Below are 57671 nucleotides of genomic sequence, written 5' to 3'. Positions count from 1 at the left end.
GTCGATGAAAACTGCAAATTGGTTGGAGCGCCCGGCCGCAGAGGTCTTGAAGCCGTCCCCGGCTTTGTAGGAAAGCCCGGTGGCGTCGATATCGTGGCCCTTGGCGCAACGCACCCAGCCTTTATCCGAAAGCACGACCGTGACCGGCTCGGTCGGCATCAGCTCGTTTTCCGACAACGCCTTGGCTTCAGTGCGGGACACAATTGGCGAGCGACGGTTGTCGCCATACGTTTCAGCGTCCGCGATCAATTCAGTACGCACCAGCTTACGCAGCTTGGTTTCACTGCCCAGCAGCGATTGCAGACGTGTCTGTTCCTTGCGCAACTCATCCTGCTCGGCCCGCAGTTTCATTTCTTCCAGGCGAGCCAGCTGACGCAAACGCGTGTCGAGGATGTAGTCAGCCTGAATTTCCGACAGCGCGAACCGCTCGATCAACTCCGCTTTCGGGTGTTCGGCGGTGCGGATGATGTGGATGACTTCATCCAGGTTCAGGTAAGCCGTGAGCAAGCCGTCCAACAGGTGCAGGCGGCGCTCGACCTTATCCAGACGGAATTGCAAACGCCGGCGCACGGTGCCAATACGGAACACCAGCCACTCGCTGAGCAACGCTTTGAGGTTCTTGAGTTGCGGCTTGCCATCAAGACCGATGATGTTGATGTTCACCCGATAGCTGGATTCCAGCTCGGTGGTGGCGAACAGATGCTGCATCAACTCGTCGAGTTCGACCCGATTGGAACGCGGGATGATCACAATGCGGCAAGGATGTTCGTGGTCCGACTCGTCGCGCAGGTCGGCGACCATCGGCAGCTTCTTGGCCTGCATCTGCGCAGCGATCTGCTCCAGCACCTTGGCGCCGGACACCTGATGCGGCAACGCGGTGACGACGATATCGCCGTCTTCGATGCGATATACCGCACGCATGCGCACCGAGCCTTTGCCGGTTTCGTACATTTTCAGCAGATCGGCGCGCGGAGTGATGATTTCCGCTTCGGTCGGATAATCCGGGCCCTTGATGTGCTCGCACAGCTCTTCGATCGTGGCCTTGGGCTCATCGAGCAAGTGCACACAGGCAGAGGCGACTTCCCGCAGGTTATGCGGCGGCACGTCAGTGGCCATGCCGACGGCGATGCCGGTGGTGCCGTTGAGCAGAATATTCGGCATGCGCGCCGGTAACACCGCCGGCTCGTCGAGGGTGCCGTCGAAGTTCGGGACCCAATCCGCCGTGCCCTGGCCCAACTCGCTGAGCAGCACTTCGGAATAGCGCGACAACCGCGCTTCGGTGTAACGCATGGCGGCGAAGGATTTCGGATCATCCGGCGCGCCCCAGTTACCCTGGCCGTCGACCAGCGTGTAGCGATAACTGAACGGCTGCGCCATCAGCACCATGGCTTCGTAGCAGGCCGAGTCGCCGTGGGGGTGAAATTTACCGAGAACGTCGCCGACGGTACGCGCCGACTTCTTGTGCTTGGAGTCGGCATCGAGCCCCAACTCGCTCATGGCGTAGATAATACGCCGCTGTACAGGCTTCAGGCCGTCGCCGATATGCGGCAGGGCACGGTCCATGATCACGTACATGGAGTAGTTGAGGTAGGCCTGTTCTGTGAAGTCAGCCAGTGATCGGCGTTCTACGCCATCCAGGCTGAGGTCAAGGGAATCGCTCATGCAAGCCTCATCATTTCGTGGTCTGGCGCAGCAGCATGGTGCCGCCGCGCTGGGTGAATTCAAGTTGTTTCATTGCGCTCATGCCCAGCAGTATCTGTTCGCCTTCCAGACCGGGCGCCACCAGGGCGCGTACGTCATGCAGGACGATATCACCCACTTGCAGACGGTCGATCATGGTGCGAAAACCCTCGCTCCGGCCATTGGCGGTATTGACCGTCACCGGCATGCCGCGCTTGAGTCGCAGTGTATCGGCTACCTTGGCGGGAATCGCTACGTCGGTGGCGCCGGTATCCAGTAAAAACTGCACCGTCTGGCCATTGATCTGGCCACTGCTGACGAAATGGCCCTGGCCGTTGCTCAGCAGTTGCACTTCGATATAGCCATCGCCATGTTGCGAGGTCACCGCGGTGTTGGGGTTTTCCTGGCGCGCTTCCCATTGCCCAAAAAAGCGCGTAGCCAGAAACAGCGCAGCACCCCACGCCAGAATCATCAGTACGCGACCCGCACGCTTGCCGGGAACTTGCTGGCTCACGGTTTGGCGCCCCAGCCGCCCTCGGGTGCCGCGAAACGCCATACAATCGGACGGCTCTCGCCATCGGCTCGCGCACCAAAGTTGTTGTCGACACCGATCCAGGCACCCTCCGCGTCGATGACCAGCGCCTCGGCCAGCCCATAAGGCTGCGGATAGCGTCGGGACGGTATCAGCGCATCGTCAGCGAATGACCAGCAAAGCTCGACCTTCCCGGTGTCCAGATCACGACGGCAAACCCGGTAAGCAGCGCGCTCCAGGGTAAACAGCTTGCCGTTGAACAGCGACAGGTCGGAAAAGTCTCGCGAGGCTTCACGGCCGCCCATTTGTGCTGGAAGTGCTTGAGTCCCGCCTTCGCTGAGCATGACGCAGCCACCTTTGCAGCCCCAGACTGTCTGCCCGCGATGCGCCACCAGCAAACCGCGCTTTTCACGTTCGGCCGCCAGCCAGAGTCGATCTCCGGCGGGATTGATGGCAATGCCTTCAAACACCGCGTTGAAGCGCTGCAGCATGCCACTGGCGCGCGCCTGCCGGACCAGACTCGGCGGCAGCTTGAGCCAGTTCGGCGAACCGGAGACCGGTACTTGCAGCACGGCGGCATACGCCTCGCTGACCAGATAACGGTTCCCCACCGCGTCGCACGTCACGCCTTCGAAATCCAGATCACCGCCGCGAACATACGACGATGCCTTGGCCAGCGAACGCAGGCCAAATGGCAAGCCGCTGTCCGGCACCGGCGGCACGTCGATGACGTTTGCCTCGGCCTTCCACACCACCGATGAGGTATCGAGTCGGTACAGCAAAGCATCATCGCGGTCCGACACCGTCCACAGCTCGCCATTGCAAGACGCCAGCCCCGAAAGGTTACCGCCCACCATGCCATCGACCGCATGTTCGGACAGCATCTTCAGTTCAGCCAGCGGCGCTGCGAATACCGGTGAAGCGATCAGCAATAACGCGACGAACCAGCCTCGCATCAGGTGAGAACCTCGGCCAGATTGCCTTTTGATTCGAGCCAGGTCTTGCGGTCGCCCGCGCGTTTTTTCGCCAGCAGCATGTCCATCATTTCCGAGGTCGCCGCGTAATCATCCAGGGTGAGCTGGACCAGGCGCCGAGTGTTCGGGTCCATGGTGGTTTCGCGGAGCTGGGGCGGGTTCATCTCGCCCAGACCTTTGAATCGGGTGACCTGTGGCTTGCCGCGCTTTTTCTCCGCGACCAGACGATCAAGAATCCCGTCACGCTCCGATTCATCCAGCGCGTAATAGATCTCTTTGCCCAGGTCGATCCGGTACAACGGCGGCATTGCGACGTAGACGTGGCCCGCATCCACCAGTGGGCGGAAATGCTGCACGAATAACGCGCACAGCAAGGTTGCGATGTGCAGGCCGTCGGAGTCGGCGTCGGCGAGAATACAAATCTTGCCGTAACGCAGCTGACTGATGTCGGCCGCGCCCGGGTCAACGCCAATGGCCACGGCGATGTTGTGCACTTCCTGGCTGGCGAGGACTTCACCGCCATCGACTTCCCAGGTATTAAGGATCTTGCCACGCAACGGCAGGATCGCTTGAAACTCTTTGTCTCGCGCTTGTTTGGCCGAACCGCCAGCGGAGTCGCCTTCAACCAGAAACAGCTCGGAACGCATCGGGTCCTGTCCGGCGCAGTCGGCCAGCTTGCCCGGCAGCGCGGGGCCTTGAGTGACGCGTTTACGCTCAACCTTCTTGCTGGCCTTAAGGCGGCGACCAGCGTTGTTGATCGCCAGTTCCGCCAGTTGCATGCCGAGTTCGGAGTGCGTGTTGAGCCATAGGCTAAATGCGTCCTTGACCACGCCAGAGACGAACGCCGCTGCTTCACGCGATGACAACCGCTCTTTAGTCTGGCCGGAGAATTGCGGCTCCTGCATTTTCATCGACAGGACGAACGCGATCTTCTCCCAGACGTCTTCGGGCGCCAACTTGACGCCACGCGGCAGCAGGTTGCGGAACTCGCAAAACTCGCGCATCGCGTCGAGCAGACCCTGGCGCAGGCCGTTGACGTGGGTCCCGCCCTGCTGGGTAGGAATCAGGTTGACGTAGCTTTCCTGAACGCTGTCGCCACCCTCGGGCAACCAGAGCAAGGCCCAATCGATGGCTTCTTTATTACCGGCGAAACTGCCGCAGAACGGCTCATCCGGCAGGCGCAAAAACTCGCTGACCGAATCTTGCAGATAAGAGCGCAAGCCGTCTTCGAAATGCCACTCGATTTTCTCGCCGGAGGCTTTGTCTTCGAAGCTGACCAACAGCCCCGGGCACAACACCGCCTTGGCTTTGAGCACATGCTTGAGGCGACTGACAGAGAATTTCGGCGTGTCGAAATATTTAGGGTCCGGGGCGAAGTACACGCTGGTCCCGGTATTGCGCTTACCGACCGTGCCGATAACCGCCAGCTCGCTGGCTTTGTAGCCGTCAGCGAAGGTCATCTCGTATTCATTGCCGTCGCGTTTGACCCGGACCCGAACATGGTTCGAGAGCGCGTTCACCACGGAAATCCCCACGCCATGGAGGCCGCCGGAGAACTGGTAGTTCTTGTTCGAGAACTTGCCGCCCGCGTGGAGCTTGGTCAGGATCAGCTCGACGCCAGACACACCCTCTTCCGGGTGAATGTCCACCGGCATGCCGCGACCGTCATCGGACACTTCCAGCGAGTTGTCGGCGTGAAGGATGACCTGCACCGATTTCGCATGCCCGGCGAGGGCTTCATCGACGCTGTTGTCGATGACTTCCTGGGCGAGGTGGTTCGGCCGCGTGGTGTCGGTGTACATGCCCGGGCGTTTGCGTACCGGGTCGAGGCCCGAGAGGACTTCGATGGCGTCTGCGTTATAAGAGCTAGCGCTGGGATTGGCCATGGGGTCTCGTCATCAGTCGTTCGTGAAATTTCGGAATATCAGTCAATTGATTACAGGTGTTACAGCGCAGAAAGATCAATCGCCTGGAGCAGCTCCGGGGCAAAGCCTGCAAAACTCAGCAACGCCGGCAACTGCTCGGTGAAGCCCTGAAAGCTGTGATCGCCGCCGGGCTGAATGCGCAAGGCGCACGCTCGGTAATAGGACTGGGCACTGCGGTAGTCCAGGGTTTCATCACCGGTCTGCAACCATACCTGGAAGCGCAACGGATCCTGCGGGGCGGGCACTTCCAGTTCGGCGAGTGCCTGCACATGGTCGTGGGTCAATTCCCAGCTTTCACCGCTGTAAAGATTCTGTTGGGTACCGATATACCCGTCGAACAGCCGATGCGGCGTGACTGCCGGGTTGATCAGCAGAGCCTTGAGGCCGTGGCGCTCAGCCAAGTGAGTGGCATAGTAGCCGCCGAGGGAGCTGCCGACCAGCAACGGCCGACCCAACTCAGTGATCAATGCGTCGAGCTGAGCGATCGCCTGACGCGGGTGATGATGCAGCTCCGGGACCCGCAAATGCTCGCCGAGGCCGAGCGTTTGCATCAAGGTCGACAACTGGCTGGCCTTCTTTGAGCGCGGCGAGCTGTTCAAACCGTGGATATACAACAGTGTGGATGGTTCGCCGGTCACATTCCCTCCTGAAACTTTTGAGCGCAAGCAAAGACGCGCAGTTTACAGGGACTGCCGCCCGATGACTTGCCTTCAGACGTTTCCCACTCAAATCAGGACGGATCGTTCAATAACCTTGACCACTGTAATCCACCTCAAAGACCAGCCCCTCTACCCGCGAGACACCGGTTTCAAGGCGGCCGTCTGCGTGCAGACGCAACCAGCGGTAGCCTGGCGCTGTGCTGTCGACCTTGAACTCGACACTGCCCGGCGCAAACTGAATGCAGGTGGACGGTGAGGCCAGCAGGCGAACGCCATTGCGCAGCTGGTCGTATTCCTGATGGACATGGCCCCAGAGCACCGCGCGCACCTGCGGGAATCGATCGAGCACGGCAAACAGCGCTTCGGGATTACGCAAGCCGATGGGGTCCATCCAGGCACAACCGATGTTCACCGGGTTGTGGTGCAGGCACACCAGATGGTGACGCTCGGGCGCTTCACTCAGGGACTGCGCCAACAGCTGCAATTGCTGATCCTGCAAGTAACCCGGCACCGAACCGGGCACTGAAGAGTCCAGCAATGTAATACGCCAATGGCCGAGATCGACGATAGGCGCGAGAAAATCGCTCTGTCGCGCAGCCTCGGTCATCGCCGGCACCTCATCGTGATTCCCGGGAAACCAACGCGCCGGTGCCTGAATCCGCCCACTGGCCTGACGAAACGCCTGGTAGGACTCAAGACTGCCATCCTGGGACAAATCACCGCTGGCGATCAGCAAGTCGATCTGCGACTGCTCAGCCAGAACACACTCGATCACCTTGTTCAGGCTATCAAGGGTACTCATGCCCAGCAGCTTTTCGTCTGCATTGGCAAACAAATGGCTGTCGGTTAGCTGGACCAGCAGGACTGAAGAATCGGAGGTGTGAGTAGGGGCGCTCGGCAAGGCCATCTCCTTGAGCGATTTGGACACAATTATGCTGGCTGACAGTTACGAGGGTAAGCCGGTCAGCACGACCTGCGTCGCATTCTGAAAAACAGTCATCTAGATAGCAGTAATGGATGGCGCTTGTCAGCCCGCGCGTGCAAATCCGCTTAGCGCACCACTTCAAACTCATGCCCGCACGCCAGGCAATGGCTCAGCCACTCCCCAAGAAACAGGTTGAGCTGGGCTTTTTCATCCGGCTGGTGCATGGCGGCATTGGGATAAGGGTAGATACCGCGAAACCGGCGGGCATGTTCGGCGCCGATGACTTCGGCCATGCGGGCGTCGTGATAGACCTGCACTTCGAGTTTGGGCACCGGCAGCCACGGCAGGCTGTGCTCCTGACGCACTTGCAGGGTGGTGGTGTACGGGCAATCGAGCAGCACTTCGACGGCCAGTACACCGAGCATTTGATCGCCCTGGGTGACGGCCACCCGACGCGAGCGCTGCTGGTTGCGCATGTCGGGGAGCAATCGCATCAAGCGCGCATAGTTGGCCTCGCAGGCCGCTTGCAGCCCGACAAGGTCAACACGGTAGCGCTCGCGCACAAGGTTCACGACCATAGCCCCCTGACTTCAGTCCGGTTCAATGCCAGCCATTGCAATGCAATAAGAGTGGCCGCATTGAAAATTCGTCCATCACGTACGGCCTGTAGCGCATCGTCCAGCGACCACACCGTTACGCGAATATCCTCGCCTTCCGCTTCCAGCCCGTGCAACCCGCCCGCCCCCTCGCTTTCGCAATGCCCCAAGTACAGGTGAACGTATTCACTGCTGCCACCCGGTGATGGAAAGTACTTGGTGATCGGCAACATCGCACTGAAAGTAAGTCCAGCTTCCTCTTCTGCCTCGCGGTGGGCAACCTCTTCTGGTTCCTCGTCCTTATCGATCAGACCGGCCACCAGTTCAATCAACCATGGATTATCGACCTTGCCCAACGCACCGACTCGAAACTGCTCAATCAGGACCACCTCGTCGCGCTTGGCATCGTATGGCAGCACGCACACCGCATCGTGACGAACAAACAACTCACGGCTGATTTCGGTACTCATGCCACCACCGAAAAGCTCATGGCGCAGGTGCATGCGATCCAGACGGTAAAAACCCTTGAAGCAGTTTTCACGCTTCGTAATTGTCACCGCTACCGGGACGGATCTGGTCGTATCACTCATATAGTTCTCGCTACTGGCCCACGTCGACTTCGCGCCATCCTAGCGCGCTCTTTCGCCGGATGCAGCCCTTTAAACCAGTCATTGGAGCAACCGGGGTAGACGGCCAGGTCGCAAACAACTTCTAATTAGCCTAGTGGCGAACTGATGGGGCTGCTTGCAGTCGAACCACGTTAACTCGCCTTTTTTGTTACTGCCAAGGACCTACATGTCAATTTTGAGGATTGCTTCGCTCGCTTGCCTCGCCCTGATGCTGGGCGCCTGCCAAAGCCTGTTCCAGCCTAATATGCGCGCACCGCTGGAAGTGCAGCGTGATGCCTCGGAGCAGATCAAGCCGGGCTGCACCGTGGCCGACTGCCCACTGGTGAACGTCGATACAGTGCATTTTCCGGACGAGCCGATACTCGACAGTCTTGTCGAGAAGTCCTTGCTGAAATTGACCCGTACCTCGCCGGACGCACCGTTGCCAGTGTCGCTCAAAGCCTATGAAGCGCAGTTTCTGCGAGAAGCGCAAAGCCACAACAGCAGCTATCTGCAGGCCAAGGTACGCGAGCAGCATGACGGTCTGGTGATTGTCGAACTGTCCAGCTACCTGGACACCGGCGACGCACATGGCACGCCTGGCCGCGAACTCATTACCTATTCCCGCCAGCAACACAAGGCATTGACCCTGCAAGACATGCTCGTGCCAGGCCAGGAAGAGGCCTTCTGGCAGAAAGCGCAGTTGGCCCACAAGAGCTGGATGATCAGTTCCAAGGTCGACCAGGACGCCGAGTTCGTGAAAATGTGGCCGTTCCAGAAGACCCCGAACATCGCCTTGACGTATGGCGGGGTGATCCTCAAATACGCTGTGACCACTATTGCCCCGTACTCCATGGGCCACATCGAATTGAAGATCCCTTACCCGCAGCTCAATGGCATCATCAAGCAGGAACTGTTCCCGGGCCGCGGTTGAGCGCTTTGCCCAGCAACAGTTGCAACACGCCAGCCACGATCAGGGCTGGCAATGTTGCCCCCACGTCGGGGTACGAATTAGCCAGCAGGTGATAGGTGCTGACGCCACCCAGCCAGGCCAGCAGCGTCATCCAGCGAAAGCCGACTGTCGCCATCTGGCTGCTGCGGCGACGCTGGATGAAGTGATCCACCAACACCACACCGAACAACGGCGCGAACACGGAGCCGATCAGCAGCAGGAAGTTCTGGTACTGCGCCAGCGGTGCAAAGCAGGCGATCAGGGTGCAGATCACGCCGATGACCAATGCCAGATGCTCGACCTTCAAACGCAGCAGAATCCCGCTGGACACCGCCGCCGAGTGAATATCGGCGAACGCGTTTTCTGACTCGTCGAGCAGAATCAGTAACAGTGGAATACCCAAACCGGCACCGGCCAACGCCAGCAGCAACGCATTGACTTCACCGCTCGGCGCGAACGCCAGGGTGTAGGCAACGCCCAGGCTCATCAGCCAGAAATTGCCGATAAAGAAGCCAAGCGCTGTACCGCCAAAGACACTTTTGGCGCGCTTGCCGAACCGTGAGTAGTCGGCAATCAACGGCAGCCAGGACAGCGGCATGGCGATGGCGATATCAAAACCCACGGCAAACGGCATCGAACCGTCACCGGCGCGCGACCAGAGTGCGGACAAGTCGGTTTTGGTCAGCAGGTTCCAGGTCAACCAGACACACGCCGCCAACAGCAGCCAGATGCCCCACTTGCGCAGTATCTGACGAACGAAGGTCAACGGCCCGCTGACCGCCAGCAAGGTGGCCAACGCGCCGAAGAATAACGTCCAGAGCAGAGGGTTAGCCCACAGACTGCCCTCGGCAAACGCGCGCGCGCCCAGCAGACTGGCGGCGTCACGCATGATGATGATCTCGAAAGCGCCCCAACCCACCAATTGCAGCAGGTTCAGCACCGCTGGCAGTGACGCGCCACGCGTGCCAAGGCTGAGCTTGAGCGCGGCCATGGCCGAAAGCCCGGTATCGCTACCGATCACACCCACGGCGGCCAACAGCAAAACGCCAACGAGGGTGCCAAGGAAAATCGCCAGCAGTGACCCTGACAAGCCCAGCCCCGGCGCCAGCAACGCGCCGGTTTGCAGGACCATCAGGCCAATGCCGAGGGAAAACCACAGGGAAAACAAATCACGACCGCCGAACACACGCTTGCCCGCAGGCACCGCGACGTCGGGGGAATAGGTATTGGTTGAAGGGTTCACGGGGGTTATCTCAGAGGAGCAGATGATAGGGGTTAACCCTTTGTTTTTTGGGTGCCTTGCCTGACCTCTTCGCGGATGCGGGGTGTCAGACACCCCGCATTCAGGCCAAAAGACTTAAACCTTTTTGTACAGCTGACTGCCTTCCTGCTTGAAGCGCTCGGCCTGTTCTCGCAGGCCCTCCTGCACGGCCGCATCCACGGTTTCGATGTGCTGGTTGGCGGCGTATATCCGAACTTCCTGGGTAATCTTCATCGAGCAGAACTTCGGTCCGCACATGGAGCAGAAGTGCGCGACCTTGGCCGAGTCCTTCGGCAGGGTTTCGTCATGATACGAGCGTGCGGTATCAGGATCGAGGCCGAGGTTGAACTGGTCCTCCCAACGAAACTCGAAGCGCGCCTTGCTCAAGGCATTGTCGCGAATCTGCGCGCCAGGGTGCCCTTTGGCCAGGTCCGCCGCGTGGGCCGCGATTTTATAGGTAATGATCCCGGTCTTCACGTCATCCTTGTTCGGCAAGCCCAAATGCTCTTTAGGCGTGACGTAGCAGAGCATGGCGCAACCGAACCAGCCGATCATGGCCGCACCGATGCCCGAGGTGATGTGGTCGTAACCCGGCGCGATGTCGGTGGTCAACGGCCCGAGGGTGTAGAACGGCGCCTCGTCACAGCACTCCAGCTGCTTGTCCATGTTCTCTTTGATCAGCTGCATCGGGACATGGCCCGGGCCTTCGATCATGGTCTGCACATCATGCTTCCAGGCGATCTTGGTCAGCTCGCCGAGGGTTTCCAGCTCGCCGAATTGCGCCGCATCGTTGGCATCGGCAATCGAGCCCGGACGCAGGCCGTCGCCCAGCGAGAAGCTGACATCGTAGGCCTTCATGATTTCGCAAATGTCTTCGAAATGGGTGTACAGGAAGTTTTCCTGGTGATGCGCAAGGCACCACTTGGCCATGATCGAACCACCACGGCTAACAATCCCGGTCACGCGTTTGGCGGTCAGCGGTACATACCGCAACAGCACGCCAGCGTGAATGGTGAAGTAGTCGACGCCCTGCTCGGCCTGCTCGATCAAGGTGTCGCGGAACAGTTCCCAGGTCAGGTCTTCGGCCGCGCCGTCAACTTTTTCCAGCGCCTGATAAATCGGCACGGTGCCGATCGGGACCGGCGAATTACGGATGATCCATTCGCGGGTTTCGTGAATGTGTTTGCCGGTGGACAGGTCCATGACCGTGTCCGAACCCCAGCGAATGCCCCAGGTCAGTTTGGCGACTTCTTCTTCGATGGAGGAACCCAGCGCGCTGTTGCCGATGTTGCCGTTGATCTTCACCAGGAAGTTACGGCCGATGATCATCGGTTCCAGCTCAACGTGGTTAATGTTGGCCGGAATGATCGCGCGACCGCGAGCGATTTCGTCACGGACGAATTCAGCGGTGATTTCTTTCGGGACACTGGCGCCGAAGCTGTGGCCCGCGTGCTGCGGAGTCAGCAGACCGGCGGCGCGGGCTTCCTGCAGCTTCATGTTTTCGCGGATGGCGACGTATTCCATCTCGGCGGTGATGATGCCCTGACGCGCATAGTGCATCTGGCTGACGTTGGCGCCCGCCTTGGCCCGGCGCGGGTTGCGCACATGGGCGAAGCGCAGGGCCGTCAGTTCGGCATCGCTCAGACGTTCCTGGCCAAAGTTGGAGCTCAGCCCCGCCAGACGCTCGGTGTCGTTACGCGATTCAATCCACGGCGAACGGATGTCCGCCAGGCCTTTGCGCACGTCGATGATCACGTTGGGATCGGTGTAAGGGCCCGAGGTGTCGTAAATAACCACTGGCGCGTTGATCTCGCCGCCAAAGTCGGTGGGCGTCACGTCCAGCGTCACTTCACGCATCGGCACAAGAATGTCCGGGCGCGAACCCTGAACATAGATTTTTTGCGAACGGGTAAAGGGCTGCACAGATCCCGAATCGACCTTGGCCGAATCGCTCAAATTGGTGGCGTCTTTTAGTTTTTTACTCATCACGGGCACTCCAGGCATCATCCAGCGGCGGATTAATTGTCGGAGCAAACCTGAATGACACGGACGCACCAAGGCTGGCGCTGAGTATAGAAAGGAGGCGTTACTGTTCATTTATTGAACAATCGACCCCGGACGATACTCAAGAGGACTCGCCGGGAGACGAGAAATCTTGTTCCCTACGCAGGCGTTAACCTGATCAGGTTCAACGGGATCCGGATTAACCGATCTCAGCCTCATAGCAAGGCACCCCGACAAGAACCCGACCAGTCTAGTGCAAGATACGGACAGAACGCCAACTTCCTCTTATATCGTTCGATAAATGGCGGATATACAGGATTGTTGTGAGCAACCCCGAGAACTACACTCGCTGCGTTGCGGATCGTGCCCCGTAGCAGCGATCTTCACATCCTCATTGCACTATCAACTCTAGGGAACGTCTCATGCTGCGCAAACTTTCACTGGCGCTTGCCGTGTCTTGTGCTTCCAACGGAATGGCCTGGGCAGCAGACGCGCCCATACCGACCAAGACCGGCCTGGTCAACGTGTACCAGGATGCCGTGAATAACAACGCAGACCTGGCTGCCGCCATCGCTGACTACTCGGCCCGCAAAGAAATCGTGCCCCAGGCTCGGGCCGGCCTGCTGCCCAATCTGTCTGCAGGCGCGGGGATCAACAACACCCGCACTCAAATGGATCAGCCCTCAATGACCGCTACCCGCAGCGGCACGGCCTATCAAGCAACATTGAGCCAGCCTATCTTCCGTGCGGATCGCTGGTTCCAGTTGCAGGCCGCCAAGGCCGTCAACGAGCAGGCGGCGCTGGAGCTTTCCGCGACCGAGCAAAACCTCATTTTGCAGAGCGCGCAAGACTACTTCGAGGTCCTGCGCGCCCAGGACACGCTGGCCTCGACCAAGGCCGAAGAAGCCGCGTTCAAGCGTCAACTGGATCAAGCCAACGAACGCTTTGACGTTGGCCTGTCGGACAAGACCGACGTGCTGCAATCCCAGGCCAGTTACGACACAGCGCGCGCCAACCGAATCGCCGCCAAGCGTCGGGTAGACGATGCGTTCGAGGCGCTGGTGACCTTGACCAACCGCGACTACAACGCCATCGAAGGCATCGTTCATACCCTGCCCGTGTTGGCGCCAACGCCCAACGATGCCAAAGCCTGGGTCGATACCGCGTCGCAACAGAACCTGAACCTGCTTGCCAGTAACTACGCCGTGAGCGCCGCTGAAGAAACCCTGCGCCAACGCAAAGCCGGGCATGCGCCGACTCTCGATGCGGTCGCCTCATACACGCGTGGGGATAACGATGCGCTGGGTTTCAGCAACCCCAACTTCACCGGTCAGAACTATGGCGGCAATATCGAACAACGCAGCGTTGGCGTTGAGTTGAACATTCCGATCTACAGCGGTGGTTTGACCAGTTCGCAAGTCCGCGAAGCCTATGCACGCCTGAGCCAGATCGAGCAGCGCCGCGAAGCCCTGCGTCGTCAGGTCGTGGAAAATACCCGCAACCTGCACCGCGCCGTGAACACCGATGTCGAACAGGTTCAGGCACGCAAGCAATCGATCATTTCCAACCAAAGTGCACTGGAAGCGACCGAGGTCGGTTATCAGGTCGGGACGCGCAATATCGTCGACGTGCTCGACGCTCAGCGCCAGCTGTACAACTCGGTGCGTTTATACAACAACACGCGCTACGACTACCTCATCGACAACCTGCGCCTGAAGCAGGCGGCAGGCACGCTGAGCCCTGCTGACTTGCAGGAGCTGTCGCGCTACCTCAAAGCCGACTACAACCCGGACAAAGACTTCCTGCCACCCGACCTGGCGAAGGCCGCACAGAAAAACCTGGAAAAACCTTCGGAGTATTGATCGCCTTCCCCACAGGGAGCAGTTCACTCTGTAGGAGGAGGCCTCGCCGCGTCTTCGACGCCGCGCTGTCGCGCAGCAAACAAGGTTCAGGTAGGAGCGCGCTTGCCCGCGATCGGCTGCGCAGCAGTCGTAAATGGGTTGGCGCCGATGTCGCAGGAAAGCCCTTCGGTCTTTATCGCGGGCAAGCGCGCTCCTACAAATAATCAATTTATTTCAGTTAGTTACGTATTGTTTGATAAGAGCGAATTCATTCGCGAATGAATTCGCTCCTGCAGAGGCTTGCTACTGTCTTACAACCCCGACACCCGCGCCAGCATCCCCAGCAACCGCTGCAACGCGCCCTGGTTGGCGCGCATCACTGTCAGGCCGGCATCGGCCATGATGCGCGCCAGCTGCGGCTGATCGAACAGGCGCTGCACCGCGACCGCCAGCCCCGCCACATCACTCACTTCTTCCAACGCACCCGCCTGGCGCAGCAGCGCAGCGATTTCCAGAAAGTTGAACAGGTGCGGGCCGCTCAAGACCGGCTTGGCCAACGCCGCAGGCTCCAGCAAGTTATGCCCGCCATTGGGCACCAGGCTGCCACCGACGAACGCGCAATCGGCCAACGCGTACAGAAACAGCAACTCACCCATGGTGTCACCCAGCAACACCGACGTGGTTGACGTCACCGCTTGCGCCGTCGAGCGACGAACCGTCTCGAAGCCTTGCTGCTGACATAAGTCGTGAACGCTGTTGAAGCGTTCCGGGTGACGCGGTACCAGAATCAGCAACGCATCGGGATGGCTGAGGAGCAACTGACGGTGCGCCGCCAACACAACTTCATCTTCGCCGGCGTGGGTACTGGCTGCGATCCATGTCGGACGCTCGCGGGTGTGCCATTGCTCACGCAGCTCAGCGGCGCGCGCCAACAGCTGCGGGTCGATGCTCAGGTCGAACTTGATTGAGCCCGTCACTTCAACGCAATCGCGTCGCGCACCCAGATCCAGGAAGCGCTGAGCCTCGGCCTCGGTCTGCACGGCGAATCCGCTCATTTCGGCGAGCATCGGCCGGGTCAGCTTGGCGAAGCGCCCATAACCACGTGCCGAACGCTCTGACAGCCGGCCGTTGGCCAGGACCACCGGGATACCGCGCCTGGCGCATTGGTGAATGAGGTTGGGCCACAGTTCGGTTTCCATGATGACCCCGAGCCGAGGCCCGGCATGATCGAGAAAACGTCCGGCGGCCCAAGGCAAATCATAGGGTAGATAACAATGCTGAATGCGCGGCTCGTCAGCGAACAGCGCCTTGATCCGCTCCGAGCCGGTCGGCGTCATGCAGGTCACAGTGATCGGCAACTGTGGATAACGCGTCAGCAAGGCCCGAATCATCGGCGCCGCTGCGATGCTTTCACCCACCGACACCGCATGCACCCAAATGCCGCCGCGCTGCATGGGCGGCAGACCGAACGAAAACCGCTCGCTGACTCGCTGCGCGTACGCCGGGGCCTTGCGCGCCCGCAACCACAGGCGCAGCGCAACAAGAGGCAAACCGAGATGAAACAGCAGGGTATAAAGAGTTCTATTCATGGCGGCGGAGTTTATCAGCCAATCGCCTGCAAATGCCGGGCAAAGCTTTCTGCCAGCGACCGGGCCGCCGGACCGAGTGGTTCGTCACGGCGCCAGACCATCTCCACCACCAGGGCCGGCGGCGTCCAGTCGCTGATCAGCTCGACCATCTGATTCTGGTAAGCCGGGTACTGCACCACATGCCGGGGCAACCAGGCCCAGCCGAGGCCCCGCATGAGCAATTCGGCCATCACGTAAAAGCTGTCGGCACGCCAGACCTGTGCACTGATCTGCTCGCCACCGGGATAGCCGCTTTGCTGAGGCGCGATCAATAGTTGCCGATGGCGCCCCAACTGCTGACGACTGACCCGAGACGCGTTGACCAATGGATGCCCAACGGCACAGACCGTGACCATTTCGACGCTGCCCAGCACCCGGCGCTCCAGGGCTTCGGGCATCTGCTCATGGTGAAACAGCAACCCGAGATCGGCGCGACGCGCCACCAATTTGCGCGCCACATCACCTTGGGCGCCGCTGGCCAGTTGCACTTCCAGGCCAGGAAACTGTTCGGCCAGCGCCTCCAGGCTGTCCAGCACCGGTTGATAAGGCATGGCTTCGTCATGCGCCAGTCGCAAGCGGGCCTCTTCGCCCCGCATCAAGGCCAGTGCCCGACCGTCCAGGCGCTCACATTGGCGCAACAGCTCTCGCGCTTCTTCAAGCAACGCACCACCGGCTTCGGTCAAGCGCGGTTGGCGGCCACTGCTGCGGTCGAACAGGATAACCCCCAGATCAGCCTCCAACAGCGCGACACCACTGCTGACCGCCGATTGCGCGCGTTGCAGATCACGCGCCACGGCCGAAAACGAGCGCTGTTCGGCGACGCTGACGAATAAGCGGATTTGCTCGAGATTCCATTGCAAGGCACACCAACCTATCGGACAGGAAGATAGGTAATGACTTTACCCCATCTGAGCGATCTCTAGAATGCGCGACTAACGAAGAGGAATCCCATCATGACTGCCTACTACTACCTGGCCATCGCCATCTGCGCAGAAGTTATCGCTACCGTCTCGATGAAAGCGGTCAAAGGTATCAGCACGCCACTGCCATTGCTGCTGGTGATCGTGGGTTACGGCATTGCGTTCTGGATGCTCACGCTGGTGGTGCGCAGCATCCCGGTGGGGGTCGCCTATGCGGTCTGGGCGGGCATGGGCATCGTCATGGTGAGCATCGCCGCGTTGTTCATTTACGGGCAGAAACTCGACGTGCCAGCGATGCTTGGCATGGCCCTGATCGTCCTCGGCGTGGTGGTCATTCAACTGTTCTCGAAAACCGCCGGGCATTGAAAACGCGATCCCCTATAATGGCGACATCCGTTTAGCCACCGAGGTCGCCCATGCCATCTGCGCTCACTCCATCCCGTATGACCACTGACGTCCTGATTGTCGGCGCTGGCGTTGCCGGTCTCTGGCTCAATGCGCGACTGCGTCGTCAAGGGTTCTCGACCGTGTTGGTGGAAAGCGCCAGCCTCGGTGGCGGGCAAAGCACAAAGTCCCAGGGGATCATCCACGGCGGCGCCAAATACGCGCTGCACGGCGCACTGAGCGGTGCTTCCGAAGCGATTGCCGACATGCCGCGTCGCTGGCGTGATGCGCTCGCGGGCAAAGGTGAGCTGGACCTGTCTGGCGTGCGCTTGCTGTCCGAAGCGCATTACTTATGGTCGCCCGGCACCCTCGCTGGCAACCTCACCAGCTTTTTCGCCAGCAAGGCCGTACGCGGCAGGGTCGATCACGTCACCGGCGATGACCTGCCTCCGGCGCTGCAAAATCCCGGGTTCAAGGGCAAGGTCTATCGACTGGCCGAACTGGTGATCGACGTGCCCAGTCTGGTCGAGCGGCTCGCCGAACTGTCCGGCGACAGCCTGCTGGCGGGCACCAAAATCGAACCCCTGCTTGAGGGTGAAGACCTGATCGGCCTGCGGGTCGATGGCCGCGAGATCCTCGCCCAGCGCGTGGTTTTGAGCGCGGGCGCGGGTAACGCCGAGTTGCTGAAGTCCATGGGCCTGTCACACCCCCCCATGCAACGCCGCCCCTTGCATATGGTGTTGGTCAAAGGACCGACCTTGAAGCCCTTGTATGCCCATTGCCTGGGCGGCGGGCCGAAACCTCGGGTCACCGTCACCACCCACCCGGCGGCCGATGGCCAATGGGTCTGGTACCTGGGAGGGGATCTGGCCGAAGCCGAGGGCGTCGCCCGCGACCCCGAAGCTCAGATCGCTGCGGCCAAAAAAGAACTCGGCAACTTGCTGCCGTGGGTCGACCTCAGCAAGGCGCAATGGGCGACCTTGCGTATTGATCGGGCCGAACCGGCGCAGTCCGGCCTGGTGCGCCCGGACAACGCCTATCTTTCCGTGCAACAACGCCTGATGGTGGGCTGGCCGACCAAGCTGGCGCTGGCCCCTGACTTTGCTGATCGGGTATTGGCCGCACTGGCCCGCGACGGTGTCCATCCGACACCGCAGTCACCCGTTGTCGGCCTGCCGAAACCGCCCATGGCCCAACCGGTTTGGGATCAACTACTGCCATGAAAACCCTGCATGAACTGCACCGCCCGCTTGGCAGTACCGGTCTGCGTGTTTCGCCACTGGGGCTGGGTACCGTCAAGCTCGGCCGTGATCAAGGGGTCAAATACCCCAACGGTTTCACGATCCCCGATGATCGAGAAGCGCAGATGCTGCTCAAGCTGGCCCGCGACCTGGGCATCAACCTGATCGACACGGCCCCTGCCTACGGCACCAGCGAAGAGCGCCTGGGTCCGTTGCTGCGAGGGCAGCGTCACGAATGGGTGATCGTCAGTAAAGTCGGCGAGGAGTTCGAGGGCGGCCAATCGCGTCACGACTTCAGTGCCGAACACACGCGGCTGTCGGTGGAGCGCAGTCTCAAGCGCCTGGAGACTGATTTCATCGACCTGGTGCTGGTCCATTCCGACGGCAATGATTTGGCCGTGCTCAACGATTCCGGGGTGTATCAAGCGCTGGCCGAACTCAAACAGCAGGGCAAGATTCGCGGCTACGGTTTTTCCGGCAAAACTGTCGAGGGTGGCCTGCTGGCGTTGCGCGAAGGCGATTGCGCGATGGTCACCTACAATCTCAACGAACAAAGTGAAAAGCCGGTACTGGACTACGCCGCCAGCCATGGCAAAGCCATCCTGGTGAAGAAGGCGCTGGCCAGCGGCCATGTGTGTCTGAGCCCCGGCGTGGACCCGATTCAGGCCAGCTTCGAGTTGCTGTTTGCCCATCCGGGTGTCGCCAGTGCTATTGTCGGGACTATTAATCCGCTGCACCTGGCCCATAACGTGGCGACTGCCGCCGCCGTGATTCGCCGTCAAACCTGATTCAGGCGGCGGCCGACCCCAACGTAAGAAGGAGCCGACATGCCGCGAACGTTGATTCGGAAAAACCCCAACAACTTTAAAACCCTGCCGCTCGCTGTCGAAGCCACCCCCGAAGGCCTGAATTACCAGAGCACCGGGATGCCGTTGAATTTCGCCCAGACCCTGCAACGCCGACGCAAGATCGAAGTGGCCGATGCCGAACGTTTTTCTGTGGAGCTGGCCAACCTCGGGGTGTCGGTGCGCTTGACCCTGAACTGGCAGAACCGCGATTACTGGGTGCTGGTCAGGCAGCGTCGGCGAGACCGTGGCGATGTGGTGCTGAAATTGATTTCCGGCTACGTCCCCGCGCACGAATTGAATCTGCCACTGCACACGGCCATTCAGGAAGTCGCTGAAGAGTGCTTGATCGAAACCCCGCAAGGCTGGCTGAGCGGGCGCTTCAATGACACCTGGCTGCCTGCGCCCTATGCCTCGGCCCTGCATTACCGCGAAGCCCTGCCCTTTCGTCTAAGCCCGCTGTCCGGCGCTGCCAGACCCGTACGCTGCGGGAGCATGACCCTGATGGAGCGCCCGCGCGCTTACGTGCATCTGCCGACGTCGTCTCTGCAGCTGATTTACGACATGCGTCTGGAAGTGCCCAAAGAGGCGCGACCAATGAGCCTGTTTCACGTTGATGAGTGCCTGGAAAACGATCAACTGGTGGCACGGCTCAACCGCAGCCGCCCCGACCTGTACCTGATGCCCCTGGAAAATGGCGTGCCCAAGCCCGAGCTGTACACCCTCAAGCGCGACAAGCTGCAACCGGCCAGCACCCGCGGCCTGTACCTGGCAGAAAGCTTTGCACCGCAGGAAGGTTGGATCGTGCGTGACGAGCGGATTCGCTGGAAGGATTGGCTCAGGCAACAGGGATTGACCCCAGCGCCGAAGAAGACTGGCCTCAAGCGCCTGACGAGCAAAGCCCGGCAATTGATCGACCTGGCCCGAAGCACCCTGAGCAAGTAATCCCACAGATTGGCATTTCACCGGAAGGAAATGCCGAAGACGGTGTGAGAGCGAACTCACTCGCAAGGGCGTCGGCATAGCCGACGCTCTGCACCATCACTGCCTGCGGATTTTCTCGACGATAGCGGTGGTCGAACTGTTGGCCACCAGCCCCAGTACCTTGACCTTGCCACCGTAAGCTTCAACGATGTCGGCGCCGACCACTTGATCGATGCCGTAATCCCCGCCTTTGACCAGCACGTCAGGCTTGACGTGGGACAGCAGGTTTTCCGGAGTGTCTTCAGGGAAGCTGATCACCCAATCCACAGCGCCCAGCCCGGCCAGCACAGCCATGCGCCGGTCGACACTGTTGATCGGCCGCCCAGGCCCTTTCAGGCGACTGACAGACGAATCATCATTGACCGCAACGATCAGCCGATCGCCTTGCGCGCGCGCCTGCTCCAGGTAGGTCACATGCCCGGCATGGAGAATATCGAAACAGCCGTTGGTGAAAACGATCGATTCCTTGTGCGCCCGCGCATCGTCGATTGCCAGGAGCAATTGATCGAGGCTCAACACCCCGCGCTCCGAGCCTTCTTCACGCTGGATCGCACGCCGCAATTCCGGCGCGCTGATAGCGGCTGTACCCAGCTTGCCGACCACGATGCCAGCAGCCAGATTGGCCAGCGCAACGGCATGCGGCAGCTCTTCACCGGCAGCAATCGCCGCCGCCAGGGTAGAAATAACGGTATCGCCAGCACCCGTGACGTCGAACACTTCACGGGCACGCGCCGGCAAGTGCAGGGCCGGACAGTCAGGACGCAACAGGGTCATGCCGTGTTCGCCACGGGTCACCAGCAATGCACCCAGCTCCAGCTCACTCATCAACTTCGCGCCCTTGGCGACCAGTTCAGCCTCATCGGCGCAATGGCCGACAATGACTTCGAATTCACTGAGGTTCGGCGTCAGCACGCTGACGCCGCGGTAGATCGCAAAATCCTTACCTTTAGGGTCCGCCAGCACCGGGATACCCCGGGCACGCGCAGCCTGAATCAGCACTTGATGATTCTTCAACGCGCCTTTGCCGTAATCGGACAGCACCAGCACTTTGATGCCGTCGAGCATGTCTTCGACATCTGCGCTCAGCGCCAAGGCATCGGTGGCAAACGGTTCTTCGAAGTCGATACGCAGCAATTGCTGGTGACGACTCATGACCCGCAGTTTGACGATGGTCGGCTGATGGGCAATGCGCTGAAAGCGCGCCTTCACACCCGCCGCCTTCAGGCTATTGGCCAGACTTTCGGCCGCCTCATCTTCTCCGGTCACACCGACCAGAGAGGCTGGCGCACCCAGAGCAGCAATGTTCAAGGCAACGTTGGCGGCACCGCCCGGACGATCCTCGATCTGCTCGACCTTGACCACCGGCACTGGCGCCTCCGGTGAAATCCGCGAGGTACCGCCATGCCAATAACGGTCGAGCATGACATCGCCGACTACCAAGACTGGTGCTTGATCGAAATGCGGCATGGACAACTTCATCGAACAACCCGTAACTAAGAATGAACAGGGGCCGAATCTTAGCACAGGGTTGGCGTGTCACCATCTGTAGGCGCTGGCTTGCCTGCGATCCAGACGATGCGGTGTATGGATACACCGCATCGCGGGCGGGGCATGCGTCAGGCGATACCGGCGACTACCGGCTCATCCAGGCCCAGGGCATTCAATCGCGCGTAGTAACCATTCTGAGCCAGCAGCTCGGCATGGGTCCCGCGCTCGACGATGCTTCCCTGATCCATGACCAGAATCAGATCGGCTTTCTCGATGGTCGACAGGCGGTGAGCGATCACCAGCGTCGTGCGACCTTTCATGACGTGATCCAGGGCTGCCTGGATATGACGCTCGGATTCGGTATCCAGCGCCGAGGTTGCTTCATCGAGAATCAACAACGGTGCATTTTTGAGCAGCGCCCGGGCAATCGCCAGACGCTGGCGCTGACCGCCAGACAACAGCACACCGTTTTCGCCGACCTGAGTGTCGAAACCTTCCGGCAGCTGCTCGACGAATTCCTTGGCATAGGCGTCGGCCGCTGCCTCTTCGATATCGGTCCGTGGCGCGTCAGCCAGATCACCGTACGCGATGTTATTGGCAACGCTGTCGTTGAACAGGGTGACGTGCTGAGTGACCTGAGCGATGTGTCGACGCAGATTACGCAGACGGTAATCTTCGATTTCGACGCCATCGAGCAGGATTTCGCCCTGCTCATGGTGATAGAAACGCGGAATCAGGCTGGCCAGGGTCGACTTGCCACTCCCGGAGCGGCCAACCAGTGCAATCATCTGCCCTGGCGCGGCGGTGAAGCTGATGTTGTTCAGCACCTGACGCTCGGTCCCTGGGTAGGTGAAGCTCAGGTTGCGCACTTCCAGGTGACCGGAGACACGGTCGCGCTCAAACGTCCCGGTGTCGATTTCCGGCTCGACGTCCAGTTGTTCGAAAATACTCTCGGCGCCTGCCACGCCCTTCTGGATCGTCGAGCTGACTTCCGACAGCTGACGGATCGGCTTGGGCAGCAGACCGGCTGCGGTGATGTAAGCCACCAGATCGCCGGCGGTCGCGTCGCCTCGCAGGTACAACACAAGGAACATCAAAACCGCCATGGCGGTGTAGATCACCAATTGCAGCATCGGCGTATACACCGCGCCGGTCTTGGTCATTCTCAGTTGCTTGTCGGTATTGCCCTGACTGGCGTGGGCGAAGCGCTCCTGCTCGTAACGCTCGCCACCGAAGCTACGCACCACCCGGTAGCCCTGGATAGTTTCCGAGGCCACGTGCGTAACATCGCCCATTGCCACCTGAATTTTCTTGCTCTGCTTACGGAATTTCTTGCTCGCGCTGCCCACCATAATCGCGATCAGCGGCAGAATCGCCAACATCACCAGGGTCAACTGCCAGTTCATCCACAGCAGATAGATGAACAGGAACACCACGGTCAAGCCTTCACGAATGACCACTTTGATCGCGTCGGTAGCGGCGCCGGTGACCATGGTCACGTTAAACGTGATGCGTGAAATCAGATGACCCGAGTTGTGCGTATCGAAATAACGGTTGGGCAAGACCAACAGTTTGTTGAACAGCTCGACCCGCAAATCATGCACCAGCCCCAGCGAAACCTTCGCCAGAAAGTAGTTACCCAGGTACGAACCCAGGCCTTGCCATGCGGCAATCAACACGATCAACAACGGCACGGCCTGCAGCAACTGCAAATCGCGCAGATACGGTACGGTCGGAAACAGCACGGCTTCAGGGTTACTCAGACCATCGACAAAATACTTGAGGATGCCGGCCAACATCGGCTGGGTCGACGCGAAGATCACAAAGCCGATGATGCTGACGATGAATATGCCCAGATAGGGCCTCACATAGGTCAGCAGTCGGAAATAGATTTTCAGACTGGAGGATTCGCTTTGATCTGGCTTGCTCATAGTCATCGGTACGGAAAAATAGAGCCGGAATACTAGCACAGGCCGGCACCATTAAACCCTAAGGCGCAGGCTGGGGTATGATGACGGCCATTTTCGAAGGAGCCCGCATGCGCGCACTCGCTTACGCTGACTATCAAGCCTTACGCAGAGATGCCGAAGTGATCGAAGCTGACTTCTTCGGGGACAAGGTTCTGCGCCTTGAAGATGGCAACTTCATGAAGTTGTTTCGGCGCAAACGGCTGATTTCGTCGGCAGCGTTCTTTCCTTATGCCAATCGCTTTGCCGATAACGCCCTGAAACTCAAAAAGCGCGGGGTCCCCTGCCCTAATGTGCTGGCCACTTATCGGGTTTCCGGCATCGCGCGCGACGTGGTGCACTATCAGCCATTACCGGGCCAGACCCTTAGGCAACTGATCGCCGACCCGACCCATTTCAACAATCCTGCATTGCTGGAACAGTTCGGCCGCTTTGTTGCCCATTTGCATAATCTGGGGGTTTATTTCCGCTCGCTGCACCTGGGCAATGTCGTACTGACGCCAGACAACGAGCTGGGATTGATCGACATCGCAGACATGCGCTCCCTGCGAAGCCCTCTGCGTAAAAACATGTGCCTGCGTAACTTCCAGCACATGCGTCGCTACCAGAATGACCATGAATGGTTATTCCAGGAGCACGGCACGATCTTCTTTAACAGTTACAACCAACACAGCGTTCATGACTGGGACCGCGACATGCTCGTGGACAAGTTGACGCTCGCCGACTGAGCAGATCAATCAGCGGACAAGGTCTTCTTTCCGGACTTTGCCCAGGCACAAGCAGAGCACGAAAGGCATCCACACCACCATCCACATGGCCCGCGCGCGACCAAACAGCGTAAACACATCAAACTGCTGCGCCACCGTGGCAAACACCCAAGCCATCAGAATGGCCATGCCCAAGGTCTGACTGCGATACCGCCACGCCCGCACGCCCACCCAGCCCCAAACAACCAGCCACAGCGCCGTGAAAATCACGCCGTATTGCACAGCAGTGTCCAATATAAAGTTGTGGCAGTGATCGAACACGACACCACCCGCATTGATGGCATAGCTGCTGTCCAGACCAATACCCAGCCACGGATGCTGTTGAACAAGCGCCAAGGCCCCGCGAATCAGCGTCAAGCGCTCGGAATCACCTCGCTCCAGCAACGACGGCTCAAAGACCATCAGTAACGCGGCCGCCACCATCATGATCAGCGCCAGCACCCGGTATAACCGCCCCCCCCCCATCAAGATGACAAAACCCGCCACCGCCATCAATGACAGCAACGAACCACGGCTACCGGTCATGACCACGAATGCAATCGAACAGGCCTGGAGCAACGCCCAAACGACCCGCGCGCCAGTGCGCTGTGGCCACCAGGTGCAACTGAGCACGACCAGAAACGCGATTGTATAACCCGCCGGGTTGGGGTTATCCATGAACCCCCCAAACCCGTAAAGCCTGTCCAGGCCACGCATGGGGTAAGCAATCAGCGCTACCAGCGAATAGATACCAGCCAGGCCACCCCAGAGAATGAACATACCCTGCAGTTGGCGGTTGAACATCCGACCCCAGACGATCCAGCCCAGCAACAGTGACAGAAAAAACAGGTGGCGCTTGATAAGCGTCAGGTATTGTTCCGCCCCCAGGCTCCAGATCAAAGAAACCATCGACCAGACGAATACCAGCAAGAACAGCCACAGCTCGCGCCGACTCAGTAGCGTCTCGCGAAAATCACCAAACCGTTTGAACAGCAGGTAGATACACGGCAGATAAACGAAGGCTGTCAGCAGCCAGCTGTAGAACTTCATCGAAGGTGTCAGCAGCACACCGGCGACGCTCCAGAACAGACCGAACCCCAGTAGCAAACCCGCGATGCCACATTTATTGATCGTTGCACGCAGCTGCATCTGGATATCAGCGAAGCCTTCCATCAATCCGCTGCGCTGTTGAAGATTCTGACTCACCGAACACCTTTATTCTTGTTGGACTTGAAAATGAAGTGCCTGAATCTTTTCCACGTTAATTTGTTCCAGCGATAGACCGGTACGCTGGCAAATAAACCACGGGCAAATGCCTTGTCGAAAACCACCGACTCTTTCAGCGCTTTGTTAATCACCGCCAACCTTCCCGACGCATAGGCCGGGTTGTCTTTATAAGCGTCTATGACCTGCAGGTCATAGACCAACTGACTCTTGTACTCGACCTTGGAAATGTTCGTATCGTGCCGACGGTACAAGGTGACGAAGTCGGGCAGGATATCAATGCGGTAATTGAGGTAGGCAATTTTCAGGGTCATCTGAAAATCCTGAACCTTGATCGAGGGATCGTAACCGCCGACCTTATCAATCGCCTCACGCCGGTACATGGCGACAGGTGCACCCACTGCGTGGGCTTTGGCCAGCAATTGCTCGAATGTCCAGGTTTGCACGGAGGTATTGCGCGACTCACTGTTTTTGAGTCGCGTGCCATTAGCGTCGATATAGATCGCCCTGGCACCGAGCAAGCCCACTTCCGGGTGTTCCTGCAGGTAGGCGACCTGTTTGCACAGACGGCCTGCCAACATCACATCATCGGAGTCATGAGTAATCACAAACTCACCAGAGGCATGACTCAGGGCGGTGTTCACTGCAGCGCTCACGCCTTGATTGTCCTGCTGGTAGAACTGGAATCCGTAAATCTGGCGCAGCGCTTCTATTTTTTCTGCACTGGCGTCAGTCGATCCGTCATTGACGACAATCAATTCGAAATTGTCATAGTCCTGCTTGAGGATGCTCAGCAGGCATTCCTCAATGTAGCGCTCATGGTTGAAACAAGGCACCAGAATCGAGACCAGAGGCCATTTCATGTTCGCACTCAATCCTTCGATTCCCACCGCTGCGTCCGCCGCGGTATCTGTTCACCACGGCTCGGCATCCGCAAAATAGCAACCTGTTGTAAAAAAAACAGGGCTGCATCCTCACGCAATCCAAGTTTCATTACCATCTCTATTTGCCGCCTGTTTTTTTCCAAAATGTTAAAACCTTTTTAACACCGCACCCACCAACGCACAGCGCTGATACGTTGGAGCCATTTTTACCCATCGCGACATGCCTAAAAACCTCAAATCCCTAGCGTATTACGCAAACGCTCCAGCCAACTCAGCGGCGCTCGCTCACGCAGTGCCGGCTCAAGCTCCTGGACAATCCGCTGACCAATCGCCGCGAAACTAAACTGTGAAACCGCCAGTTGCCGACCGTTGACGGCGATACGGGCCGCCAGTTCTGGATCGGCCCGCAATACCGCGAGCTTTTCCTGCAACTGAGGAATGCTGCTGTAAAACACCACGTTGTGCATATCCTGCAGACCCAGCGCACGATTTTCGGCGTCACCCTGGTCGAACGCAAACAGCACACAGCCACAGGCCATGGCTTCAAAATTCTTGATCATGAATTCGCCCATGCCGACATCGGCACTGACGAAAAAGCGAATCCGGTTGAGCGTGGCGCAATACTCTTCGCCCGACTTGGTGCGGGTCACGAGCAGTGTTTCTACCCGACCCAACTCGTCAAGCAGCGCCTTGCGTCCGCTGTAGGCAACACTGTTGGTGCTGCCCACGAATGCCAGCTCGATGTCCCGCTCGCGACCCTGATCCTGTAACAAGCTTTGATCATAGCCCTTGGGTACGAACACTGCATCGAAGCCTTCTTCGCGCAGCCGTTCGCTGACCATGAAGCCCGAACTGATCACCCGCGCCCAAGGCAGTTTGCGGTAGTGCGCGCTGAACTTGCCTGTGTACTTGCAGGGGATGTAATTCTGGTAGGCGTCATGCTCCAGGATCACCAGATTGGGCACTGTGCGGATGAAAGCAACCTGGCGAATTTCCTGCTTAAAGCGTAGGAAAAAGACGATACGGTCGTAGCGCGTCACATCGACTTCGCGTCGAAAGTAGCTGCGCAGGTTTCGCTGCTCAGCCGACGTCAGCCAGCGTAGATCGCACTCGCAATGAGCCGCGACACCTTCGTACAGACGATCCAGAATGGCCCGTTGTTCTTTTTGGACCAGAAACAGAACTTTCATCATTTTCCTTGCAGCACGGGTGCCTGCTGAATCAAATATCCCTGCGCCAGAACAGCTCGTGACGACGGACAGCTTTTCTGAAAAATTCATTTTCACCTTCCGCCGGCCAGCGTCGGCCAGCCAACAGGTGCTGCAAGAAGCGCCGCAGACGTCGCTTGAACGGCATCGGCGGTTGCAAGTCGTGCATCATCCCGAGCGCCATCGCCTTGTCACGCTGCAACGGCACCGACAACTCCAGGCTGTAGGGGATCAACTCTGACCCAGGGTCGGCGCCTTCAACAAAAAAGGGCGGCAGGCTCACGCCCGTATAGGCGTCACCCATTGGCCAGCGATCATTGTCGTGCAGGTGGTTGGCGTAACCGAGAATAGTCTCCGGCTGCCATTCCAGCCCCCGCAACGCCTCAAGCACGGCAGCCTGAGCGCAGATGTGATCCGGGTGCGGATCGATCGAAGGGTGCGGCATCACCAGCACCTGCGGGCGGGCCTGCAACAGCAAGGCACGCAAATCAGCCAGCAGGTTATTCCAGGTCGGCGCACCGTCCGCATCACCCGGCAACGGCATCGGATTGAACTGGCGGAACAGCCGGGTATCGCTCAGATCAGCCTCCCGCGACGCGACAGGCTGGTCCGGCGCGGCTTGCATCGCAGGGAGTTGCAGGCAGAAATAGCCGAGTTGCACACAGTGCGCCTCAGGCACACCGCCCCATCGCGGTACAGCAATACTGTCCCAGGCGCGCAGGCGGCCTTTGATGCGTGCGGCATCCGCGCGATCCATGCCCATCTGCTGGTAATGCTCGGCTTCGATCTCGCCTGCGGTCAGGGTTACGACCCAGGCTTCATCGGCCTGACTGTAAAGACCGAACGCCGCCAGTTCGGCATCGTCAGCGTGGGGCGCAATCACCATCACCCGTTGACGACGCGCATCGGGGTGACGAAACAGCCACAGCCTGGGCGAACCCTGCAAACGACAAAAGCGCCCGCGCAGGCGCAAGGTACCCCCCGTCAAAGACTGTCCCAGGCCGGTCAGATTCAGATAACGCAAGCCATCAACGCCGCGCTCAAACGTCTGTCGGTCATGAACGCTGTCACCGAGCAGATCGATGGCCGGGTCAAGAAAGCGGCCAAGCCATGCGCTTTTGACCTGTATCGCCAGGACGAGCGTTTCGTCGCCAGTCAGCGTCGGTGCATCACCGAGGCGCAGAAACTCGCCGTCCAGGCGCACATTCAGCTGCTCGCTGTCGGCCGGGAAGCGGTAGTGATAATCGTCTTTTGGCGAGTAGAACAGGTGGTCAGCAAACCAGGCCTCATGCGCGACCCACGCCATAATGGCCAGCGGCAGGGGCAGCCACCACGCCACGAGAACGCCCGTCACGATCAGCAACAACAAGCCAATCAGCAACGCCACGCGCTTGGTGCGACGGTGGCGCTTGAGCAGCTGCTGTTTTCGGCTCACACCCTGCGTCATACCTGGAATACTGGCACAGGGTTGCACCAACGGTCCTTGTATTCGCGGTCGGCACGCCCGAAGGAGAAACGCAGCGGTTTATCGAGGGCGCGCGCGTGTTCCCAGGCGCTCTGGGTATTGAGGAAACTAAGAACGCTGCCGGGGCTGAAGTCGCGGGTTTCCGGATCGACCCCGCCGTTGATGTATTCGACGCTGATCCACTGCGGCGCTTCGACTCGATACACCAACTGAATAGCGATGGGGGCGTCGTTGAGGAACACCACCGAGCCGATCAACAGCTCACGCAGCAATTCGATCACATCAGCCATGCGCTCGGCGCCCGTCGCAGGGAACCCCCAGCGGCGCTGGAATAAATCGCAATACATGCTCGCCAGTTCGACGCTGGTGAAGTCGGTCACTGGCCGTACCACGCCACCCGCCTCCTCCAGCAGGCGCAGCTCGCGGCGCTGGTTATAGCGAAATTTCTTCGACAGCTCTTCCGGGGTGCGGGCCATGGCCAGCGATTCAGCCTGGGGCTTGAGGGTACTGACTTGGCCTTCATGCAGCGCCGACAAATAACGGGCCCGATGGCGCAAGGGAATCTGCGCGCCGGCCGCGATCGGCAGAATCAGTTCGGCATTACCCAAGTCGAACAGGCCTTTCTTGCCCTGACTTTTCAGCACGTCCTTGGACAGCGCCAATGAGCGACCCCAGGTCGGGATCGCCGCTTGCAACTCGCCGTCCTGCTCCCAGCCCAGATAACGCACAGGGATATCTGCCAGACCGGCCAGCCGCTCGACCACCAAAGGATGGGTCGCCACGCTGCCGCCAAACTGCTGCCAGGCCTGCGCGTAGGCAGAGGCATCGATCAGGGTCCAGCCACGTTCACGCCAGCCTTGTAATCGGTTAAGCATTACGACTCCGCGATCAGGCTGGTGACTTGCGGCAGGCGCCAGAACACATCGCGCACGGCGTGATCGGAAAAACGCTCGCGAAGGCGTTGCAGCATCAGTTCCGCACACGCAGTGCGCTGCTCGTCATCCAGCGTGGCCAGATAACCAAGGCCCTGAGCCAAATGCTGATCATCGCCCAGAGGAAACAGGACACCCACGCCTTCGACCACTTCCTTGGCGCCGCCGCCCGAGGTTGCCAACAGCGGAACCCCGGCAACCATCGCTTCGAGCAGGACCATGCCGAACGGCTCGTTATCCGAACTCAGGGCGAACACATCGAACGCCTTGTAATAGCGCCGCGCGTCAGCCACCTGACCGAGGAACAGCACCTGCGAGCCTATATCGAGCTCACGTGCCAGCTCTTTAAGGTCCTGCTCCAGACGGCCCTTGCCCATAATCACCAACTGACTGTTTTCCGGCAACGAGGGCCGCGCAAGGGCGAACCCGCGCAGCAGCGTCGCCTGGTCTTTGTCCGGGTGCAGACGACCGACGTTGCCGACGATAAAGGCCGAAGACGACAGTCCCAGGGCCTCGCGCGCCTCGGCAGCGGGCAGTTGAGTCGCCTGCAACTGCTCGATGTCGATTCGGTTGTAGAGGGTTTGAATGCGCCCGGTCGGCCACTTGGGCAGACTTGCACGCATGTCATCGCGCACCGCATCAGACACGCCCAGCAGGCTCAGACGCCAGCGGAAAATATGAGCGAACAGTTTGCGCGTACGGCGATGGTAATCACCAAAGGCGTGATGTACGCCAATCACTGGCAAACGGGTGGCCAGCAGGGCGATGTACACCGGTTTAAAACGATGAGCGATGCAGAAACTGAAGGAACGCGTGGCGGCGATCTTGCGCAGATCGCGGATCGCCCCGAGCTTCAGGCCGCGGACGTCCTTGGAACTGTATTCGAGAAACAGCACTTCGTCCGAGGCGCAACCGGCGGCGACCTCGGCATCGACCGCGCCAGTCAGGAATACCGTGGTAACCCGGTATCCCTTGCCTGCGAACAGGCTGGCGTACTGCCGGGCGCAGTCGAGGAACGGCCCGTCATAGCCGTGACAAAACTGCAGCACATGGCGTTCAGCCGAACGTGTCATAAGCATCCACGCCGTCTTTGAGCACCAGGATGTCTTCCATAATCAGGTATTCCAGGTCTGAACCAAAGAACATGTTCAGCGCATCGGTAGGCGAGCAAATCATCGGTTCGCCACGACGGTTGAGCGAAGTGTTCAAGGACACGCCGTTGCCGGTCAGTTCTTCCAGCGCCTTCATCATGTCGTAGTAGCGCGGGTTGTATTTGCGCTCCAGCACTTGGGCACGGGAGGTTCCATCTTCGTGGACCACTTCCGGCACGCGGCTTTTCCACTCGTCAGACACTTCAAAGGTGAAGGTCATGAAGGGCGCAGGATGATCGACCTTGATCATCTGCGGGCCGACGGTGTCGAGCATCGACGGGCAGAAAGGCCTCCAGCGCTCACGAAACTTGATCTGTTCGTTGATGCGATTGGCTACGCCGGCAATGCTCGGGCACCCGATGATCGAACGACCGCCCAAGGCGCGCGGACCGAACTCCATACGCCCCTGGAACCAGGCGACCGGGTTGCCCTCGACCATGATTTTGGCGATGCGCTGTGGGGTGTTGTCGATCTGGCGCCAGACCGGCTTGCTCGGGTGGCGGGCGCAGGCAGCGATCACGTCTTCGTTGCTGTATGACGGACCGAGATAGACGTGTTCCATCTTCTCCACGGGCACGCCGCGCGCGTGGGACACATAAGCCGCAGCACCTACAGCGGTCCCGGCATCACCGGAGGCCGGTTGCACGAACAGCTCTTTGACTTCAGGACGCGCAATGATCTTCTGGTTCAGTTTGACGTTCAGCGCGCAACCGCCCGCGAACGCCAGCTTGCCGGTCTCCTTGAGGATATCGCCCAGGTAGAAGTCCATCATTTGTAGCGACAGCTTCTCGAACAGCGCTTGCATGCTTGCGGCGTAGTGGATGTAGGGCTCGTCGGCGATGTCGCCTTCGCGTTTGGGACCCAGCCACTCGATGAGCTTCGGCGAGAAGTAGAAGCCTTTGCCCTTCTCTTTATAGCGCCGCAGGCCGATCACGTTGGCGTAGTCGGTGTTGATGACCAACTCGCCATTTTCGAATGTCGCCAGACGCGAGAAATCGTATTTGCTGGCATCGCCATAAGGCGCCATGCCCATGACCTTGAATTCGCCGTCGAGCATTTCGAAGCCGAGGAATTCGGTGATCGCGCCGTACAGGCCGCCGAGGGAGTCCGGGTCGAAGAACTCTTTGATCTTGTGGATCTTGCCGTTCTCGCCGTAGCCGAAGAACGTCGTGGCGTACTCACCCTTGCCATCGATACCCATGATCGCGGTTTTCTCTTGGAAACCGGAGCAGTGGTAAGCGCTGGAGGCGTGGGCCAGATGGTGCTCGACGGGCTCGATCTTGATTTTTTTCGGATCGAAGCCCAACTGCTCCAGGCAGAAAACGATTTTGTTGCGATAGCGTTTGTAGCGGCGGTTGCCCATCAGCAGCGCATCAAGGGCGCGATCCGGGGCGTACCAGTAGCGCTTGGCATAGTGCCAGCGCGCCTTGCCGAACAAGCTGATAGGGGCGAAGGGAATCGCCACCACGTCAACGTCCGAAGGCTTGATACCCGCTTGCTCCAGGCAGAACTTCGCCGACTCGTAGGGCATGCGGTTCTTTGCGTGCTTATCGCGAACGAAGCGCTCTTCTTCAGCGGCCGCAATCAGCTTGCCGTCGATATACAGGGCTGCGGAAGGATCATGGCTAAGGGCGCCGGACAGGCCAAGAATCGTCAATGCCACAGGGGTCTAGCCTCTTTAGTCTGCATGCAGGCGGCAGGCGCCTGAGAAAAATGTGCTCTCGCAAAAGACGCGAGGAACAGCTAAAGGGCGGGATTATAGCGTAATGATGCGGGGTGTGGTCGGGTGGGTCACCCTGTCTAGTCCTGAAACAGGTGCAAACCTATTTCAGGACTAGACGCGGCGAGGGCATGAACTCATCCAGCCGTTTTAGGCAGGCGCTGCTCCAGCACTTGGTGCAGCGCGCTGTCGACCGGCCAGTTACGCATGAAGCGCGCACGATCACGGGTAAACGCCGTCGCAAAGGATGAGTCCGAGGCGTGCTGGCACATCGCGTCTAGGTCGATCAGCGCCCACCGATCCTGGTGCCAGAACACGTTATGCCCTTTCAGATCGCCATGGCTGATGCGTTCGCGCAGCAACTGGCCGAACAACTGATCCAGCGCCTGCAACTCAATGTCCGGCGCATTGCCTGACGCTACATAAGGCGCAAATCGCTCGATGATGTCCGGTCCCGGCAAGAATTCGGTCACCAGGTAAGCCTTGCGCCGCAGCCAGAAGAATCGCTGCTCCAGCAACGCCAGTGGCTTGGGCGTCGCGATACCGAGGAACGCCAGCCGATTGCCTTCACGCCACGAATGCCAGGCGCGACTCGGGCGCCAGAAACGCTTGAGCCAATGGGCGAAGTTCTTGATGTTGTAACGCTTGATGACCAAGGGTCGACCGGCCACGTCCACACGCCCGACACTGGCCGCGCCACCGGTTTTGTACAGATGACCGTGATCAAGCAACTGATCAGCCTGAGCCAGTACCGGCGTCATCGCGGCCTCTTCTTCGCGCCGAATCGCGCGCAGGCCAAAGGCGCTGTCCTTGACGCTGAACAGGCTGCAATCGCGGCCGACCTTGCTGAGGAAGTCCTTCAGGCGCCAAACGCGAACCTTATCGATCTGTTTTTGTAGCGCTTCCATTGGCAAACCATGTTCGCCGTTGCTCAACAGGTAATGCACCAACAATTCTTCAGTGAACGGCTCAAGGGTCTTGGGCAACTGAGCAAAAAACACCCCGAGATTTTCCAGTACGCGGGCTCGCGACAGGGGTTTGCCGGCCTGCTCGGCGCGAATCCCCGCGCCGTCGATCAAATACAAGCGGCCGTTGTGACGCAGCAGGTTGTCCAGGTGCAAGTCTTCCTGCCACAACCCTTTGCTGTGCAACTGGGCGATGGCTGAAAGCGCGTCGCCCAATACGGCTTGCTGCTCGGGCGCCAAGACAGGCAAGTGTTCTACGTCAGACCAGGCTTTGCCGAGGCTCTGCGCAGGCTCCAGAAACTCGAATAACAACCAGCCACCCTCGCCTTGTTGCAGGCCATCGGCCAACAACAAGGGTGTGGTCATGCCTTGCTCGGCGAGCAATCGCACGCCAGCCAGCTCGCGCTGAAAATGCCGCGCCGCTTTGGAGCCGACCAACAGTTTTGCCAACACAGGACGTCCGCGCCAGATACCGGCACCGACATAACGCTGTCCCGGCAACACCCGCAGCAAGGTCAGCAGTTGCAGCTCGGCAGGGCCCGCGGCATCAGCCAGCGCCAGGTTCATTGGCAACGCAGGCGTGCGTCCGGCAGCGTTGAGTTCAGACAATCGCATCAGCGGGCCTCTTTATGGCTACGGCGCTCGGACAATCGTTGCCACCACGTATCGACCGCGCTGGTGGTAGGCGCTTGCAGATACGTCGCCAACAGGTCACGCACCTCGGTTTCGGTCCAGATCGGCGCACGGCGCAGCAATGGCTCAAGGTCTTTGATCCGGTCACGCCAACCGAACAACACCGGCCGGGTTTTTTCCAGATCAATCAACTGCGCCTGATACGCACCCGAGCGCGAGCGCAGGAAAATATGCTTGGGATAAAAACAACCATGAACCTGCCCAGCGGAATGCAGCGTACGCGCCAGTTGCCCACAGGCCTGGAGGATTGCCAGATGCTGGTGAGCGGTCAGCGTCAGCCACTGCTCCAGCAAAGTGTCCAAATCAGTCCAGCTGTCCAGCGCCCGCGTCATCAGGATCGCCCGACGCTCGCCTTCCACCTTGCGTTCGCCAAAGAAGACAGCCTGCAGCGCGGGAATGCCCAACGCCTGGTAGCGGCTGATATTGCGAAATTCGCGAGAAAACGAAGGCTCGCCAAATGGGCTATGCAGGGTTCGGGTCAGGTAGTTGCTCTGGCGCTTGAGGTAAAAGCCGGAGCCTTCCAGCTCAAGACGAAACACGCTGCTCCAGCCGCCGCGCCCGGTATTGGGCTCGTCGACGGCGTCCAGCTGGACGTCCCACAATGCGTCGAAACTCGCCAGACCATGGCGTTCAAGCAACCCACGATCCGTTGCGGCGAAGAAGTCACTCATTCGCGGCCCTCAAAAAAACTGACAATATGCCGAATGCGTTTTTTGTCCGAACTGCTCAAGCGCGGCCGCTGACAGTACTGTAAATAGAACCGCAGTCGCTGGGTCGCCGACAGGTGATATTTCGCGACTTTGTCCAGACAGGCCAGGTCTTTGATGATCCGGTACCGCAACAAGAAGCCCCACCAGAACGCACCGTTGGGGCAGTCGATCAAAAACAGCGTGGACTGATCATCGACCAACAAGTTGCGCCATTTCAAATCATTATGGGTGAAGCGCCGGTCATGCATGGCGCGCGTATAGCGGGCCAACTGCCGGCTGATGCCATCGACCCAGTCCGGGCTCGACAGCAACGGGTCACGCCGACCCGCCAGCACAGACAAATCTTCAGTCCGTGGCAATTCGCGGGTGATCAATGCACCGCGATCATAAGCAGTGCCTCGACGCTCAAGCCCCCAGGCAATCACTTCCGCCGTCGGGATGCCCCACTTGGCGAAGCGCTTGAGGTTCTGCCACTCGGACTTGACCCGCGGCCGGCCCATGTAGCGACGCAAACCTTTGCCGGCACCGACATAACGTTTGACGTAGTAATTCACGCCATCTCGTTCGACGCGGATCACCTCGGACAACGGATCAAGCGTCAGCCGTTCGCCCTGCAAGGCAAAGACCGCATCCAGACTGCCAAAGTCATCGACAAGCGCGCCGTAGGCCGGTTCCAGGTTCCAGCCAGGCATCAGAGCGCATCCCCGTAGCGTACTTTGCGTGCGTACAGCTTGTTGGCCTTGCTTTCCAGCCAACTGAGCAACGCCGCTTCCTCTGCCAGGATCTGCCTCAAAGGCTGCTGGAAGTAGCCGCGCAGGAAGCGCAATTTGTCACGTTGGGTCAGACCGATGTCCAGCGCCGAGAAATACAACGCGGCCAAGTCCTTGTTACGCCAGCGCATGCTGATCGTCTTGCGTGTCTGAGCGCGGTGCAGGTCGATCAAAGACAGCTTGAAATCATCGGCCGTCACCGGTTTGTCGGTGTGCAGCAGGAAGTGACAGATGTAGCAGTCACGATGATTGACCCCGGCGCGGTGCATCATGCCGGTCATGCGCGCGACCTCGGCGATCAGTGCGCGCTTGAGCCTTGGCTGCGGCGGTTGCTGACGCCAATGGATGCTGAAATCTTCCAGGCTGACGGTCGGCGCCAATTCTTCGGTGACGATGAATGAGTGCTGCGCGGCCGGATTGCTGCCGCGCTCGCCATAGGCAACGGCGGTCATGGTGGGTACGCCGATTTCGTGCAGGCGATTGATCGCCTTCCACTCCTGACCGGCGCCCAGCACGGGCAATTTGGCGGTCATCAGGTTTTTGGCCACTTCACCCCAGCCGATACCCCGGTGAATCTTGACGAAATAGCCGCGACCCTCGACTTCGGTACGCAACGTGCGCCGACCTTCGAGCTCGCGATAAACCTGACCGTCCAAACGCTCGACTTCGGCGAACGCATCGCGCCCATTCCAGAGGCTTTTGAACGGCTCAGCAAGGATCAATTTCATCCGTGGTGCTCCGCCAGAATCACATCGGCCGCATGCTGCGGCATGCTATAGAGGTCCGCCGTATCGGCGAAGGCCAGGCCATGAAGGCTCCAGGCCCTGCGTGCAGCCTCATCCTTGAGCATGGTTGCCAGGTACTGATTGAGTTGCGCCTGCTCGAAAGGCTCGTCCAGCACCCGGCCACAATCGGCTTCGGCGATGTAATGCGCATAACCGCACACTGCACTGACCAGCACCGGTAAGCCAGCCACCAGCGCTTCAAGCAGAACCGTGCCCGTGTTTTCGTTGTAGGCCGGGTGAATCAACAGGTCGGCACCCAGCAGGAAACGCGGAATATCACTGCGCCCCTTGAGGAACTGCACATGCTCGCCCAGCCCCAGCGTGGCGCTTTGCAGCTGGAACACCTTGGGGTCGTCCTGGCCAATCACAAACAACCGGGTGCGCTTTTTCAGCTCCGCAGGCAAGGCGGCCAGCGCTTTCAGGCTGCGATCAACGCCCTTGGTCTTGAACCCGGAGCCAATCTGCACCACCAGCAAGTCGTCGTCCGCGAGGCCAAACTCGCGCCGGAACTCGGCGCGAATCTGCGGCGCATCGGCCGGCGCGCGACGATCCGGGGCGATGCCCGGCGGGAGCAGGTGGAAGCGCTCCAGTGGCGTGTCGTAGTGTTTGATGAACAACGGCTGCTGCACTTCGGAAATCATCAACACGTCGGTTTTTGCGTCTTTGGCGAACACCGCCCGCTCATACTCGGCGAAGTGACGATAGCGTCCCCAGCGACGGTATAACGCGTTACGCAGGTTTTGCGCTTTGTCTTCAAAGCAGCCATCGGCGGCGTAGTACACGTCCAGACCCGGCATTTTATTGAAGCCGATCAGACGGTCCACCGGACGCTTGGCCAGGTCCGCTTTCATCCACGCGCTGAGCTTTTCGTTTCGGCGATGGTTGAACATTGCCTTGACCGGCGCCACCAACACTTCGAAGCCGGGCGGCACGTCGCCTTCCCAGATCAAGGTGTAGACGCGGATTTGATGCCCGCGCTGCTGGCATTCCAGGGCAATACGCATGAAGTCGCGTTGCAGGCCGCCGAACGGGAAGTATTTATAAAGCACAAAAGCCAGTTGCATCAGCTTGGTTCCTTTGCCAGCAACAGCGCGCCCAATTGGCTCGCTACTCGCTCGGGATTCAAGCGAGTGAAGCACAATGGCCACTCGCGTTTTAGATCGAACCGGCGCTGATCTTCAGCGGTCGGGCGATAGGTGCATTTCTTTTGCAGGCACGGGGCACATGGAAAGTCGCTGGCAATGTGCACTTGCGACTTGCCATATGCACCGGTCAGGCCAGGGTTGGTCGGGCCGAACAGCGAGAGGGTTGGCACGTCCAGCGCGGCCGCCAAATGACCGAGACCGGTGTCCACCGCGACACACGCTTGAGCGCCCGCCAAGACCTTGGCAACCCCCGCCAGATTCAGCTTGGGCAGTACCACCGCGTTATCCAGGCCGTCGGCAATCCGCTCCGCACGCGCCAGCTCGGCCGGGTTGCCCCATGGCAGGCGCACCTGAAGACCGCGCGCGCCCATCAGCTCAGCCAACTGCCGCCAATAGAGCTCTGGCCAGTGTTTGGTCGTCCACGTGGTGCCGTGCAGAAACAGGACGAACGGCTCACTGTCAGGTGCGTCCAGCAGCCGTGCGCGATCCAGGCCGTAATCGCCCAGACCGTCAGGCACTTGATAGCCCAGCGCTTGAGCGAACAACTGGCGTAAACGCTCTACCGCATGCTGCCCGCGCGCCACTGGATACGGTCGGTCATAAAAGCGACTGGCCAACGGCTCGCGCGCCGATTGCCGATCAAGGCCCACCACCGGCGCGTTGACGTAACGCGTCAGCAACGCACTTTTCAGCAGCCCTTGAGCGTCAATGACCAGGTCGTAGTCGGTCTCGCTCAAGCGCTGTTTGAAGCGCCGCCACTCGCCATTCTTGAGGGTTTGCCAGAGGTTCTTGCGCCAGCGCCGGATGGCCACCGGGATCACCTCGGCCACCGCCGGATGCCAGGTCGGGATCTCGGCGAAGCCTTCTTCGACCACCCAGTCGAATTGAATACCGGGCAACGCCCGCGCAGCGTCGGTCAACGCTGGCAGCGTGTGAATCACATCCCCCAGCGAAGAGGTTTTGATCAGCAGTACCCGCAACTCAGATAACCTCGACCGGCGTGCCGCCCAGACGCTCCAGCGCCTCGACCACAGGTGTTGGCTCCAGTTGGCGCAGGCAGTTGTAATGGCCGAAGCGGCAGGTACGGTCGAAACACGGGCTGCATTCGATGCCCAACCGGACGATTTCGACCTTGTCGGCCAACGGCGGAGTGAAGCCGGGAGACGTCGAGCCGTACACCGCCACCAGCGGGCGGTTGAGCGCCGCGGCGACGTGCATCAAGCCCGAGTCATTGGACACCACCGCGTCAGCGCAGGACATCAGGTCAATCGCTTCGGCCAGCGACGTGTCGCCGCTGAGGTTCACAGCCTCTTCGCGCAAGCCGGGGATCAATCGATCACGAATGCTCTCGCCCACCGCATGATCATTTTTCGAACCAAACAACCAGACCTGCCAGCCTTGGCGAATTCGGGTTTCAGCGACCTTGGCGTAATGTTCAGCAGGCCAGCGCTTGGACTCGCCGAACTCGGCGCCAGGACACAGCGCCAGCACCGGGCGATCAAGCGCCAGGCCGAACTTGCTCAGCGCCGCATCGCGGGTGGCGGCATCGATTCGCAGGCTCGGCCGTGGATACGGCTGAGGCAGCTCGGCGCCCGCGTCATAGGCCAACGCCATGAACCGCTCGATCATCAGCGGGTAACGCTGCTTATCCAGGGTGCGCACATCGTTGAGCAGACCGTAACGGAACTCGCCACGCCAGCCAGTGCGTTTCGGAATGCCGGCAAAAAACGGCACCAGGGCCGATTTCAGCGAGTTGGGCAACAGAATCGCCTGGTCATACTGGCCCGCCAGCGACTTGCCGATCCTGCGGCGGGTCGCCAGTTCGAGCGCGCCGTGGCCGAGCGGAAAGCTCAAGGCCTTGCGCACTTCAGGCATGCGTTCAAGGATCGGCCGGCTCCACTCGGGGGCCAACACATCGATTTCGCACTGGGGATGACGCTGTTTCAGGCACTGGAACAGCGTTTGCGCCATCACCATGTCACCGACCCAGCTTGGCCCAACGATTAGAATTCTCATGCTTAATCCAAAAACGACCAGAAACGAGCAGGGAGGCTTATCAAATTGCGTGACCTTGCCACGCAACCTGACGCCTCCCTGTCATAGCGTTATAAATCCTGCGCCACACGACGTTTAACGTCGCGAGCGCTCGCCGGATGCCATTGATTCACACCCTTAACTCAAACCCAACTCAGACCAGATCCGTAGCACTTCGCGCCGCTGGGCGTGAAATTGATCACCGCCGACCACCCCGGCCTCTTTCTGCAAAGCCTGCCGGTGAGCCGCTGCACGATAGGCCTTATAAGCCTCGCGTAACAGGTGGGCATCTGTGTCGGGGATCAACCCGGCCTGTTCCAGACCTTCCAGAATACGGATGTTATCGGTGTAACGCAGCAGTGCCGGGTGCTCCCAGGACCACGCCAAGGCGGCGTATTGCACCATAAATTCGATATCGACGATACCACCGGCGTCCTGCTTGAGATCGAACGGCGCCGTGGCTTCGAAGGCATTCGCGGCTGTTCCGGCGGCCGTCGACTTGCTGCCAAGGTTGTCCCGCATCTTGGCGCGCATCTCGCTCACTTCCAGTCGCAGCGCAGGCAAATCACGCTTGCGACCCAGCACGGAGGCCCGTACTTTTTCGAAAGCAGCACCAACCTCATGACTGCCCACCAGCACCCGCGCACGCACCAGCGCCTGGTGCTCCCAGGTCCAGGCTTCGTTTTCCTGATAGCGGCTGAAGGCGCCCAATGAGCTGACCAGCAGCCCCGACGCGCCAGACGGACGCAGGCGCATATCGACCTCGTACAGCTGACCGGAGTTGGTCTGGGTGGTCAGCAAATGGATGATCCGCTGGCCCAGCCGGGTAAAGAACTGCGCGCCGTCTATAGGCTTGGCGCCGTCGGTTTCGGCCTGCGGATCACCGTCGTGAATGAACACCAGGTCCAGGTCCGAACCATGACCGAGCTCAATCCCCCCGACTTTGCCATACCCGACGATGATAAAACCGGGATCGCACAGAGTGCCATCCGGGCGCGACGGCGTGCCGTGTCTGGCGACCGTGTGGCGCCAGGCCAGGGCCAACACCTGCTCCAGAATCGCTTCGGCCAGCCAGGTCAGGTAATCGCTGACTTTCATCAGGGGCAAGCTGCCGGTGATTTCCGAGGCCGCCACACGCAGCCGGTGGGCCAGCTTGAAGTGGCGCAGGGCCTCCATCTGTTGTTCGAGGTCATCTTCAGGAATCCGGGTCAACCGCTCGCGCAATTCCGCTGCCAGCTCCGGGGCCAACGGCGGGCTGAACAGACGGCCTTCGTTGAGCAATTCATCGAGCAACAGCGGGAAGCGTGCGATTTGTTCGGCGATCCACGGGCTGGCCGCGCACAGCGTCAGTAAACGACGCAGGGCATTGGGGTTTTCCGTCAGGAGCACCAGATAGGCGGAGCGTCGGGCGACCGCTTCGACCAGTGGCAGCACGCGTTCCAGGACCAGGTCGGGATTTTCATGTTCCACCGCCTGCGCCATCAGCCGTGGAATAAAGGCGTCCAGACGTTCGCGGCTCAGGCGCTGCATGGAGCGCAATTGCGGACTGCTGCGCAGACCTGACAATTGTTTCAGCGCCTTGGTGGCATCGGTAAATCCGCCTTCCTGCAACTGGCGGCAGGCGGCATCTTCATCCTGGGACTCCTCCCACAGCGGCAACCATTCGCCGCCGACCACCATTTCGCTTTCTTCACCCTGCTCTTCATCGGGATCGGCGATCACCTGGCGGAAGTGCCAATCCACGCGGCCACGCCAATGCATCAACCGTGCGTGGAAACTCGTCCAGTCGGCAAAGCCCAGCATGAAGGCGATGCGCGCCTGATCTTCCGGGCTGTCCGGGAGCATCTGGGTCTGGCGATCAGCGATGGCCTGGATCGCGTGTTCGGTGTATCGCAAAAACTCATAGGCGTCGCGCAGCTCACCAATCACCGCAGGCGGCAGATACCCCTGACCTTCCAGGGTGTGCAGTACTTTAAGCAGCGGGCGTTGTTGCAGGCTCAGGTCGCGACCGCCGTGAATCAACTGGAACGCCTGGGCGATGAACTCCACTTCGCGAATCCCGCCAGCGCCAAGCTTTATGTTCTCGGCCATGCCTTTACGCCGGACCTCCTGCTGAATCAGCTGCTTCATGGTGCGCAGCGCTTCAATCGCAGAGAAGTCCAGATAACGCCGGTAAACGAACGGCCGCAGCATGTCGAGCAACTGCCCGCCAGCGACTTGATCGCCGCCCACCACCCGCGCCTTGATCATCGCGTAGCGCTCCCAGTCACGGCCCTGATCCTGGTAATACTGCTCCAGCGCGTTAAAACTGAGCACCAGTGCGCCCGACGAGCCATAAGGCCGCAAGCGCATGTCCACGCGGAACACGAAGCCATCGACGGTGATCGGGTCCAGCGCCTTGATCAGCCGTTGCCCCAGGCGAATGAAGAACTCCTGATTGTCCAGCGGGCGCTTGACCCCCTGGGTTTCGCCGCCCTCGGGGTAACCAAAGATCAGATCGATGTCCGACGACAGGTTGAGTTCGACCGCCCCCAGCTTGCCCATCCCGAGGATGACCATCTGCTGCGGCTCACCACTGCGGCGCCCGGTCGGCACGCCGAACTGCTGACAATGGCGCTGATACAACCATTGATAGGCCAGATCGATGCAAGCGTCGGCCATGTCCGACAGATCGCGGCAGGTTTCAACCAGATCGGCCTGACGGGTCAGGTCACGCCAAACGATGCGCACCTGATGCCGGGTGCGCTGGCGACGCAAATGGTGGCCCAACTCATCCTCGGTGCTGGCGAGTTGCACGGCGGCGTCAAGCTGCTCGCGCAACTCACCCACGGCAAAACTGCGCTCCAACTGGCCGGACGCGGCAAGGTCGAGGAGCATCTGCGGGTCGCGGCACACCTGATCGGCGACAAAGTCACTGGCCGCGCACACCCGGTCGAAAGCGGCGCGGCGTGCATCGGGCCAAGCGTCCAGCGTGACAAGGATATCGTCGGAAAGGGAAGCCACGGCGGTGCGCCACGACTGATGCGCACGCGTGACAAACGGCTGGAGGATGGCTGGCAGATCGGCCAGCAAAGGGAGGCTCATGGTCTATCCTTTATCGGCGTACGGAGGGCCGGTTGTCGTAACAGCAAGAAATACGTAGTGAGGCGGATCGTAGAACAAAGGTTATAAATAGCTGAAAAATCATATTTCTTGGCAGCCAACATCAAGCTTTTCCCCGTCCGAGTTCACGTTACACTCACATTAACGATTTATCTCACAACACAACAGGAGCCCATAGGTCGCTCTTCTGTAGTTTTACTACTGAGGCATCTACTCGAAAGGCTGAAATGGCCGACGATTTGTAGTAAAACTACACGACGCCGGTACAACCTCCGGTAATCCAAGAATTTATGTCGTCTGCCCACAAGGCCAGTCGCAAACTCAGGCAACCGATTCTGGAAGCCTTTCCGCCCTGGAGCAAGCCATGCAAGACCTCGATCCCGTCGAAACCCAGGAATGGCTGGACGCCCTGGAATCGGTTCTCGACAAAGAAGGCGAAGACCGTGCTCACTATTTGATGACCCGTATGGGCGAGCTGGCCACCAGAAGTGGCTCACAGCTGCCTTACGCCATCACCACGCCCTACCGCAACACGATCCCCGTTACCCATGAAGCACGCATGCCTGGCGACCTGTTCATGGAACGCCGCATTCGCTCGTTGGTGCGTTGGAACGCGTTGGCAATGGTTGTCAAAACCAACCTGCATGACCCTGACCTGGGCGGTCACATCTCCAGCTTCGCCTCCAGCGCGACGCTGTATGACATTGGTTTCAACTACTTCTTCCAGGCCCCGACCGACGAACATGGCGGCGACCTGATCTACTTCCAGGGTCACGCTTCGCCGGGCGTTTACGCACGTGCGTTCATGGAAGGCCGGATCACCGAAGACCAAATGAACAACTTCCGTCAGGAAGTCGACGGCAAAGGCCTGTCGTCTTATCCACACCCGTGGCTGATGAAAGATTTCTGGCAGTTCCCGACTGTGTCCATGGGCCTTGGCCCGATCCAGGCGATCTACCAGGCACGCTTCATGAAGTACCTGGAACACCGCGGCTACATCCCTGAAGGCAAGCAGAAAGTCTGGTGCTTCCTGGGCGATGGCGAGACCGACGAGCCGGAATCCCTGGGTGCAATCTCCCTGGCCGGTCGTGAAAACCTCGACAACCTGATCTTCGTCGTCAACTGCAACCTGCAACGTCTCGACGGCCCGGTTCGCGGTAACGGCAAGATCATCCAGGAACTCGAAGGCGTGTTCCGTGGCGCTCAATGGAACGTGACCAAAGTGGTCTGGGGCCGTTTCTGGGACCCACTGCTGGCCAAAGACGTCGACGGCATCCTGCAACGCCGGATGGACGAAGTGGTCGACGGCGAGTATCAGAACTACAAAGCCAAAGACGGCGCATTCGTGCGTGAACACTTCTTCAACTCGCCTGAACTCAAGGCCATGGTTGCAGACCTGTCCGACGACGAAATCTGGAAGCTCAACCGTGGCGGCCACGACCCGTACAAGGTCTACGCGGCGTACCACGAAGCCGTCAACCACAAGGGTCAACCGACCGTGGTTCTGGCCAAGACCATCAAGGGTTACGGCACCGGTGCGGGCGAAGCGAAGAACACCGCGCACAACACCAAGAAAGTCGACGTCGACAGCCTGAAAAGCTTCCGTGACCGTTTCGACATTCCGGTCAAAGATGACCAACTGGAAAGCCTGCCGTTCTTCAAACCCGAAGAAGGCAGTGCCGAAGCCCGCTACCTGAGCGAGCGTCGTGCCGCACTGGGCGGTTTCGTGCCACAGCGTCGCGCCAAGAGTTTCGATCTACCGACTCCGCCACTGGAAACCCTCAAGGCTATCCTCGACGGTTCCGGCGATCGCGAAATCTCCACCACCATGGCGTTCGTGCGGATTCTGTCGCAACTGATCAAGGACAAAGAGATCGGCCAGCGCATCGTGCCGATCATCCCGGACGAAGCCCGTACCTTTGGTATGGAAGGCATGTTCCGCCAGCTGGGCATCTACTCGGCCGTCGGCCAGCTCTACGAGCCAGTCGATAAAGAACAAGTGATGTTCTACCGCGAGGACAAGAAAGGTCAGATCCTCGAGGAAGGCATCAACGAAGCAGGCGCCATGTCCTCCTTCATCGCTGCCGGTACGTCCTACAGCACTCACAACCAACCGATGATCCCGTTCTACATCTTCTATTCGATGTTCGGGTTCCAACGTATCGGCGACCTGGCCTGGGCCGCTGGCGACAGCCGCACCCGTGGCTTCCTGGTTGGCGGCACGGCCGGTCGGACCACGCTCAACGGCGAAGGTTTGCAGCACGAAGACGGTCACAGCCATATCCTGGCCTCGACCATTCCGAACTGCCGCACGTTCGACCCGACCTACGGCTATGAATTGGCGGTGATCATCCGCGAAGGCATGCGCCTGATGTTCGAAGAGCAGCAGGACGTTTTCTACTACCTCACCGTGATGAACGAATCCTACGTGCAACCGGCCATGCCGGCTGGCGTCGAGGAAGGCATCATCAAGGGTATGTACCTGCTCGAAGAAGACACCAAGGAAGCGGCGCACCACGTCCAGCTTATGGGGTCGGGCACCATCCTGCGTGAAGTGCGTGAAGCGGCGAAAATCCTGCGCGAGCAGTTCAACGTCGGCGCGGATGTCTGGAGCGTTACCAGCTTCAACGAACTGCGTCGCGACGGCCTGGCCGTAGAGCGCAGCAACCGCCTGCACCCGGGTCAGAAGCCTGCATTGAGCTACGTGGAAGAATGCCTCAGTGGCCGTAAAGGTCCGGTGATCGCTTCGACCGACTACATGAAACTGTTCGCTGACCAGATTCGTCAGTGGGTACCGACCAAGGAATACAAAGTCCTGGGCACTGACGGTTTCGGCCGCAGTGACAGCCGCAAGAAGCTGCGTCACTTCTTTGAAGTCGACCGTAACTTCGTGGTGCTGGCAGCTCTGGAAGCCTTGGCTGATCGCGGCGATATCGAACCCAAGGTGGTGGCTGAAGCCATCGTCAAGTTCGGCATCGACCCTGAGAAACGCAACCCACTGGACTGTTAAGAGTCTGTTTTCAGATCGCACACAGCGCTGATGAGGTGCGCGAAGCAGTAGAGGGTGCGGAATTTACATCGGTAAATGAGCACCCAACGCTGTTTTCGTCTCAACTGAAACCAGTGCAGTCGAGAGTGAACAGGTTCTCCGAAGGAGAGAGATTGTGAGTGAGCTAATTCGAGTACCCGACATCGGCAACGGTGAAGGTGAAGTCATTGAATTGATGGTCAAGGTCGGCGATCGCATCGAAGCCGATCAGAGCATCCTGACACTGGAGTCGGACAAGGCGAGCATGGAAATCCCTGCGCCTAAAGCCGGCGTCATCAAAAGCATGAAAGTGAAGCTCGGCGACCGCCTGAAAGAAGGCGACGAGCTGTTCGAACTGGAAGTTGAAGGCGACGCGGCGGCTCCTGCACAAGCGGCTCCCGCTGCGGCCGCACCTGCCGCTGCCGCGCCAGAAAAAGCGGCGCCTGCCGCCGCGTCGGCACCGGTTGCCGCGCCAGCTGCCGCTGCCAGCGAAACCGTCCAGGACATCCATGTTCCGGACATCGGCTCGTCGGGCAAAGCCAAGATCATCGAGTTGATGGTCAAGGTCGGGGACACCATCGTCGCTGATCAATCGCTGATCACGCTCGAATCCGACAAAGCCAGCATGGAAATTCCTTCGCCCGCTGCCGGCGTGGTCGAAAGCATCAGCGTCAAGCTGGACCAGGAAGTCGGCACCGGCGACCTGATCCTGAAATTGAAAGTGGCAGGCGCAGCAGCACCCGCCGCCGCACCGGCTCAGGCTGCTGCTCCGGCCCCAACCGAAGCGGCCGCACCCGTAGCCGCCTCGGCACCAAAAGCCGAAGCCGTTGCTCCAGCCGCCGTGGCACCCGCGAAAGACGGCGCCAAGGTTCACGCTGGCCCGGCCGTTCGCCAACTGGCCCGTGAGTTCGGGGTAGAACTGAGCGCGGTCGGCTCGACCGGCCCACACGGTCGCGTGCTCAAAGAAGACGTACAGGTTTACGTCAAGGCCATGATGCAGAAGGCCAAGGAAGCTCCGGCTGGTGGCGCTACCGGGGGCGCGGGTATACCGCCGATCCCGGTGGTCGATTTCAGCCGTTATGGCGAAACCGAAGAAGTGCCAATGACTCGCCTGATGCAACTCGGCGCATCAAGCCTGCACCGCAGCTGGCTGAACATTCCGCACGTGACTCAGTTCGACCAGGCCGACATCACCGAACTGGAAGCTTTCCGCATCGCCCAGAAAGCTGTCGCAGAGAAGGCCGGCGTCAAGCTGACCGTCCTGCCACTGCTGCTCAAGGCGGCTGCGCATTTGCTCAAGGAACTGCCGGATTTCAACAGCTCGTTGGCGCCAAGCGGCAAAGCGATCATCCGCAAGAAGTACGTGAACATCGGCTTCGCCGTGGACACGCCGGAAGGTCTGCTGGTGCCGGTCATCAAGAACGTCGATCAGAAGAGCCTGCTGCAATTGGCCGCTGAAGCTGCCGCTCTGGCAGAAAAAGCGCGCTCCAAAAAGCTCTCCGCCGATGACATGCAAGGCGCCTGCTTCACGATCTCCAGCCTCGGCCACATTGGCGGCACCGGCTTCACGCCGATCGTCAACGCACCGGAAGTGGCGATCCTTGGCGTGTCCAAGGCCACTATCCAGCCAGTCTGGGACGGTAAAGCCTTCCAGCCGAAACTGATGCTGCCACTGTCGTTGTCCTATGATCACCGCGTGATCAACGGCGCTGCGGCTGCGCGCTTCACCAAGCGCCTGAGCGAGCTGCTCGGGGATATCCGCACGATGCTCCTGTAAAAAAGCCGGCAGGCCCGTTTCCCCGGGCCTGCCGAGCACTGTTTTCCGAGCTGCCACGCTCGTACCTCAACCCCGCCAACTTGGCGGGGCTTTTTTTGCCCGCCAAACCGGTTTTCCTACAGCACGCATCGTCAGCAGCCGCACACGCTGTAGCCCTTCATGAGGCGATTTTTTTCCTGTCCGCCCTAGAATCAATGAGGTGCCATGCACCCACCAATTTGATTTGAAAGGATTCAATCATGGAAATACTCAAGCCCACTGTCGGCCCTGTCGTTGGCCATACCACCTCGCAACAATGCCGAATTTTTCTTCGCAGCAAAAAAAGCGACTCGCAAACCCCTCATTTCAGCGTTGTACGTTACCGAGCCAGTCACAGCCCTGACTGGTCTGAACCTGTGTTCAACCAACTGATGCCCTACAACGACATGACGGCGGTGATGATCCTCGATGGCCTCTATGACAACACGGTCTATGAGTATCAAGCAGGCTGGTTCAGCGCTGAAACAACCCTGGACAATGTCGCCCTGCAAAGCAGCGGCAAACTGAAGTGGCCCAGCAGCAACTATGTCTTCAAGACTGCCACGCGCGATCCAAAAGCCGAGCGTAACTTCATCGTCGGCTCATGCCGTTATATCCATACCCTGAGGGGCAGCGGTGGAGTGGGCCTGTGGCCGGATCTGGGCGACCAGATGTTCAAAGTGATGTTCGACAAAGTCACCCGAAAGAAAATGCCCATTGATGCCATGTTCATGGTGGGTGATCAAATCTATGCCGACGACCTCAACCTGATCAACCCGGCAGCGGCGCTGGAAGACTTCTTGAGCCGCTACCGGGTCGCGTTCAGCCAGGAGGGTATCGGCAAAATGATGAACAACGTGCCCACCTACATGATCCTCGACGACCATGAGATCGAGGACAACTGGCCCGCCAAGGCCACCCCGCAAGACATGGAGATGCTCTACCCCGCAGCCATCACGGCGTACAGCATCTACCAATGCAGCCACAGCCCCCTGTACGACGTGAGGAAGAGCGGAGACATTTCCGGCTCGGTCATCCCGAAGAAATTTTGGTACACCGTCACCAACGGCGTATCCGACTGGTTTGTCATGGACGTCCGAACCGAGCGTAAATTGCACACCACGCCACCCGAAATGATTGGCACAGTGCAAATGGCCGCCCTGCTCGACGGGTTGAAAACCAGCCAGGCGCGGGTCAAGTTCGTGGTCACGCCGGTCATGTTTTACCCGGACCTCCAATCAGACGATGGCGACAGCTGGAAGTCGTTCCCGGAACAACGTAACCAGATTCTCGACTACATTCGCTTCAATAAAATCCAAAACGTCGTATTCGTTTCCGGCGACGTTCATTGTTCGCTGGTCAGCAAACTGACCCATTCGGCCGAACCCGACTTTAGCGTGCACACCATCGTGTCTTCGCCGCTGTACAAAATCCCGCTTTTGGCGACGTATGCTAACGCCTATGAATCGGACTTCATACTGAATGGGCCGGTGAGCATCGTGGACGACGGTGCTTACAACAGCCAACTGATCAGCCGCATTCACAGCGAAGACAACTTTGCCTATGTGAGCGCGAATGAAAAAGAAGTTCAGGTGCAGTTCTTTGGCAAAAATGGCCAAACCCTGGAAAAACAGCCGCTCATCATTGCGTTGGACTAACAGGCCGCGACTCTCCTCTTTGCAGGCAAGCCAGTACCTATACATCCTGCACAGAGCTTGCGGGTACTGGCTTGTATGCTAAGTGTCATATTTGGAACACCCCAAGAGTCCCGGAAAATACTGCAACTCGATACGCCAATCGATACGATTTATAGCACTAAGCCACTGCCCTCCCTTGTCAGCCTGAGCTGCATGATGCAACCTTGGCGCACGCGACGAAAAAGAGGGCGTAAGCCCGTGCGCGATCAGCATTCTGGAAGCGAGTTTCTTAATGAAAAGCCAGCCCGATGCCGTCGGTCGAACCGCGGTCGAGGTAGTCACGCAATTACCGGTGCCTTCGCGGCTCGGTATGTTGCGTTTCGAACGGCTGAATGAAGCTAGCTGGGCGCTGCTGTATCTCGATCCCAATTGCGAAAAGCAGTTTGGCCTGCCCGCCGTAGACCTTTGCGCCCTCATTGGCTCGCCTTATGCCAGCCTGATGGAGCCCGAAGCGCGCTATCAGATGCATGACGACATCCAGCTGCAATTAGCCAACAGCCCGTTCTATCTGATCCGCTATACGCTGCACACCGCCGTTGGCCCAATCAGCCTGCTGGAGATGGGTGAGGGCTTTAAGCAGCATAACCGCCACCTGCTACGCGGCTACATCATCGTGGTCGAAGGCCTGTTCGGTGACAGCGGCCCTGCATCAGACCCGGATCTGGAAAACCAGAACAACCGCCTGCAAATTTCCCTTGAGCTCAACCAGCGTGCCCAGCATGAGCAATTGCTGCATCTGGAGCGTGTTCGCGCTCAGCAAAGCCTGATCCTGCGCCTTACCCGCCATCGCTACAGCAGCCAAAACACGGTTCAGGAAGCGGCCCAGCTGATCACCCAAAGCGCCTGCGAAATCTATAACATCGCCTGCGCCAGCATCTGGAACCTCAACGACCAGCGCCTGGAGCCGATTGCCGCGTTCAATCGCGACACGGGCGACTGTCTGCTGCCGCAACCCATCGACGCCAGCCTGTTCCCGAACTACCTGGATGCCCTGCACACCGGCCGCGCCATTGATGCCAATGACGTCTCACTGGACCCGCGCACCCGCGAGATGGCCGAAAGCCTGAAGCCTCGGGACATCAATGCGATGCTCGATGCCAGTATCCGTGTCGATGGCAATGTCGTCGGCGTGCTGTGCCTGGAACAAACCGGCGCCCCGCGCCTCTGGCAGGCCGATGAAATAACCTTTGCCGGCGAGTTGGCCGACCAATTCGCGCAAGTTCTCAACAACCACAACCGACGCACCGCCACCAGCGCCTTGCATTTGTTCCAGCGTGCCGTGGAACAAAGCGCCAACGCCTTCTTGCTGGTCAATTGCGACGGGGTGGTTGAATACGTCAACCCGAGCTTCACCGCGATCACCCAATACACCACCGAAGAGGTTCACGGCCACCGGCTGTCAGATCTGACAGCGCTGGAAAACCTCAACGAATTGCTGCTCGACGCCAACTCCAGCCTGGCCAAAAGCAACAGTTGGCAAGGCGAGTTCAAGAGCCGTCGCAAAAACCTGGAACCCTATTGGGGGCAACTTTCGATCTCCAAGGTATATGGCGACAATCGTGAGTTGACCCATTACATCGGCATCTACGAAGACATCACCCAGACCAAGCTGGCACAGCAGCGCATCGAGCGCCTGGCCTACACCGACAACCTCACCAGCCTGGGCAACCGACCGGCGTTCATTCGCAACCTCGATGAGCGCTTCGCCCGTGACAGCGACACGCCGATCAGCCTGCTGCTGGTGGACATCGACAACTTCAAACGCATCAACGACAGCCTTGGCCATCAGACGGGTGACAAACTGCTGATCAGCCTTGCTCGGCGCCTGCGCAACAGCCTGAGCCCCAGCGGCAGTCTGGCGCGGTTTGCCAGTAACGAGTTTGCCGTACTGCTGGACGACACCGATCTCGACGCCGGCCAGCAGATCGCCATTCAGGTGCTCAAGACCCTGGATAAACCGATGTTCGTCGACAACCAGTTGATCAGCGTCACCGGTTCCGTGGGCCTGGCCTGCGCGCCACTGCACGGCCGCGATCCGCAAACCCTGATGAAGAACGCTGGCCTGGCTCTGCACAAGGCCAAGGCCAACGGCAAACATCAGGTACAAGTATTCACAGAAGCCCTCAACGCAGAGGCCAGCTATAAGCTGTTCGTCGAGAACAACCTGCGACGCGCCTTGACCCAAAACGAGCTGGAAGTGTTCTACCAACCCAAGCTGTGCCTGCGCAGTGGACGGTTGCTGGGGATGGAAGCGCTGTTGCGCTGGAATCACCCGGAAAAAGGCATGATTCGCCCGGACCAGTTCATCAGCGTTGCAGAAGAAACCGGCCTGATCATCCCCATCGGTAAATGGGTCGCGCGTGAAGCGTGCCGCATGAGCAAGCAACTGACCGCTGCCGGGCTGGGGCTCTTGCACGTTGCGATCAACCTGTCGCCCAAGCAGTTTTCCGATCCGGACCTGGTGTCTTCGATTGCCACCATCCTCAAGGAAGAGCGTCTGGCAGCGCCCTTGCTGGAGCTTGAACTCACCGAAGGTTTGCTGCTGGAAGCGACCGAGGACACCCGACAACAACTCGACTTCCTGAAAAGTCTCGGGCTGACCCTGGCCATGGATGACTTCGGCACCGGTTATTCGTCCCTCAGCTACCTGAAAAAATTCCCGATTGACGTCATCAAGATCGATCGCAGCTTCATCCGCGACATTCCGGACAATCAGGACGACATGGAAATCACCTCAGCAGTGATCGCCATGGCCCACAACCTTAAACTCACGGTCGTGGCCGAAGGTGTCGAAACCGCCGAACAGCTGGCGTTCCTGCGCCGCCACCGCTGCGACGTCGGCCAGGGTTACCTGTTTGACCGGCCGATTCCAGGACTGGAGCTGATCGACAAGCTCCGACGTTACCCTCGCGGCCCTCTGGCCTGACATCACCGCGCCTCTCCCTCCGCGTGCCCCGCCCCTTCCCTCGACCCTGAACAGTCGGGCAAACTGTCGGTCTATCGTCACTCACCCTCTATTAATCAGAAGCCCTGACTGACAACGCTTATCTGTTGTCTCGATCTATTCAGAGGATATGGCTCATGGTTTTGCGCTCGGAGATACTCGTGAACAAAAATGAACTGCCTACCGCCTCGCAGGCACTGCCAGGCCGTGAAACGCACATGACCGTGCCGGAAAAACATTTCGTCAACGGTAACCCGTTGCTCGGCCCGTTCCCTGGCACCGTGGATTTCGCGATTTTTGGCATGGGCTGTTTCTGGGGTGCTGAACGCCGTCTATGGCAGCAACCGGGCGTGTACAGCACGGCGGTCGGTTACGCCGGCGGCATGACGCCCAACCCGACATACGAAGAGGTCTGCTCGGGCCTGACCGGCCACAGCGAAGTCGTCCTGGTGGTCTACGACACCGAACACACGACCTACGAAGCACTGTTGAAAACGTTCTGGGAAGCGCACAACCCGACTCAGGGCATGCGTCAGGGCAACGACATCGGCACCCAGTATCGCTCGGTCATCTACTGCACCAACGAAACCCAACTCAAAGCGGCCCAAGTGAGCAAAGACGCATTCCAGGCCGAACTGGACAAAGCTGGCCTGGGCCGGATCACCACCGAAATCGAAGAAGCGCCGACGTTTTACTACGCCGAGGCGTATCACCAGCAGTACCTGGCGAAGAACCCGGCCGGTTATTGCGGGCTGGGCGGGACTGGCGTTTGTTTACCCGCGTGAGGATTTTCGGCGTCTGAAAAGACGCCTTCACGTGAATGAATCACTCCAGCAGGGTTGAGGGCCGCACGCTTGCCCTCTCAATCACAGCCGCACACTCGCAAACGTCGATTCATTACGCGCCTGGCTCAGCGCCGACAGTGGACCTGACAGCGGCGCCAGCACCAGTGCTTGCGGGATTGGCATCATCGCGACTTGCTGGGCGGTGTTGGAACCGACGCGCTCGTCACGCGGCGGGATGCCGAAGTATTCGCGGTAGCACTTGGAGAAGTGCGGCGTGGACACGAAACCACACACCGACGCCACTTCGATAATCGACATCGGCGTCTGCTTGAGCAGTTGCCGGGCGCGGATCAAGCGCAGCTTGAGGTAATAGCGCGACGGTGAGCAGTGCAGGTATTTCTGGAACAGCCGCTCCAGCTGACGCCGGGAAACGGTGACGTATACCGCCAGCTCGTCCAGGTCGATAGGCTCTTCAAGGTTGGCCTCCATCAACGCCACGATTTCCTGCAGTTTCGGCTGATTGGTGCCGAGCATGTGCTTGAGCGGCACACGCTGGTGATCCTGCTCGTTGCGAATACGCTCGTAGACGAACATCTCGGAAATCGCTGCCGACAGTTCGCGACCGTGATCGCGGCTGATCAAGTGCAGCATCATGTCCAGCGGCGCGGTGCCGCCAGAGCTGGTGAAGCGGTTACGGTCCAGGGTAAACAAGCGGGTGCTCATGGCAACACGCGGGAAAGCTTCCTGCATCGCGGCCAGGCATTCCCAGTGCACGCTGCAATCGAAACCATCGAGCAGGCCGGCGCAGGCCAAGGCCCAACTGCCGGTGCAGACAGCGCCCAGACGACGTGATTGGCGTGCCTGGCTTTGCAGCCAGCTGACGTGCTCGCGGGTCACGGTGCGCTGAATACCCACGCCGCCGCACACAATCACGGTGTCCAGGACGGGGGCCTTGTGCATGGAGGCGTCAGGGGTTATCTGCAGACCATCGCTGGCCCAGACTTGCCCACCGTCGACACTCAGAGTGGTCCAGCGATACAGCTCACGACCAGACAGCTGGTTGGCCATGCGCAACGGCTCAACCGCCGAGGCGAGGGAAATCAGCGTGAAATTGTCCAACAGCAGAAAGCCGATGGATTGCGGCGCGCGGTTCTGGGGTTGGGCCCCGGAGTTGAACGAAGTCATCACGGTATCTCCTCACACAAAGCGGTTGATGGCCTCAGGCGAGGCTCTTGTTATTGCCCATGCGATGGGGGGCTTTGTGATGACAACGCAATTGCCATGCCTAAAGTTGAATGGCCATTCAATAAAACCTGAAAACGACGTCGTGATGCGTCTATATAAGGACCCACGACTAGAGGGGTTATAAGCCGTAGACGCCTTATGCTGCGGGCTGATCCGGGAGGTTGAGCACTTCGGTAGCACTTGTGTGAAGTGCGTGCCTACCTAGACTAAAGGAGTGTCACTGCAGTGCACGAACCGACCAGCGGTAGGTGCTCAAGGCACCGCGCGCTAAAAGGTGGCGGTGCAGGTGGGCTGTGCCCATTGTAGGAGCAGGCCTATAACTATGCCTCCCGCCGCGATGGCAGTCTGTCCGACTAATCCGCCAAGCCAATCGCGGGCAAGCCCGTTCCTACAGAATTTGGGCTCGCCACAGATGTTGTCTCAACACTCGATGGCGCTGACCGCCAATCCGCCGCGCGAGGTTTCCTTGTATTTGTCGTGCATGTCAGCGCCCGTATCACGCATGGTCCGGATCACCCGATCCAGCGAGATAAAGTGCTGACCGTCGCCCCGCAATGCCATCTGCGCGGCATTGATCGCCTTCACCGCCGCGATGGCGTTGCGCTCGATGCACGGCACCTGCACCAACCCGCCGACCGGATCGCAGGTCAGCCCCAGGTTATGTTCCAGACCGATTTCCGCCGCGTTGCACAACTGCTCCGGAGTGGCGCCAAGAATGTCCGCCAATCCAGCCGCCGCCATGGCGCAGGCCGAACCCACTTCACCCTGGCAACCGACCTCGGCACCCGAGATCGAGGCGTTCTTCTTGCAGAGAATGCCCACCGCCGCGGCCGCCAGGAAGTAGTCGACCACATTGGCCTCGCTGACCTCCTCGCTGAACTTGACGAAGTAATGCAGCACCGCCGGAATAATCCCCGCCGCGCCATTGGTGGGTGCCGTGACCATGCGCCCACCGGCCGCGTTCTCTTCGTTGACGGCCAGGGCGAACAGGTTGACCCACTCCATGGCGCTGAGGGTCGAACCGATCACGTTAGGCTTGCCCAACTCCAGCAGGCTGCGATGCAAACGCGCAGCGCGACGGCGCACATTCAAACCGCCTGGCAGGATGCCTTCGTGCTTAAGGCCCTCTTCGACACAATCCTGCATCGCGCGCCACAAACGCATCAGCCCGCTGCGGATTTCCTCTTCGCTGCGCCAGACCTTTTCGTTGGCCATCATCAGCTCGGACACGCGCAAACCATGCTGCTGGCACAAGGCAAGCAGTTCGGCTGCGCTGGAGAAATCGTATGGCAGCACCGTACGGTCCATGTCCAGCACACCGCTTGCAGCCTGAGCTTCATCGACGACAAAACCACCGCCGACCGAGTAATACGTGTCGCGGTGCAGCTCTCCGTCCGCGCTTTCAGCAATCAGGGTCATGGCGTTGGGATGGAACGGCAGGTTTTCATCGATGAGCAGCATGTCGCGCCGCCACTGGAACGGGATGGGCAAGGCACTGTCCAATAGCAGCGTGTCGGTTTCCTTCAGGGTGGCGATGCGCAGCCCGATCTGCGACGGGTCGATAGCATCCGGCCATTCGCCCATCAACCCCATGATCACCGCATTGTCACTGCCATGGCCGATACCGGTGGCCGACAGCGACCCATAAAGCCGTACTTCAACCCTGACGACCTGAGCCAGTTGCTCACGCTCACGCAGCCCCTGAACAAAAAGCGCCGCGGCGCGCATGGGCCCCACGGTGTGTGAACTGGAGGGACCGATACCGATCTTGAACAGGTCGAACACACTGATAGCCATTACCGCAAACCCTCTGTAGTCGAGACTCCCGACGCCAAAGGCGCCCGGTGACGGAGCTGCTACGCTGAAGCTGCTATCCGCCGAGATGGGCGCATCATCAGGCTTTTATCGCGGCGTACGGCGTCTGACACCGACGTACCCATACCCACTAACGTCGCCGCTGATGGAGAGCATCCCGGCATGACGGTTTGCGACCGATCGGACCATCAAGGTGCCGTATCGACACCTGAAAAGTACCTTTTCGCCGGCTAAAAAATCTGTAAGCGACGTTGCCGACACTGGATACGACCCTGTATGTACTGGATGCGACGCCCCCTGTAGGCGTTTGTTTTTCACTGTTACATGATCAGTCTCGACTCGATTGCCAGGCGCAGTGGCAGAGCTGTTGCGTGACACGCCTCGCCATTCAGCTGCAACACACAAACCGCATCGGCCCCTACCGGCTGATGACGAGAAGAAAACACCTAGGAGTCCATCGATGAAAGGTTCCCAAACGTTGCTGTTGGCCGTTGCGCTGAGTCTGCCGCTGCTGGCGCAAGCTGCAGAACCGGCGCAGTGCGCGACCGTTAACTTCTCCGATGTCGGCTGGACCGACATCACCGTGACCACCGCAGTGACCAGTGCCGTGCTTGAGTCGCTTGGTTACAAAACCAAGACCACCATGATTTCCGTACCCGTGACCTACAAGTCGCTGGCCGACGGCAAGAACATGGACGTGTTCCTCGGCAACTGGATGCCGACCATGGAGAACGACATCAAGGCTTATCGTGATGCCGGCACCGTGGACACCGTTCGTCCCAACCTGGAAAACGCCAAGTACACCCTGGCCGTTCCTCAGGCGCTTTACGACAAAGGTCTGCATGACTTCGCCGACATCGCCAAATTCAAGAAGGAACTCGACGGCAAGATCTACGGCATCGAACCGGGTAACGATGGCAACCGCCTGATCCAGTCCATGATCGACAAGGATGCGTTCGGCCTCAAGGCCGCGGGCTTCAAAGTGGTCGAGTCCAGTGAAGCAGGCATGCTGTCCCAAGTGGATCGCGCCTCGCGTCGCAACACTGACGTGGTCTTCCTCGGCTGGGAACCGCACCCAATGAACACCCGCTTCAAGATGAAGTACCTGACAGGTGGCGACGACTACTTCGGTCCGAACTTCGGTCAGGCCACCATCTACACCAATACCCGCAAGGGCTACACCCAGGAATGCAGCAACGTGGGCCAGTTGCTGAAAAACCTGTCGTTCACCCTGAACATGGAAAGCTCGCTGATGGGCAACGTCCTGGACGACAAAATGAAGCCTGATGTAGCAGCCAAAGCCTGGCTGAAGAAGAACCCACAGATCCTTGATACCTGGCTCGCTGGCGTGACCACCATTGACGGTAAACCAGGCCTGGAGGCCGCCAAGGCCAAACTGACCCAGTAACCCGAG

Annotated in this window: 44 protein-coding genes and 1 riboswitch (1 of these 45 cut by a window edge); of the genes, 13 read left to right on the top strand and 31 right to left on the bottom strand. The window is 59.5% G+C overall.

All coding sequences use genetic code 11. The features are described from left to right. The 8 genes from parC to K0F75_RS13655 all read right to left on the bottom strand — a co-directional run. On the bottom strand, positions 1 to 1662 hold the 5' portion of the coding sequence (gene parC / locus K0F75_RS13690) for a DNA topoisomerase IV subunit A (protein WP_219062412.1). It extends 597 nt beyond the left edge of the window; the window shows 1662 of its 2259 coding nt (coding positions 1–1662); the start codon lies at positions 1660 to 1662; its stop codon lies beyond the left edge, outside the window. 10 nt (positions 1663 to 1672) lie between these two features. Further along, positions 1673 to 2236: a TIGR02281 family clan AA aspartic protease gene (locus K0F75_RS13685; protein ID WP_219062411.1), complete on the bottom strand. Its 564-nt coding sequence runs from the start codon at positions 2234 to 2236 to the stop codon at positions 1673 to 1675. Beyond that, positions 2191 to 3168, bottom strand: coding sequence for an esterase-like activity of phytase family protein (locus K0F75_RS13680; RefSeq protein WP_219062410.1), 978 nt, complete (start codon positions 3166 to 3168; stop codon positions 2191 to 2193). The genes K0F75_RS13685 and K0F75_RS13680 overlap by 46 nt, the downstream gene beginning before the upstream one ends. After that, positions 3168 to 5072 (bottom strand): DNA topoisomerase IV subunit B, encoded by a 1905-nt coding sequence (gene parE, locus K0F75_RS13675; protein ID WP_219062409.1) that lies wholly within the window; start codon positions 5070 to 5072, stop codon positions 3168 to 3170. The genes K0F75_RS13680 and parE overlap by 1 nt, the downstream gene beginning before the upstream one ends. 59 nt (positions 5073 to 5131) lie before the next feature. Next, the gene (locus tag K0F75_RS13670) at positions 5132 to 5749 is read right to left on the bottom strand and encodes a YqiA/YcfP family alpha/beta fold hydrolase (RefSeq protein WP_219062408.1); all 618 of its coding nucleotides are present in this window, start codon (positions 5747 to 5749) and stop codon (positions 5132 to 5134) included. A gap of 106 nt (positions 5750 to 5855) precedes the next feature. Further along, on the bottom strand, positions 5856 to 6677 hold the full coding sequence (cpdA, locus tag K0F75_RS13665; protein WP_219062407.1) for a 3',5'-cyclic-AMP phosphodiesterase: 822 nt from the start codon (positions 6675 to 6677) through the stop codon (positions 5856 to 5858). Between the two features lie 143 nt (positions 6678 to 6820). Further along, positions 6821 to 7273 carry a DUF1249 domain-containing protein gene (locus tag K0F75_RS13660; RefSeq protein ID WP_219062406.1) on the bottom strand — a complete coding sequence of 151 codons (453 nt, stop codon included), beginning with the start codon at positions 7271 to 7273 and terminating at the stop codon, positions 6821 to 6823. Next, positions 7264 to 7881: an NUDIX domain-containing protein gene (locus tag K0F75_RS13655; protein WP_219062405.1), complete on the bottom strand. Its 618-nt coding sequence runs from the start codon at positions 7879 to 7881 to the stop codon at positions 7264 to 7266. The genes K0F75_RS13660 and K0F75_RS13655 overlap by 10 nt, the downstream gene beginning before the upstream one ends. A gap of 205 nt (positions 7882 to 8086) precedes the next feature. Between K0F75_RS13655 and K0F75_RS13650 the strand changes: the two genes are divergently transcribed. After that, positions 8087 to 8833 carry an RsiV family protein gene (locus K0F75_RS13650; RefSeq protein ID WP_219062404.1) on the top strand — a complete coding sequence of 249 codons (747 nt, stop codon included), beginning with the start codon at positions 8087 to 8089 and terminating at the stop codon, positions 8831 to 8833. Here the strand turns inward: K0F75_RS13650 and cytX are convergent. After that, the gene (gene cytX / locus K0F75_RS13645) at positions 8802 to 10094 is read right to left on the bottom strand and encodes a putative hydroxymethylpyrimidine transporter CytX (protein ID WP_219062403.1); all 1293 of its coding nucleotides are present in this window, start codon (positions 10092 to 10094) and stop codon (positions 8802 to 8804) included. The genes K0F75_RS13650 and cytX overlap by 32 nt on opposite strands. Positions 10095 to 10208: 114 nt before the next feature. Then, complete coding sequence (gene thiC, locus K0F75_RS13640; RefSeq protein ID WP_219062402.1) at positions 10209 to 12098, bottom strand: phosphomethylpyrimidine synthase ThiC; 1890 nt, start codon at positions 12096 to 12098, stop codon at positions 10209 to 10211. A 156-nt stretch (positions 12099 to 12254) separates the two neighbouring features. Continuing rightward, positions 12255 to 12359, bottom strand: a riboswitch (TPP riboswitch). 179 nt (positions 12360 to 12538) lie between these two features. On the opposite strand from thiC, the gene K0F75_RS13635 reads away from it, so the two are divergent. Continuing rightward, positions 12539 to 13978, top strand: a complete 1440-nt coding sequence (locus K0F75_RS13635; protein WP_219062401.1) for a TolC family outer membrane protein — start codon at positions 12539 to 12541, stop codon at positions 13976 to 13978. A 290-nt stretch (positions 13979 to 14268) separates the two neighbouring features. Here the strand turns inward: K0F75_RS13635 and waaA are convergent, their stop codons facing one another. Both waaA and K0F75_RS13625 read right to left on the bottom strand, forming a co-directional pair. Next, positions 14269 to 15546, bottom strand: coding sequence for a lipid IV(A) 3-deoxy-D-manno-octulosonic acid transferase (gene waaA, locus K0F75_RS13630; RefSeq protein ID WP_219062400.1), 1278 nt, complete (start codon positions 15544 to 15546; stop codon positions 14269 to 14271). Positions 15547 to 15560: 14 nt separating this feature from the next. Next, positions 15561 to 16445, bottom strand: coding sequence for a LysR family transcriptional regulator (locus K0F75_RS13625; protein ID WP_219062399.1), 885 nt, complete (start codon positions 16443 to 16445; stop codon positions 15561 to 15563). A 93-nt stretch (positions 16446 to 16538) separates the two neighbouring features. Between K0F75_RS13625 and K0F75_RS13620 the strand changes: the two genes are divergently transcribed. From K0F75_RS13620 to K0F75_RS13605, 4 genes are read left to right on the top strand one after another with little or no spacing between them, the layout of a single operon-like run. Next, positions 16539 to 16871 carry a multidrug efflux SMR transporter gene (locus K0F75_RS13620; protein WP_219062398.1) on the top strand — a complete coding sequence of 111 codons (333 nt, stop codon included), beginning with the start codon at positions 16539 to 16541 and terminating at the stop codon, positions 16869 to 16871. A gap of 50 nt (positions 16872 to 16921) precedes the next feature. Next, positions 16922 to 18112 (top strand): FAD-binding oxidoreductase, encoded by a 1191-nt coding sequence (locus tag K0F75_RS13615; RefSeq protein ID WP_219062397.1) that lies wholly within the window; start codon positions 16922 to 16924, stop codon positions 18110 to 18112. Beyond that, positions 18109 to 18918, top strand: a complete 810-nt coding sequence (locus tag K0F75_RS13610; RefSeq protein ID WP_219062396.1) for an aldo/keto reductase — start codon at positions 18109 to 18111, stop codon at positions 18916 to 18918. The genes K0F75_RS13615 and K0F75_RS13610 overlap by 4 nt, the downstream gene beginning before the upstream one ends. Before the next feature lie 39 nt (positions 18919 to 18957). After that, the gene (locus K0F75_RS13605) at positions 18958 to 19920 is read left to right on the top strand and encodes a metal ABC transporter ATPase (protein WP_219062395.1); all 963 of its coding nucleotides are present in this window, start codon (positions 18958 to 18960) and stop codon (positions 19918 to 19920) included. A gap of 96 nt (positions 19921 to 20016) precedes the next feature. Here the strand turns inward: K0F75_RS13605 and hldE are convergent, their stop codons facing one another. Beyond that, on the bottom strand, positions 20017 to 21438 hold the full coding sequence (gene hldE / locus K0F75_RS13600; RefSeq protein ID WP_219062394.1) for a bifunctional D-glycero-beta-D-manno-heptose-7-phosphate kinase/D-glycero-beta-D-manno-heptose 1-phosphate adenylyltransferase HldE: 1422 nt from the start codon (positions 21436 to 21438) through the stop codon (positions 20017 to 20019). Positions 21439 to 21575: 137 nt separating this feature from the next. Continuing rightward, positions 21576 to 23378 carry a lipid A export permease/ATP-binding protein MsbA gene (msbA, locus tag K0F75_RS13595; protein ID WP_219062393.1) on the bottom strand — a complete coding sequence of 601 codons (1803 nt, stop codon included), beginning with the start codon at positions 23376 to 23378 and terminating at the stop codon, positions 21576 to 21578. A gap of 107 nt (positions 23379 to 23485) precedes the next feature. On the opposite strand from msbA, the gene K0F75_RS13590 reads away from it, so the two are divergent. Next, positions 23486 to 24142 (top strand): phosphotransferase, encoded by a 657-nt coding sequence (locus K0F75_RS13590; RefSeq protein ID WP_219062392.1) that lies wholly within the window; start codon positions 23486 to 23488, stop codon positions 24140 to 24142. A gap of 9 nt (positions 24143 to 24151) precedes the next feature. Here the strand turns inward: K0F75_RS13590 and K0F75_RS13585 are convergent, their stop codons facing one another. The 15 genes from K0F75_RS13585 to glnE form a co-directional block, all read right to left on the bottom strand. Further along, entirely contained in the window at positions 24152 to 25366 is a 1215-nt protein-coding gene (locus K0F75_RS13585) for an O-antigen ligase (protein ID WP_219062391.1), read from the bottom strand. Next, on the bottom strand, positions 25363 to 26247 hold the full coding sequence (locus tag K0F75_RS13580; protein WP_219062390.1) for a glycosyltransferase family A protein: 885 nt from the start codon (positions 26245 to 26247) through the stop codon (positions 25363 to 25365). Before K0F75_RS13580 ends, K0F75_RS13585 begins: the two co-directional genes overlap by 4 nt. Before the next feature lie 254 nt (positions 26248 to 26501). Next, a complete protein-coding gene (locus K0F75_RS13575) occupies positions 26502 to 27458 on the bottom strand; it encodes a glycosyltransferase (RefSeq protein WP_219062389.1) in 957 nt (318 codons plus the stop codon). Between the two features lie 31 nt (positions 27459 to 27489). Then, entirely contained in the window at positions 27490 to 28911 is a 1422-nt protein-coding gene (locus K0F75_RS13570) for a PIG-L deacetylase family protein (RefSeq protein WP_219062388.1), read from the bottom strand. Positions 28912 to 28919: 8 nt separating this feature from the next. Beyond that, positions 28920 to 29816, bottom strand: coding sequence for an antimicrobial resistance protein Mig-14 (locus tag K0F75_RS13565; RefSeq protein WP_219062387.1), 897 nt, complete (start codon positions 29814 to 29816; stop codon positions 28920 to 28922). Further along, the gene (locus tag K0F75_RS13560) at positions 29816 to 30946 is read right to left on the bottom strand and encodes a glycosyltransferase (RefSeq protein WP_219062386.1); all 1131 of its coding nucleotides are present in this window, start codon (positions 30944 to 30946) and stop codon (positions 29816 to 29818) included. The genes K0F75_RS13565 and K0F75_RS13560 overlap by 1 nt, the downstream gene beginning before the upstream one ends. After that, positions 30930 to 32687: a carbamoyltransferase gene (locus K0F75_RS13555; protein WP_219062385.1), complete on the bottom strand. Its 1758-nt coding sequence runs from the start codon at positions 32685 to 32687 to the stop codon at positions 30930 to 30932. The genes K0F75_RS13560 and K0F75_RS13555 overlap by 17 nt, the downstream gene beginning before the upstream one ends. Before the next feature lie 194 nt (positions 32688 to 32881). Further along, positions 32882 to 34324, bottom strand: a complete 1443-nt coding sequence (locus tag K0F75_RS13550; RefSeq protein WP_219062384.1) for a lipopolysaccharide kinase InaA family protein — start codon at positions 34322 to 34324, stop codon at positions 32882 to 32884. Then, complete coding sequence (locus tag K0F75_RS13545) at positions 34324 to 35073, bottom strand: lipopolysaccharide kinase InaA family protein (protein WP_219062383.1); 750 nt, start codon at positions 35071 to 35073, stop codon at positions 34324 to 34326. Before K0F75_RS13545 ends, K0F75_RS13550 begins: the two co-directional genes overlap by 1 nt. Then, on the bottom strand, positions 35070 to 35804 hold the full coding sequence (locus K0F75_RS13540) for a lipopolysaccharide kinase InaA family protein (RefSeq protein ID WP_219062382.1): 735 nt from the start codon (positions 35802 to 35804) through the stop codon (positions 35070 to 35072). The genes K0F75_RS13545 and K0F75_RS13540 overlap by 4 nt, the downstream gene beginning before the upstream one ends. Continuing rightward, the gene (gene rfaP, locus K0F75_RS13535) at positions 35804 to 36610 is read right to left on the bottom strand and encodes a lipopolysaccharide core heptose(I) kinase RfaP (protein ID WP_219062381.1); all 807 of its coding nucleotides are present in this window, start codon (positions 36608 to 36610) and stop codon (positions 35804 to 35806) included. The genes K0F75_RS13540 and rfaP overlap by 1 nt, the downstream gene beginning before the upstream one ends. Further along, positions 36607 to 37731: a glycosyltransferase family 4 protein gene (locus K0F75_RS13530; RefSeq protein ID WP_219062380.1), complete on the bottom strand. Its 1125-nt coding sequence runs from the start codon at positions 37729 to 37731 to the stop codon at positions 36607 to 36609. Before K0F75_RS13530 ends, rfaP begins: the two co-directional genes overlap by 4 nt. Next, complete coding sequence (gene waaC, locus K0F75_RS13525; protein WP_219062379.1) at positions 37731 to 38792, bottom strand: lipopolysaccharide heptosyltransferase I; 1062 nt, start codon at positions 38790 to 38792, stop codon at positions 37731 to 37733. The genes K0F75_RS13530 and waaC overlap by 1 nt, the downstream gene beginning before the upstream one ends. A gap of 1 nt (position 38793) precedes the next feature. After that, a complete protein-coding gene (waaF, locus tag K0F75_RS13520) occupies positions 38794 to 39828 on the bottom strand; it encodes a lipopolysaccharide heptosyltransferase II (RefSeq protein WP_219062378.1) in 1035 nt (344 codons plus the stop codon). Between the two features lie 156 nt (positions 39829 to 39984). Continuing rightward, positions 39985 to 42930: a bifunctional [glutamate--ammonia ligase]-adenylyl-L-tyrosine phosphorylase/[glutamate--ammonia-ligase] adenylyltransferase gene (gene glnE, locus K0F75_RS13515; RefSeq protein ID WP_219062377.1), complete on the bottom strand. Its 2946-nt coding sequence runs from the start codon at positions 42928 to 42930 to the stop codon at positions 39985 to 39987. Positions 42931 to 43312: 382 nt separating this feature from the next. Between glnE and aceE the strand changes: the two genes are divergently transcribed. From aceE to msrA, 5 genes are all read left to right on the top strand, one after another. Further along, entirely contained in the window at positions 43313 to 45958 is a 2646-nt protein-coding gene (gene aceE, locus K0F75_RS13510) for a pyruvate dehydrogenase (acetyl-transferring), homodimeric type (RefSeq protein ID WP_219062376.1), read from the top strand. 154 nt (positions 45959 to 46112) lie between these two features. Next, positions 46113 to 47753: a dihydrolipoyllysine-residue acetyltransferase gene (gene aceF, locus K0F75_RS13505; RefSeq protein WP_219062375.1), complete on the top strand. Its 1641-nt coding sequence runs from the start codon at positions 46113 to 46115 to the stop codon at positions 47751 to 47753. A gap of 239 nt (positions 47754 to 47992) precedes the next feature. After that, the gene (locus tag K0F75_RS13500; RefSeq protein WP_219062374.1) at positions 47993 to 49429 is read left to right on the top strand and encodes an alkaline phosphatase D family protein; all 1437 of its coding nucleotides are present in this window, start codon (positions 47993 to 47995) and stop codon (positions 49427 to 49429) included. Positions 49430 to 49700: 271 nt separating this feature from the next. Continuing rightward, complete coding sequence (locus tag K0F75_RS13495) at positions 49701 to 52394, top strand: bifunctional diguanylate cyclase/phosphodiesterase (protein WP_219062373.1); 2694 nt, start codon at positions 49701 to 49703, stop codon at positions 52392 to 52394. A gap of 155 nt (positions 52395 to 52549) precedes the next feature. Then, positions 52550 to 53197, top strand: a complete 648-nt coding sequence (msrA, locus tag K0F75_RS13490) for a peptide-methionine (S)-S-oxide reductase MsrA (protein ID WP_219062372.1) — start codon at positions 52550 to 52552, stop codon at positions 53195 to 53197. Positions 53198 to 53278: 81 nt separating this feature from the next. On the opposite strand, the gene K0F75_RS13485 is transcribed toward msrA, so the two are convergent. After that, the gene (locus tag K0F75_RS13485; protein ID WP_219062371.1) at positions 53279 to 54382 is read right to left on the bottom strand and encodes a GlxA family transcriptional regulator; all 1104 of its coding nucleotides are present in this window, start codon (positions 54380 to 54382) and stop codon (positions 53279 to 53281) included. Between the two features lie 480 nt (positions 54383 to 54862). Next, on the bottom strand, positions 54863 to 56239 hold the full coding sequence (locus tag K0F75_RS13480; RefSeq protein ID WP_219062370.1) for an L-serine ammonia-lyase: 1377 nt from the start codon (positions 56237 to 56239) through the stop codon (positions 54863 to 54865). A 478-nt stretch (positions 56240 to 56717) separates the two neighbouring features. On the opposite strand from K0F75_RS13480, the gene K0F75_RS13475 reads away from it, so the two are divergent. Continuing rightward, entirely contained in the window at positions 56718 to 57665 is a 948-nt protein-coding gene (locus K0F75_RS13475; RefSeq protein WP_219062369.1) for a choline ABC transporter substrate-binding protein, read from the top strand. Positions 57666 to 57671 lie beyond the last annotated feature (6 nt).

Source organism: Pseudomonas sp. UMAB-08 (assembly GCF_900095225.1).
Taxonomy (GTDB): Bacteria; Pseudomonadota; Gammaproteobacteria; order Pseudomonadales; family Pseudomonadaceae; genus Aquipseudomonas.
Note: the sequence above shows the minus strand (reverse complement) of the source record. Positions and strands in the feature narration are given on the sequence as shown.

Bases quoted from the DNA above. Each gene is read 5' to 3' on its own strand.
- K0F75_RS13560 (WP_219062386.1), bottom strand. From the start codon at position 30,946: ATGACACGTTCGGCTGAACGCCATGTGCTGCAGTTTTGTCACGGCTAT.
- msbA (WP_219062393.1), bottom strand. From the start codon at position 23,378: ATGAGCAAGCCAGATCAAAGCGAATCCTCCAGTCTGAAAATCTATTTC.
- K0F75_RS13580 (WP_219062390.1), bottom strand. From the start codon at position 26,247: ATGAAATGGCCTCTGGTCTCGATTCTGGTGCCTTGTTTCAACCATGAG.
- K0F75_RS13530 (WP_219062380.1), bottom strand. From the start codon at position 37,731: ATGCAACTGGCTTTTGTGCTTTATAAATACTTCCCGTTCGGCGGCCTG.
- K0F75_RS13545 (WP_219062383.1), bottom strand. From the start codon at position 35,073: ATGAGTGACTTCTTCGCCGCAACGGATCGTGGGTTGCTTGAACGCCAT.
- K0F75_RS13485 (WP_219062371.1), bottom strand. From the start codon at position 54,382: ATGACTTCGTTCAACTCCGGGGCCCAACCCCAGAACCGCGCGCCGCAA.
- K0F75_RS13660 (WP_219062406.1), bottom strand. From the start codon at position 7,273: ATGGTCGTGAACCTTGTGCGCGAGCGCTACCGTGTTGACCTTGTCGGG.
- hldE (WP_219062394.1), bottom strand. From the start codon at position 21,438: ATGAAGTTGTCCATGCCGCATTTCGATCAAGCACCAGTCTTGGTAGTC.
- rfaP (WP_219062381.1), bottom strand. From the start codon at position 36,610: ATGAAATTGATCCTTGCTGAGCCGTTCAAAAGCCTCTGGAATGGGCGC.
- K0F75_RS13610 (WP_219062396.1), top strand. From the start codon at position 18,109: ATGAAAACCCTGCATGAACTGCACCGCCCGCTTGGCAGTACCGGTCTG.
- K0F75_RS13590 (WP_219062392.1), top strand. From the start codon at position 23,486: ATGCGCGCACTCGCTTACGCTGACTATCAAGCCTTACGCAGAGATGCC.
- K0F75_RS13550 (WP_219062384.1), bottom strand. From the start codon at position 34,324: ATGCGATTGTCTGAACTCAACGCTGCCGGACGCACGCCTGCGTTGCCA.
- K0F75_RS13480 (WP_219062370.1), bottom strand. From the start codon at position 56,239: ATGGCTATCAGTGTGTTCGACCTGTTCAAGATCGGTATCGGTCCCTCC.
- K0F75_RS13650 (WP_219062404.1), top strand. From the start codon at position 8,087: ATGTCAATTTTGAGGATTGCTTCGCTCGCTTGCCTCGCCCTGATGCTG.
- K0F75_RS13475 (WP_219062369.1), top strand. From the start codon at position 56,718: ATGAAAGGTTCCCAAACGTTGCTGTTGGCCGTTGCGCTGAGTCTGCCG.
- K0F75_RS13680 (WP_219062410.1), bottom strand. From the start codon at position 3,168: ATGCGAGGCTGGTTCGTCGCGTTATTGCTGATCGCTTCACCGGTATTC.
- K0F75_RS13540 (WP_219062382.1), bottom strand. From the start codon at position 35,804: ATGCCTGGCTGGAACCTGGAACCGGCCTACGGCGCGCTTGTCGATGAC.
- thiC (WP_219062402.1), bottom strand. From the start codon at position 12,098: ATGAGTAAAAAACTAAAAGACGCCACCAATTTGAGCGATTCGGCCAAG.
- K0F75_RS13500 (WP_219062374.1), top strand. From the start codon at position 47,993: ATGGAAATACTCAAGCCCACTGTCGGCCCTGTCGTTGGCCATACCACC.
- aceE (WP_219062376.1), top strand. From the start codon at position 43,313: ATGCAAGACCTCGATCCCGTCGAAACCCAGGAATGGCTGGACGCCCTG.
- K0F75_RS13495 (WP_219062373.1), top strand. From the start codon at position 49,701: ATGAAAAGCCAGCCCGATGCCGTCGGTCGAACCGCGGTCGAGGTAGTC.
- K0F75_RS13620 (WP_219062398.1), top strand. From the start codon at position 16,539: ATGACTGCCTACTACTACCTGGCCATCGCCATCTGCGCAGAAGTTATC.
- waaA (WP_219062400.1), bottom strand. From the start codon at position 15,546: ATGAATAGAACTCTTTATACCCTGCTGTTTCATCTCGGTTTGCCTCTT.
- K0F75_RS13615 (WP_219062397.1), top strand. From the start codon at position 16,922: ATGCCATCTGCGCTCACTCCATCCCGTATGACCACTGACGTCCTGATT.
- K0F75_RS13605 (WP_219062395.1), top strand. From the start codon at position 18,958: ATGCCGCGAACGTTGATTCGGAAAAACCCCAACAACTTTAAAACCCTG.
- glnE (WP_219062377.1), bottom strand. From the start codon at position 42,930: ATGAGCCTCCCTTTGCTGGCCGATCTGCCAGCCATCCTCCAGCCGTTT.
- waaF (WP_219062378.1), bottom strand. From the start codon at position 39,828: ATGAGAATTCTAATCGTTGGGCCAAGCTGGGTCGGTGACATGGTGATG.
- K0F75_RS13565 (WP_219062387.1), bottom strand. From the start codon at position 29,816: ATGCTTAACCGATTACAAGGCTGGCGTGAACGTGGCTGGACCCTGATC.
- cpdA (WP_219062407.1), bottom strand. From the start codon at position 6,677: ATGGCCTTGCCGAGCGCCCCTACTCACACCTCCGATTCTTCAGTCCTG.
- K0F75_RS13575 (WP_219062389.1), bottom strand. From the start codon at position 27,458: ATGAAAGTTCTGTTTCTGGTCCAAAAAGAACAACGGGCCATTCTGGAT.
- K0F75_RS13685 (WP_219062411.1), bottom strand. From the start codon at position 2,236: ATGGCGTTTCGCGGCACCCGAGGGCGGCTGGGGCGCCAAACCGTGAGC.
- msrA (WP_219062372.1), top strand. From the start codon at position 52,550: ATGGTTTTGCGCTCGGAGATACTCGTGAACAAAAATGAACTGCCTACC.
- parE (WP_219062409.1), bottom strand. From the start codon at position 5,072: ATGGCCAATCCCAGCGCTAGCTCTTATAACGCAGACGCCATCGAAGTC.
- K0F75_RS13635 (WP_219062401.1), top strand. From the start codon at position 12,539: ATGCTGCGCAAACTTTCACTGGCGCTTGCCGTGTCTTGTGCTTCCAAC.
- K0F75_RS13655 (WP_219062405.1), bottom strand. From the start codon at position 7,881: ATGAGTGATACGACCAGATCCGTCCCGGTAGCGGTGACAATTACGAAG.